Annotated in this window: 62 protein-coding genes and 2 pseudogenes (1 of these 64 running past the window's edge); 52 read left to right on the forward strand and 12 right to left on the reverse strand. The window is 43.2% G+C overall.

Annotated features, from left to right (window positions below; translation table 11 throughout):
- The 4 genes from AACT19_RS14585 to AACT19_RS14600 all read left to right on the forward strand — a co-directional run.
- Positions 1-221 (forward strand): tyrosine-type recombinase/integrase (locus tag AACT19_RS14585; protein ID WP_165689847.1); only part of this gene is annotated, 221 nt, incomplete at its 5' end.
- Entirely contained in the window at positions 218-889 is a 672-nt protein-coding gene (locus tag AACT19_RS14590) for a tyrosine-type recombinase/integrase (RefSeq protein WP_242658953.1), read from the forward strand. The genes AACT19_RS14585 and AACT19_RS14590, both read left to right, overlap by 4 nt.
- Positions 890-914: 25 nt before the next feature.
- Complete coding sequence (locus tag AACT19_RS14595; protein ID WP_076646946.1) at positions 915-1304, forward strand: DUF1566 domain-containing protein; 390 nt, start codon at positions 915-917, stop codon at positions 1302-1304.
- Positions 1305-1542: 238 nt separating this feature from the next.
- A complete protein-coding gene (locus tag AACT19_RS14600) occupies positions 1543-1935 on the forward strand; it encodes a DUF6538 domain-containing protein (RefSeq protein WP_076646948.1) in 393 nt (130 codons plus the stop codon).
- 653 nt (positions 1936-2588) lie between these two features.
- Here the strand turns inward: AACT19_RS14600 and AACT19_RS14605 are convergent.
- A pseudogene (locus tag AACT19_RS14605) lies at positions 2589-2690 on the reverse strand (IS5/IS1182 family transposase); the annotation flags it as partial.
- A 414-nt stretch (positions 2691-3104) separates the two neighbouring features.
- Here AACT19_RS14605 and AACT19_RS14610 point away from each other — a divergent pair.
- The 3 genes and pseudogenes from AACT19_RS14610 to AACT19_RS14620 form a co-directional block, all read left to right on the forward strand.
- Positions 3105-3536 (forward strand): annotated as a pseudogene (locus AACT19_RS14610) (cation diffusion facilitator family transporter); the annotation flags it as partial.
- Positions 3514-3930, forward strand: coding sequence for a MarR family winged helix-turn-helix transcriptional regulator (locus tag AACT19_RS14615; RefSeq protein WP_076646950.1), 417 nt, complete (start codon positions 3514-3516; stop codon positions 3928-3930). The pseudogene AACT19_RS14610 and the gene AACT19_RS14615, both read left to right, overlap by 23 nt.
- A 629-nt stretch (positions 3931-4559) precedes the next feature.
- Positions 4560-6284, forward strand: a complete 1725-nt coding sequence (locus AACT19_RS14620) for a methyl-accepting chemotaxis protein (RefSeq protein ID WP_076647157.1) — start codon at positions 4560-4562, stop codon at positions 6282-6284.
- 144 nt (positions 6285-6428) lie between these two features.
- Here the strand turns inward: AACT19_RS14620 and AACT19_RS14625 are convergent, their stop codons facing one another.
- Positions 6429-6668, reverse strand: a complete 240-nt coding sequence (locus AACT19_RS14625; RefSeq protein WP_004733935.1) for a PAS factor family protein — start codon at positions 6666-6668, stop codon at positions 6429-6431.
- A gap of 239 nt (positions 6669-6907) precedes the next feature.
- Between AACT19_RS14625 and AACT19_RS14630 the strand changes: the two genes are divergently transcribed.
- The 4 genes from AACT19_RS14630 (at position 6908) to AACT19_RS14645 (ending at position 13957) form a co-directional block, all read left to right on the forward strand.
- Positions 6908-7921, forward strand: coding sequence for an acetyltransferase (locus tag AACT19_RS14630; RefSeq protein WP_076646953.1), 1014 nt, complete (start codon positions 6908-6910; stop codon positions 7919-7921).
- A 472-nt stretch (positions 7922-8393) separates the two neighbouring features.
- The gene (locus AACT19_RS14635) at positions 8394-10583 is read left to right on the forward strand and encodes an immunoglobulin-like domain-containing protein (protein ID WP_076646955.1); all 2190 of its coding nucleotides are present in this window, start codon (positions 8394-8396) and stop codon (positions 10581-10583) included.
- A 226-nt stretch (positions 10584-10809) separates the two neighbouring features.
- Positions 10810-11739, forward strand: a complete 930-nt coding sequence (locus AACT19_RS14640; protein WP_004733932.1) for a LysR family transcriptional regulator — start codon at positions 10810-10812, stop codon at positions 11737-11739.
- 172 nt (positions 11740-11911) lie between these two features.
- Positions 11912-13957, forward strand: a complete 2046-nt coding sequence (locus AACT19_RS14645; RefSeq protein WP_076646957.1) for a TonB-dependent receptor domain-containing protein — start codon at positions 11912-11914, stop codon at positions 13955-13957.
- A 132-nt stretch (positions 13958-14089) separates the two neighbouring features.
- Here AACT19_RS14645 and AACT19_RS14650 read toward each other — a convergent pair whose 3' ends face one another.
- The gene (locus AACT19_RS14650) at positions 14090-14845 is read right to left on the reverse strand and encodes a class I SAM-dependent DNA methyltransferase (RefSeq protein WP_076646959.1); all 756 of its coding nucleotides are present in this window, start codon (positions 14843-14845) and stop codon (positions 14090-14092) included.
- A 267-nt stretch (positions 14846-15112) separates the two neighbouring features.
- The gene (locus AACT19_RS14655; protein ID WP_076646961.1) at positions 15113-16408 is read right to left on the reverse strand and encodes a sensor domain-containing diguanylate cyclase; all 1296 of its coding nucleotides are present in this window, start codon (positions 16406-16408) and stop codon (positions 15113-15115) included.
- A 274-nt stretch (positions 16409-16682) separates the two neighbouring features.
- Between AACT19_RS14655 and AACT19_RS14660 the strand changes: the two genes are divergently transcribed.
- Positions 16683-17207 carry a GNAT family N-acetyltransferase gene (locus AACT19_RS14660; protein ID WP_076646963.1) on the forward strand — a complete coding sequence of 175 codons (525 nt, stop codon included), beginning with the start codon at positions 16683-16685 and terminating at the stop codon, positions 17205-17207.
- Between the two features lie 547 nt (positions 17208-17754).
- Here AACT19_RS14660 and AACT19_RS14665 read toward each other — a convergent pair.
- Positions 17755-19473: a S8 family peptidase gene (locus AACT19_RS14665; RefSeq protein ID WP_076646965.1), complete on the reverse strand. Its 1719-nt coding sequence runs from the start codon at positions 19471-19473 to the stop codon at positions 17755-17757.
- A gap of 504 nt (positions 19474-19977) precedes the next feature.
- On the opposite strand from AACT19_RS14665, the gene AACT19_RS14670 reads away from it, so the two are divergent.
- From AACT19_RS14670 to AACT19_RS14700, 7 genes are all read left to right on the forward strand, one after another.
- Positions 19978-20574 (forward strand): LysE/ArgO family amino acid transporter, encoded by a 597-nt coding sequence (locus AACT19_RS14670; RefSeq protein ID WP_017090253.1) that lies wholly within the window; start codon positions 19978-19980, stop codon positions 20572-20574.
- A gap of 188 nt (positions 20575-20762) precedes the next feature.
- Positions 20763-21419, forward strand: a complete 657-nt coding sequence (locus tag AACT19_RS14675) for a glutathione S-transferase family protein (RefSeq protein ID WP_076646967.1) — start codon at positions 20763-20765, stop codon at positions 21417-21419.
- Between the two features lie 508 nt (positions 21420-21927).
- A complete protein-coding gene (locus AACT19_RS14680) occupies positions 21928-22497 on the forward strand; it encodes a porin family protein (protein WP_017085555.1) in 570 nt (189 codons plus the stop codon).
- Positions 22498-22709: 212 nt separating this feature from the next.
- Positions 22710-23963, forward strand: a complete 1254-nt coding sequence (sbcD, locus tag AACT19_RS14685; protein WP_076646969.1) for an exonuclease subunit SbcD — start codon at positions 22710-22712, stop codon at positions 23961-23963.
- A 5-nt stretch (positions 23964-23968) separates the two neighbouring features.
- Entirely contained in the window at positions 23969-27685 is a 3717-nt protein-coding gene (locus AACT19_RS14690) for an AAA family ATPase (RefSeq protein WP_076646971.1), read from the forward strand.
- 305 nt (positions 27686-27990) lie between these two features.
- On the forward strand, positions 27991-28134 hold the full coding sequence (locus tag AACT19_RS14695; RefSeq protein ID WP_017090249.1) for a DUF2256 domain-containing protein: 144 nt from the start codon (positions 27991-27993) through the stop codon (positions 28132-28134).
- Positions 28135-28227: 93 nt separating this feature from the next.
- The gene (locus AACT19_RS14700; RefSeq protein ID WP_029221996.1) at positions 28228-29112 is read left to right on the forward strand and encodes a PA4780 family RIO1-like protein kinase; all 885 of its coding nucleotides are present in this window, start codon (positions 28228-28230) and stop codon (positions 29110-29112) included.
- Positions 29113-29259: 147 nt separating this feature from the next.
- Here the strand turns inward: AACT19_RS14700 and AACT19_RS14705 are convergent, their stop codons facing one another.
- From AACT19_RS14705 to AACT19_RS14720, 4 genes are all read right to left on the reverse strand, one after another.
- Complete coding sequence (locus AACT19_RS14705) at positions 29260-30000, reverse strand: SDR family oxidoreductase (RefSeq protein WP_076646972.1); 741 nt, start codon at positions 29998-30000, stop codon at positions 29260-29262.
- Complete coding sequence (locus AACT19_RS14710) at positions 30000-31559, reverse strand: cryptochrome/photolyase family protein (RefSeq protein WP_076646974.1); 1560 nt, start codon at positions 31557-31559, stop codon at positions 30000-30002. The genes AACT19_RS14705 and AACT19_RS14710 overlap by 1 nt, the downstream gene beginning before the upstream one ends.
- Positions 31556-32938, reverse strand: coding sequence for a DASH family cryptochrome (locus AACT19_RS14715; RefSeq protein WP_076646976.1), 1383 nt, complete (start codon positions 32936-32938; stop codon positions 31556-31558). The genes AACT19_RS14710 and AACT19_RS14715 overlap by 4 nt, the downstream gene beginning before the upstream one ends.
- Positions 32939-33212: 274 nt before the next feature.
- Entirely contained in the window at positions 33213-33635 is a 423-nt protein-coding gene (locus AACT19_RS14720) for a universal stress protein (RefSeq protein WP_004733915.1), read from the reverse strand.
- A gap of 243 nt (positions 33636-33878) precedes the next feature.
- Between AACT19_RS14720 and AACT19_RS14725 the strand changes: the two genes are divergently transcribed.
- The 4 genes from AACT19_RS14725 (at position 33879) to AACT19_RS14740 (ending at position 36164) form a co-directional block, all read left to right on the forward strand.
- Entirely contained in the window at positions 33879-35009 is a 1131-nt protein-coding gene (locus AACT19_RS14725) for a PcfJ domain-containing protein (RefSeq protein ID WP_076646978.1), read from the forward strand.
- A 24-nt stretch (positions 35010-35033) separates the two neighbouring features.
- Positions 35034-35168 (forward strand): hypothetical protein, encoded by a 135-nt coding sequence (locus AACT19_RS14730; RefSeq protein WP_017078071.1) that lies wholly within the window; start codon positions 35034-35036, stop codon positions 35166-35168.
- 66 nt (positions 35169-35234) lie between these two features.
- A complete protein-coding gene (locus tag AACT19_RS14735; protein WP_076646980.1) occupies positions 35235-35666 on the forward strand; it encodes a GNAT family N-acetyltransferase in 432 nt (143 codons plus the stop codon).
- A 243-nt stretch (positions 35667-35909) separates the two neighbouring features.
- Positions 35910-36164: a DUF3297 family protein gene (locus AACT19_RS14740; RefSeq protein WP_004733911.1), complete on the forward strand. Its 255-nt coding sequence runs from the start codon at positions 35910-35912 to the stop codon at positions 36162-36164.
- A 147-nt stretch (positions 36165-36311) separates the two neighbouring features.
- Here the strand turns inward: AACT19_RS14740 and AACT19_RS14745 are convergent, their stop codons facing one another.
- Both AACT19_RS14745 and AACT19_RS14750 read right to left on the reverse strand, forming a co-directional pair.
- Complete coding sequence (locus tag AACT19_RS14745; RefSeq protein ID WP_076646981.1) at positions 36312-36812, reverse strand: hypothetical protein; 501 nt, start codon at positions 36810-36812, stop codon at positions 36312-36314.
- A gap of 178 nt (positions 36813-36990) precedes the next feature.
- A complete protein-coding gene (locus tag AACT19_RS14750; protein ID WP_076646983.1) occupies positions 36991-37704 on the reverse strand; it encodes a membrane lipoprotein lipid attachment site-containing protein in 714 nt (237 codons plus the stop codon).
- Between the two features lie 558 nt (positions 37705-38262).
- Here AACT19_RS14750 and glpT point away from each other — a divergent pair.
- The 8 genes from glpT to AACT19_RS14790 all read left to right on the forward strand — a co-directional run bounded on the left by glpT (position 38263) and on the right by AACT19_RS14790 (position 44726).
- Positions 38263-39636: a glycerol-3-phosphate transporter gene (gene glpT, locus AACT19_RS14755; protein WP_054541329.1), complete on the forward strand. Its 1374-nt coding sequence runs from the start codon at positions 38263-38265 to the stop codon at positions 39634-39636.
- A gap of 78 nt (positions 39637-39714) precedes the next feature.
- Positions 39715-40770 carry a glycerophosphodiester phosphodiesterase gene (gene glpQ, locus AACT19_RS14760; RefSeq protein ID WP_076646985.1) on the forward strand — a complete coding sequence of 352 codons (1056 nt, stop codon included), beginning with the start codon at positions 39715-39717 and terminating at the stop codon, positions 40768-40770.
- Positions 40771-41032: 262 nt separating this feature from the next.
- The gene (locus AACT19_RS14765; RefSeq protein ID WP_076646987.1) at positions 41033-41500 is read left to right on the forward strand and encodes an ASCH domain-containing protein; all 468 of its coding nucleotides are present in this window, start codon (positions 41033-41035) and stop codon (positions 41498-41500) included.
- A gap of 93 nt (positions 41501-41593) precedes the next feature.
- A complete protein-coding gene (locus tag AACT19_RS14770) occupies positions 41594-42538 on the forward strand; it encodes a D-2-hydroxyacid dehydrogenase family protein (RefSeq protein WP_076646989.1) in 945 nt (314 codons plus the stop codon).
- A gap of 39 nt (positions 42539-42577) precedes the next feature.
- Positions 42578-43078: a GNAT family N-acetyltransferase gene (locus tag AACT19_RS14775; protein ID WP_061024777.1), complete on the forward strand. Its 501-nt coding sequence runs from the start codon at positions 42578-42580 to the stop codon at positions 43076-43078.
- A 43-nt stretch (positions 43079-43121) separates the two neighbouring features.
- Positions 43122-43625 carry an HAD family hydrolase gene (locus tag AACT19_RS14780; RefSeq protein WP_065608497.1) on the forward strand — a complete coding sequence of 168 codons (504 nt, stop codon included), beginning with the start codon at positions 43122-43124 and terminating at the stop codon, positions 43623-43625.
- A gap of 112 nt (positions 43626-43737) precedes the next feature.
- Positions 43738-44118: a SpoIIAA family protein gene (locus AACT19_RS14785; protein WP_076646991.1), complete on the forward strand. Its 381-nt coding sequence runs from the start codon at positions 43738-43740 to the stop codon at positions 44116-44118.
- Between the two features lie 206 nt (positions 44119-44324).
- Positions 44325-44726, forward strand: coding sequence for an NUDIX hydrolase (locus AACT19_RS14790; RefSeq protein ID WP_017097423.1), 402 nt, complete (start codon positions 44325-44327; stop codon positions 44724-44726).
- Between the two features lie 53 nt (positions 44727-44779).
- Here the strand turns inward: AACT19_RS14790 and AACT19_RS14795 are convergent, their stop codons facing one another.
- On the reverse strand, positions 44780-45181 hold the full coding sequence (locus AACT19_RS14795) for a YkgJ family cysteine cluster protein (protein WP_004733901.1): 402 nt from the start codon (positions 45179-45181) through the stop codon (positions 44780-44782).
- A gap of 209 nt (positions 45182-45390) precedes the next feature.
- Between AACT19_RS14795 and AACT19_RS14800 the strand changes: the two genes are divergently transcribed.
- The 21 genes from AACT19_RS14800 to AACT19_RS14900 form a co-directional block, all read left to right on the forward strand.
- Positions 45391-45552, forward strand: a complete 162-nt coding sequence (locus tag AACT19_RS14800) for a hypothetical protein (protein WP_012604036.1) — start codon at positions 45391-45393, stop codon at positions 45550-45552.
- Positions 45525-46250 (forward strand): pseudouridine synthase, encoded by a 726-nt coding sequence (locus AACT19_RS14805; protein WP_076646993.1) that lies wholly within the window; start codon positions 45525-45527, stop codon positions 46248-46250. The genes AACT19_RS14800 and AACT19_RS14805 overlap by 28 nt, the downstream gene beginning before the upstream one ends.
- Positions 46251-46315: 65 nt before the next feature.
- Complete coding sequence (locus AACT19_RS14810) at positions 46316-46690, forward strand: VOC family protein (RefSeq protein ID WP_076646995.1); 375 nt, start codon at positions 46316-46318, stop codon at positions 46688-46690.
- A gap of 96 nt (positions 46691-46786) precedes the next feature.
- Positions 46787-47395, forward strand: a complete 609-nt coding sequence (locus AACT19_RS14815) for a sugar O-acetyltransferase (protein ID WP_032545924.1) — start codon at positions 46787-46789, stop codon at positions 47393-47395.
- A 180-nt stretch (positions 47396-47575) separates the two neighbouring features.
- Positions 47576-48022, forward strand: a complete 447-nt coding sequence (locus tag AACT19_RS14820; protein WP_076646996.1) for a hypothetical protein — start codon at positions 47576-47578, stop codon at positions 48020-48022.
- Between the two features lie 88 nt (positions 48023-48110).
- On the forward strand, positions 48111-49052 hold the full coding sequence (locus tag AACT19_RS14825) for a hypothetical protein (RefSeq protein ID WP_076646998.1): 942 nt from the start codon (positions 48111-48113) through the stop codon (positions 49050-49052).
- Between the two features lie 170 nt (positions 49053-49222).
- On the forward strand, positions 49223-49522 hold the full coding sequence (locus AACT19_RS14830; RefSeq protein WP_242658954.1) for a hypothetical protein: 300 nt from the start codon (positions 49223-49225) through the stop codon (positions 49520-49522).
- A gap of 450 nt (positions 49523-49972) precedes the next feature.
- On the forward strand, positions 49973-50386 hold the full coding sequence (locus tag AACT19_RS14835; RefSeq protein WP_076647002.1) for a GFA family protein: 414 nt from the start codon (positions 49973-49975) through the stop codon (positions 50384-50386).
- A gap of 229 nt (positions 50387-50615) precedes the next feature.
- Positions 50616-50867: a hypothetical protein gene (locus AACT19_RS14840; protein WP_004733888.1), complete on the forward strand. Its 252-nt coding sequence runs from the start codon at positions 50616-50618 to the stop codon at positions 50865-50867.
- A 230-nt stretch (positions 50868-51097) separates the two neighbouring features.
- The gene (locus AACT19_RS14845) at positions 51098-51307 is read left to right on the forward strand and encodes a DUF3955 domain-containing protein (RefSeq protein ID WP_076647006.1); all 210 of its coding nucleotides are present in this window, start codon (positions 51098-51100) and stop codon (positions 51305-51307) included.
- Positions 51308-51523: 216 nt separating this feature from the next.
- Positions 51524-52000: a GNAT family N-acetyltransferase gene (locus tag AACT19_RS14850; RefSeq protein ID WP_054541341.1), complete on the forward strand. Its 477-nt coding sequence runs from the start codon at positions 51524-51526 to the stop codon at positions 51998-52000.
- Between the two features lie 61 nt (positions 52001-52061).
- Positions 52062-52679 carry an RraA family protein gene (locus tag AACT19_RS14855; protein WP_076647008.1) on the forward strand — a complete coding sequence of 206 codons (618 nt, stop codon included), beginning with the start codon at positions 52062-52064 and terminating at the stop codon, positions 52677-52679.
- A gap of 80 nt (positions 52680-52759) precedes the next feature.
- Complete coding sequence (locus tag AACT19_RS14860; RefSeq protein ID WP_076647010.1) at positions 52760-53248, forward strand: GNAT family N-acetyltransferase; 489 nt, start codon at positions 52760-52762, stop codon at positions 53246-53248.
- Between the two features lie 141 nt (positions 53249-53389).
- Positions 53390-54211 (forward strand): NAD-dependent dehydratase, encoded by an 822-nt coding sequence (locus AACT19_RS14865; protein ID WP_076647012.1) that lies wholly within the window; start codon positions 53390-53392, stop codon positions 54209-54211.
- 110 nt (positions 54212-54321) lie between these two features.
- Positions 54322-54675 (forward strand): tRNA-binding protein, encoded by a 354-nt coding sequence (locus AACT19_RS14870; RefSeq protein ID WP_017083591.1) that lies wholly within the window; start codon positions 54322-54324, stop codon positions 54673-54675.
- Between the two features lie 96 nt (positions 54676-54771).
- A complete protein-coding gene (locus AACT19_RS14875; RefSeq protein ID WP_065608478.1) occupies positions 54772-55029 on the forward strand; it encodes a hypothetical protein in 258 nt (85 codons plus the stop codon).
- 98 nt (positions 55030-55127) lie between these two features.
- On the forward strand, positions 55128-55544 hold the full coding sequence (locus AACT19_RS14880; RefSeq protein WP_076647014.1) for a nucleotide triphosphate diphosphatase NUDT15: 417 nt from the start codon (positions 55128-55130) through the stop codon (positions 55542-55544).
- 25 nt (positions 55545-55569) lie between these two features.
- Positions 55570-56007: an NUDIX hydrolase gene (locus AACT19_RS14885; protein WP_076647016.1), complete on the forward strand. Its 438-nt coding sequence runs from the start codon at positions 55570-55572 to the stop codon at positions 56005-56007.
- An 87-nt stretch (positions 56008-56094) separates the two neighbouring features.
- A complete protein-coding gene (locus tag AACT19_RS14890; protein WP_076647018.1) occupies positions 56095-56502 on the forward strand; it encodes a bleomycin resistance protein in 408 nt (135 codons plus the stop codon).
- A 148-nt stretch (positions 56503-56650) separates the two neighbouring features.
- A complete protein-coding gene (locus AACT19_RS14895) occupies positions 56651-57082 on the forward strand; it encodes a DUF2000 domain-containing protein (RefSeq protein WP_076647020.1) in 432 nt (143 codons plus the stop codon).
- Between the two features lie 222 nt (positions 57083-57304).
- Positions 57305-57671: the 5' end (the start) of an alpha/beta hydrolase gene (locus AACT19_RS14900; RefSeq protein WP_076647022.1), read on the forward strand. Its footprint extends 554 nt past the window's final position; the window shows 367 of its 921 coding nt (coding positions 1-367); its start codon is at positions 57305-57307; its stop codon lies beyond the right edge, outside the window.

Here is a 57671-nt window from a genome sequence, read left to right on the forward strand (position 1 = left end):
TGCGCCGTTTAGCCGAGTTAGCCGGTGTGCGCCTACATGATTTACGCCACACGTACGCCAGTATTGCAATTCAATCCAACATTAATCTGACGGTGCTTAGTCGCTTACTGGGTCACGCGAATGTAGAAACGACGCTGAAATATGCCCACTTAAGCAGTCTGGATGCTTGTAAAGCGGCCTCTCATATATCAGCGACTTTGGCTAAGGGGATGCGCTCATGAGCTATATCAGACTCACTCAGAAAAAGATTAAGTATTTATTGCCCCAACCCAAAACTTATGTTGTTTGGGATACAAAGCAATATGGGTTTGGGGTGCGAGTAGGCAAAGACGCTTCCCGTTTTTATGTCATGAAGACAGGCGGTGGCAATAAGATTATAGCGCCTGTCGATAGTCTATCTCTTCGTCAGGCTCGTCAAAAAACGTTAAGCCTGATGCAGGATAATGATAAGAGTAGGGCAATCGGGGCGATGCGTTTTGATGCATTGGTACAGGGTGAATGGTTACAAAAAGTGTGCTCAACATGGAAAACCAGCTCACAGGGAGGGGCAAGGGGGGCATTAAATAAACACTTATTACCAGAGTTTGGGCATTACCCCGTCACTCGTATTGATTCGTGTCATGTGCAGCGTTGGTTTGATGAGTTAAGCCAAGACTATGCTGGAGCGGCTAATCGCACTCTTGATGTGCTGCGTTCCATTTTTAAATATGCCGAGAGACAAGGGTATTGCTTGAAAAATCCTTGCGATGGTATCAAGCAGAACCGAAAAAAGAAGTTGAATCGCTTTTTAAGTCTGGATGAATTATCGCGACTTGAAGGGGCTTTACGAACGGTTAGTCAGCAGGGAGAAATTGAGGCGTGTTGCTGTCAGGTCATAATCATGTATTGATATATTCGATACTGGGAGTGGGAAGTTGTTTACCAATTCACCATCAAAAATCGCTCTTCATAGCCTCGGAGGAAGTGTAAATAATGGTTTTACGCAAGAAATTGGAACTTCTGGGCCTGCTGGAGATTTCTTTTGGTTCACCCGGGAGAATGCATCTAGATTATGTGCCACATATGGTAACGAAAGCTTAGCAGGACGCACCAACTGGCGTTTGGCAACAAAAAATGAGTTAAAGTTAGAGCTCTTCAATACATACGGCAATATGTTCAACGCGCGCGGCTGGCCAGTCAGGCTCAGTTACTGGTCAAGTACAAGTCGTGGTCCTGGATTTTTAAATGCAAGCCTCAAGAATGGTAACGAAGGGGCTAGTATGGGAGAAGAGGAGTTGTACGCGTCTTGCGTCTCAGTTCCTTAACGTTTAACGTATGAGTTCTTGAGCTTCAAACCTATAACCACCTACTTCGGCAGGTGGTTATCTTTTTCGTAGATGTACACACACCCAATAGTCTAACTAGCTAATAGCAATAGGTTATTTTTAATGGGAATGCTGGAGATAATTTCCAAATTCCTATTCCTCCACTACCCTTAAAGATTAAATTGCTGTTTTTAAGTCGGTTTTTCTTATCTAAAATCTCGAAAATCATCTTGCGCAGATGTACTTATTGAGACTTCCAAATAGCGTATACTACACACGTATCGCCACCCCAATTTCACTGCAGAGCAGTGGCTCTCCTAAAGAGTTTAAATTCTCTCTCCTAACTCGTGAACGTAAAGTCGCTTACCTGAGAAATATCGAACAGGTTCAATTACTCCATGCTCTTTTCGATGGAGCCAAAGTCACGGCATTAATTTTTTCTGAGTTCAAAGCTGAGCTTGCTCATAGTATTAATCAGTTACGTCAAAATTCACAAAGTATGAAAAATGGGTATCATTGTGCGCTTCTTGCTTCAAATGGACATGCTGATTTTTCCCCTATAAATCGCTCTGAAGAGCTAACTCGCCCGTTTAACATAGTAGGAATAATGAACACCAAAGATCTAAAGTAGACTAGTTAAGTTTTTGTTGTTAACAGTTGTTTTATTTAATGTCGTTAAAGCTAGGGATGGTTATCTTTGGCGCTTGCCCTCTCCCTTTTTTGTTGTATTTTGATGTGAGTGTCATTTAAAAGCTAGTAATGGAGGAGAGTTATGCTTTCTCGACCTCTTTACTTGCTTTACACACATATGTCGAATTGTAGTAACAGGACTACTTTGTCTAACGCGTTAGACTTTTGGTCTCAGATTAAGTTATGAAGTCACACGATCACACTAAATCGTATTTGATAATTAACCTACCTATTAGGTAACAACAAAATATTGTGGAGAGGTTGAACAAATATTTTTAGTCTCTGTCGCCGCTGTTAGGTGGTTTTTTTAGATCTGAAATATGGAGTATTTAATGAAGAAACGAATTTCTATTGGCCAAATAGTGTCTTTTATTTTTGGCGTTGTTCGGGGTATTAGTCTATTGGGAGAGGTTGCTGATTGGGTCGAAGAATTATTCAAATGGAATTGAGTTTTGGTGAGCTACTTGTGTTGTCTGTTGGGACGTGGTGAATAATTGAAAATACAGGTGCACTTTCACCCCCAAAATACAGGCTAGAAATAACAAGATTCTTGGACGTACCATCGCGCCAATCGGCTTTGCTTTGCGCTCAGCCACTTATCACCTCTTCATCAATCCAAAAAGACAGAGACCCGCAGTTAATGAGTGATTGGCTGTCTTGCTTCCAGTTGATTGTTTTGTGACGATGTTTAGGCATAGGGCTATGAGAGGTAGTGGACGTAGCTGAACAGATCGTAGGTTCATGATTTAGTTCCACTGAATTACGCAACAAAGCCAATAACAGTAATAGATCAAAACTGCCGAGCTCGGTCAAGATGGTGCCGTTTTTTTACTGATAAATGAACGCTGGATAATACTATTTTAATTATTAAATTGGGGGGCGGAATGACGGATACAATATCGCCTTTCTAAAGTCAGATTTCACTGTTATTTCGTTTTACGAATGGCCCTGAATTCCTAAAAGGTGTGGTGACTTTTTAGTAGTGTGATCCATTTTTCACCCCAACCCCTTTTAATATGGGTGACTTTACCTAATAATATAAAGCCTTAGAGAAAGCACAAATTATGCAAGCGTTTAACGAAGTGGCCCTGTTTCCCCTCAATCCAATCCCACACCCTACGCGCAGCCTACATGCATGTGTTGGCGGATACTTTGACATCTCTGCTTGCGATTGTTGCGCTGCTATTTGGTAAGTTTTACGGTTGGAACTGGTTAGATGCAGCAATGGGCATGGTGGGTGCTGTCGTGATTGCCAAATGGACAATGAACCTAATGAAGCAGACAAGTCCAATCTTGCTCGATCAGAATATTGATGATGAGTACCGTAACGGAATCACTGAAGCTTTAGCTCCTTACGCAGCCGTAACCGACTTACACATGTGGAAGGTGAGTGGGCATCACTATTCAGCAGCGATTACTCTTGAATCAAACAGTGATAAAACCGTCTCTGAATATAAACAAATGCTCGCCAAGTTTGATAAGATTAATCATCTTACTCTTGAAGTGCATTCAAACGACCATGCGAAATATAGAACAGCTTAACCAAATACTGACTGAGTTCTACGATAAAATGTCTTCGTGGGAGCAGTCTGTTGTCAAAGAGACGGGTTACTCCCTGGCTCAAGTACACACCATTGAAGTGCTTGGTATGCATGGCGCGTTAAGAATGAAAGAGCTCGCTGAAAAGTTGGGTATCACCACGGGTACGCTTACCGTTCAAATCGAAAAGTTGGTTAAAGCTGAATTGATTGAGCGCCATGAACACCCAACAGATCGTCGTGCGATTGTGGTTGCTTTGACTGATGAAGGGCAGAAGATACACGTTCACCACAATCAGGTTCACTTGAATTTGGTTGATGGACTAACACAAGACATCGAAGAAGATGAGAAAGCGGTGTTATTGAAGTGCCTAACCAAGATGGTGAAAGCGTTTTAGTCAGCCTTGAGTTCGCACCCTAACTCTTTAGTAGCAAAGCAATTGACTAGAAAATCCAAAAATGGACCTGACTCGAATTGAGTTGGTCCATTTTTTTCGCCGTTTACGCTCTACCGTACAATCATCAATAGACGGATTCACTGTTTAAAAACCAAGTCAAAACCTCCAATATTGCGCTTCGCTCGTGCTCTTCTGGAGAGCCAAAAAAATGTCATCATAAGTAATGCGTCCAAATGTGCGTCAAAGTCTTTTAATTCAATGCCTTGTATACCATGGTGTTCAGGCTGTTTATGTTCCGTCAAATAGCTGTCTCTCACTTTTATCATTCAACTAATGTACATGTATTCAATTTGTGTTATTGATGCTTTTATCTTTAGTGAAAAGATTCATTCTCTGTTTGAATACCATTGAGAATGTCACTGCTGGTGGGCTGAACAGTCGCTAGATTTGGTGCTCATTACTGATACAAAAACCATAACCATAACCATAACAATAACCAGGTCGCACGAGTTGTATTCCATGCTTCGATGCGATCAATTAGATACTCATAGTTAATTTAGTAAAGACGAGCCACGTATATGAATATAAAGAAAAAGCTCTATTCGTTGGGGATGTTCTCCATCTTCGGCATGATTTCATTGTTGTTTACCACATCGCAATTTGCAGACACCACAGCTCAAATGAGCGAAGCCAAACAAATCACCAAAGAACTTGAAGTGCGACTACTTAATCTTCGCCGTAACGAGAAAGATTTCTTGCTGCGTAGTGATATGAAATACCTCGACAAGTTTGACGTAAACTACAACAAATTCTTAGCGTCTGAATCTGAGCTCAATGCGGTGCTCAGTGATTTAGGTTTAGCCAACAGCACACACCTACGTGAAGATATCGAAACCTACCACACAAGCTTTGTTAACTTAGTAAAAGCGAGTGAAGTCTATGGATTAGCACGTGACAAAGGCTTGCTAGGCGAGTTTCATGCTTTGCTCGATAACATCAGCGCGACAGCCAGTGCTGAACAAAAAATCGAGCTTTACCTGTTCAATGACTTAATCGAAAAGGGTGAGTTCGATCCGAGTGTTCTTTCTATTATTTCTAGTGCTGGAAGCTCAACTGCTTTGATAGATGCTGCGCGTCAAGTAGTTGAACAGAAGCGAGTGATTGGCTTGAAGCACAACGAAGGTCTGCTTGGGCAAGCTCGTTCGGGTTCTCATGCTATCGAAACTCAATTTAAAGAGTTCTCAGCGGTATTAGACCAAGAAACCCAACAAGAGATGGACAAGCTATCGCTGATCAACAACATCCTTTGCGTCACGTTACTTGTGTCGATCATTCTGTTCAGCTGGTTAATCGTCCGTTCTATCATTGGTAAAATTGAGTCACTGCTTTCGGTTATCCGTAATATCGTTAATTCAAACGACGTGTCTATTCGTTCTCACCTAGATGGTAAAGACGAACTCAGCACTTTAGGCCAATACTTCAACCAATTGCTTGATCAATTGGAGGGCTTAATCGCGGCATCTCAATCTAAGTCACTGCAACTGACACAAAGTACGTCGAACATGCATGACGAGCTAGAGTCAGTAATCAAACAGTTTGAAGTTCAAGCAAACCACACCTCTACAATGACAACGTCAGTGCAAGAGATGGTACTCACAATAGGTGAAATTTCAGAAAGCACATCAGTTGCGGCTGAAGGTGTTCATCAAGCAAAAGTGAATGCCGATAAAGGCCGTGAAGTGGTGGTTGATACGATCAGCAACATTACTCAGTTGTCTGAACGCCTTTCTAGCAGCCAAGATTCGATCAGCTCATTGAACCATCATGTTGATCAAATCGGCGATGCAGTAAACATCATCCAAGGCATTGCAGAGCAAACCAACTTATTGGCACTGAACGCAGCCATTGAGGCAGCACGTGCCGGTGAACAAGGCCGAGGCTTTGCCGTGGTTGCCGATGAAGTTCGTGCTCTTGCAAGCAGAACGCACCAATCAACGACTGAAATTACCAGTGTAGTAACGGCAATTCAAAGTCAAATGAACGCTTCTATGACCGAGATTGGTGAATGTAACCAACAAGGCCAACTGACTCTGAAAGATTCGGAAGAGCTCGATGCTAGCCTGCAGCTTATCTTAAGCGACATGGAAAGCATCCAGGGCAACTCTGAGCGTATTGCATCAGCGATTGAAGAGCAGGGTGCTGTTATGGCACAAGTGAGCGACTCAATCACCGAGTTAAACACCATTTCAAGTGATAACAACGCTTCGGCGCAACATTGTTTAGTTGAAGTGGATAAAGTCGCAGAGCAAGCCCATGAGATGGATAAAGCGGTGGCGCAGTTCAAGACCTCTTAAACATTTAGAGTAAACTAAACCAAAGGCGTGGATCATCTGCGCCTTTTTTTGTGCCTGAAATTCAACTAGATAAATGACGAGAATAAAAAAACGGCCCGATCTGGGGGAAGATCTGGGCCGTTATATTACGTATTTTAAGGGGAATTACTTATTTCGGCCTTCCAGCACATCCAGTGCCAGTTCAACCGCTTTATCGATATTGTCGCATCCCGCTAACTTACCTGAACTGATAGGACCAAGCACATTAGCGTATAACGAGAGCTGCTTGTTAAATGGCAGGCTCAACTGCTCATATAAACGCTGGCGAATCTCGGCATGTTGCTCAGGAGCGTGAGCAGCAAGGCTTTTCAAAGTGTCATAAACAAGAGTGGTGGTAGTGTTCATTCGTCTCTTTATCATTAAGTGGGAGGCGCTTATTTTATAATCTTTTCAGGTTCTTTTACTGTGATATAAGTCATACAATATTATTAATGTGTTTATCTTTTGAATCTAATGAGAATAAGGCATTCCAAAATAGACTTAAGTATCTGTGAAATATAACTAAAATAATGACAGACTATCGAATAAACGAACGTATTGGCGCGTTTCTGGCAAACGGTTAAATCTATAGGAAGAGGAACAACATGCACTACGACGTATTCAACGGAGACGCAGATGGCATAATCGCGTTGTTACAGCTGCGATTCAGTGAGCCAAGAGAGAGCGTGCTCATTACAGGTGTAAAGCGTGATATTAAGTTGGTCTCTCAAGTTGTTACTCAAATTATGGAGCCGGGTAAGCAAGGTGACATTTCTTCCGTTACCGTTTTAGATGTGTCGATGGAAAAAAACTTATCTGCATTGCACTCACTGCTAGACGCCAACATCAATGTATTTTATTGCGATCACCATCGAACTGGTGAGGTACCTGACTCTAGCTATTTGGATACTCTGATTGATACCGCGCCAGAGAGCTGCACGAGCTTGCTGATTAACCAGAAGCTGAATGGTGCGCATGTGGCTTGGGCAATCGCGGCTGCTTTTGGTGATAACCTAAAAACAGTGGCCGCGCGGCTAGCGGATGAAAATGGATTCGATCAATCTCAAACAGAGTTTTTAGAAGAGCTAGGTACCTTGGTTAACTACAATGGTTACGGTTCTTCATTAAGCGATTTGCATTTCACGCCAATTGAGCTCTACCAAACCCTTTATCAATACCCGAACCCATTTGATCTTTTAGATGATAAAAACTCTGTGTTTTATCGACTACGAGCTGCTTATCAAAATGATCGTCAACAGCTATCAAACCTTGCTCCTGTTTATGAAAGTGAAGTAGCACGCGTGTTTGAACTGCCAGGTGAGACGTGGGCAAGGCGCATCAGTGGTGTATTTGGCAATGAAATCGTTAATCAAGATCCAAACCGAGCGCAAGCAGTATTAACGAAAAACCAAGATGGCGAGTCTTACACGGTGAGCTTACGGGCGCCATTATCAAACAGAACGGGTGCAGACGAAATTTGCTCAAGCTTTGAAACGGGTGGAGGAAGAAAAGCAGCGGCTGGTATTAATCAACTTAATGAACTTGATAAGGTGAATTTTATTTCACTATTGGATGCATATTATTCATCTAGTGCTGAGGGTCAACTGAAAAATTCCTGAGGTATACATCCAAAATTCCACAAATTTTCACTCCTATATTCCGTTATACGTGTGTATCTCTAGCACATGCATGACGGCTATATCCAAGCTATTTTAGTGATGTCACTCGCAATGGTATCTGGTCTGAGGTCAGTAATTACAGTGTGTTTGGATCAATTTTTGTCGATTTAAAGTTCGTTTTTTCCTATTGGTGATTTTTTATATTTTTGGTTAATTATCTATGTGAATTAAGGTTGATTAAATATTTGCATGGTCAATGTGTCCAGTCGAAAATAACAGCTTTTAGCATTTCATTTTGAATGAAAAGTCAAAATCATATTGATTCTGATATTCAATCTATGACTTAAAATCACAAGTTAAATCAAAGGTCATCTTTTCCTATAAATTCCATTACTTCTCTATAAATATTCATGATTACAATGAATTGGTTCGGTTGTGATTGGCACAGCTGTTAAGTAAGGAAGTGGGACTAATGTTGAAACGTAAAGCTCTACAATTAGCTGTATCGGTCGGCATGGCCGCAATGTCTGGCGCTGTTTATGCGAATGGTTCAGATATGACGAATCCAGATTCTGGTGTCGTGGTCGGTTATTGGCACAACTGGTGTGACGGTGGCGGCTACCAAGGTGGTAATGCGCCATGCGTGACGCTGGATGAAGTAAACCCAATGTATAACATCGTGAATGTGTCATTCATGAAGGTTTACGATGTGGCTGATGGTCGAATCCCAACTTTTAAACTGGACCCAACCGTTGGGTTATCAGAAGAACAATTTATTGACCAAATTGCCGAACTCAACAAGCAAGGCCGTTCTGTACTGATAGCGCTGGGTGGTGCTGATGCACACGTAGAACTTGAAACGGGTGATGAAAGAGCCTTTGCTGATGAGATAATCCGCCTTACTGAGCGTTACGGTTTCGATGGTCTAGATATCGACCTTGAACAAGCAGCAGTAACCGCAGCAAACAACCAAACGGTTATTCCTGACGCACTTAAGCTAGTAAAAGATCACTACCGTGCCGAAGGGAAAAACTTCCTTATTACTATGGCGCCTGAGTTCCCGTATCTAACGACAGGCGGTAAGTACGTTCCTTATATCGATAATCTAGAAGGTTATTACGACTGGATTAACCCACAGTTCTACAACCAAGGTGGCGACGGTATCTGGGTTGACGGTGTGGGCTGGATTGCTCAAAACAACGATGCATTAAAAGAAGAATTCATCTACTACATCTCTGATTCGCTTATCAACGGAACGCGTGGCTTCCACAAGATCCCTCATGACAAGCTGGTGTTTGGTATTCCTTCAAGTATCGATGCTGCAGCGACGGGCTTTGTGCAAGACCCTCAAGATTTATACGACGCGTTCGAGACCTTAACGACTCAAGGCCAACCCCTGCGTGGTGTAATGACTTGGTCTATCAACTGGGACATGGGCACTAACAAAAACGGTCAACAATACAACGAGCAGTTTATTAAAGACTACGGCCCATTTGTACACGGTCAAGTGACGCCACCTCCAGTCGAGGGTGAGCCAGTTCTTAAAGGTGTCGAAAATACCCGTGTTCTTCACGGCACAACGTTTGACCCAATGGAAGGCGTAACAGCAACAGATAAAGAAGATGGCGATCTAACGTCATCAATCGATGTTGAAGGTTACGTTGAAACCAGTGTTATTGGCACTTACGTTTTAACTTACCGAGTGCAAGACAGCGATAACAACGAAACTACTAAAGCGAGAACGGTAGAGGTTTACAGCCAGAAGCCAGTATTTAATGGTGTGTCTGACACAACTGTTGTGTTGGGTACTGCATTTGATGCTATGGCTGGCGTGACGGCGAATGATGCTGAAGATGGCGACCTAACAAGCACCATCACACACACTGGTAGTGTTGATGTAAATGAAATCGGCAACTACACGCTTGTGTATAGCGTAACAGACAGCGCGAACCAAACTGTAACCGCTGACCGTAAAGTGTCTGTGACGGATGGTTCTAACTGTGCTGCTGCATGGGATGCCGACACCGTTTATGTTGAAGGTGACCAAGTATCTCATGACGGTTCAACGTGGGGAGCAGGTTGGTACACTCGCGGCGAAGAGCCAGGAACAACAGGTGAGTGGGGCGTTTGGAGAAAAGTTTCAGACTCTTCATGTGGTGGTAACCCAGATCCGGGCGATGACTTAGAGCTTGCAGTTTCAGGCCTTCAGTCAGAATATGCGCCAGATAACGGCAATGTTCGTTTAGACCTAACACTGACATCAAATGAAGCGTTAGATGTTACCGCTATGGTGATCAACAGTGCAGGTACTGTGGTTGAGCAAACTCAGGTTAACGTAACGGACAGCCGTGCTATTACCATCGACTTGTACGATGTAGCGGAAGGGCAATATGCACTTGAGGTTGTCGGTAAAGCATCTGACGGTGAAATGGTGATGGTAAATGATTCGTTCGCTGTTAAAGACGGTGGCGGAACGACTCCTCCTCCAGGTGATTACCCTCCGTATGAAGCGGGCACAAACTACGCAGCGGGTGACATTGTGGTCGGCAGCGATAATGGTCTGTACGAATGTAAACCTTGGCCGTACACGGCATGGTGTGCAAGCGCGTCTTACGCACCAGCAGAAAGCCAATACTGGCAAGATGCTTGGACAAAGCTGTAGTCTGATAGCTCAACGCTAGCAACATAAAGTAGACGATCAAAGAGAGGCCATTGTGCCTCTCTTTTTAATTGTCTCCTTCTGATTTAGAGCTTCAAACCTTTCTTAACCTCAAACTCGGTTCTGCATTTTGCTCTAGATCAAAATAAGAGTGATTATCAATTGTATTAATAAGGTGGTAGATGCACTATGCGCACACTGAATTTTCTCTGTTGTGAATATTTGCATAATGAATCTTGCCCAAGTCGACCTAAACCTACTCGTTATTCTTAAACACCTTCTTGAAGAGAAGCACGTTTCCAACACGGCGTTGGCGCTGGATATGAGCCAACCTACGGTGAGCCGATCTCTACAAAAACTTCGCACTGTGTTCAACGATGATTTGTTGGTGCGAGCTGCTTATGGCTATGAATTGACCCCGAAAGCAGAGGTCATCAAGCAAGACCTCAACTCTGTGCTTACGCGCCTTGAGAAACTGGTTCACGGAGACGTGTTTGAACCACAAACGAGTGATAGCACGGTTCGTTTTTTTGGTTTGGTTCCTCAGGTTTCACACCTTTTGCCTAAAGTAGTGGCACAAATTCGCCAGCAAGCGCCGAATATGGTTGTCGATATCGACTCGATTCCTAAACGACACTTTGAGCCTCTGTTATCCGGTGATGCGCATTTTGTGTTGTCGACGCATGAACCATTAAGTTCTGAACAAAACCTTTATCGAATGTTCGTAATCAGTCGCGATTATCGGTTATTAATGAGCAAAGACCATCCTCTGGCGGACAAAGAGATCACTGTTGATGACTTGTTGAATAGCCAACTTGGTCAAATCTCACTGCAAGGGGACAAGAAGCTCTCGATCGAAAGTCGATTTAAAGATCTTGGTTTGATTGATAAGCAGCGCCAACTATCGATCCCAATTCAGTTGTCCAACTTCAATATTGCTGCGGATATTGCGGAGACGACCGACATCATCTTTCACTTGCCGACACCATTTGCGACACAAGCTGCCAATCAACGAGATTTAATTTGTAAACGCGTTCCCAAAGCGATCAGAAGCCCATCAGAAGATGTTTATCTCTATTGGCATAAACGTTTCCATAATGACCCTATGTGTCGTTGGGTTCGCGATTTATTTAAAGAGATATACACCCAATCTATCTAGGTGGTGAATGCTATTGATGTGATGCTATTAAAATGAATATGTATTGGTTCCATTATTTGAAAGTTGAATAACGAGAATCAATTTTTGGTATGAAACTTTCGTTGATAAGAGTGGTAACTGGTTGTTTAATGCAAACCATTATCATTACCAATCACATATAAGAATGAATATCATGTCTGAGAGATCTCTTTTGATTCGCAAACCTCTTTTGGTTCGTAAACCCCTTTCGATCGCAGTCGCTGTTATTTGTACCTCACTTTCGGCTAACGTGTTGGCGCAAGAAGAAGCGCAAGCAACAGATGAGCAAATGGTTGTTACGGCAACTCGTACTGAAATGGCACTAAAACAAGTGCCGGCTTCAATGTCAGTGATCACCGCTCAAGACATTGAAGACAGCCCTGGTATTACCTTGGCTGACATCGTTGCAGAATCAACCAGTGTCGAATCTGACTTTGATAGCACACGTGCTGGCCGTCAGATGATCTCTATTCGTGGTATGGATTCAGATTACACGCTTATCATGGTGAATGGCCGTCGTCTAAGCTCGGCGAGTGCCATCATCCGAGGTAACGACTTCGACCTATCGACCATTCCTGCTGATTCAATTGAACGTGTTGAAATTATCCGCGGCCCAATGTCTGCACTTTATGGTTCAGATGGCATGGGTGGCACAATCAACATCATCACCAAGGCTCCTGAAAATGATTGGAGCTCGACGTTAAGCATGGACACTTCATCGCCGTTAGACGGTGATGGTGGAGAAGAGTATTCGATGGGCTTCACAACATCAGGCGCGTTAATTGAAGACGAATTGTTTGCTCGCCTATCTGTTAACCAAACTAGCCGTGATGCTTGGAAACCCTATTCTGGTACGCATAGCTCTGGTTACGATCGTTCAGACATTACTGCGTTAGAAGAAAGAGAGACATTAAGCTTACTCGCGAGCCTCACATGGAATGCAACAGACAACCAAACCATCGATTTCGATTTTGGCTACAGTGACGACGAACGTGAATCATCTGCAGAAAACGTATCGTCTGTGATCGAGTCTGACACACGAGTAGTGCGTCAGAGCCAAGCGATTACGCACAGTGGCTTTTGGAGCTGGGGTGATACACAAGTTCGCTACTCACGCGAAAATGTGACTGACAACGACGCTGCGGATTCTGATACCACCTACAGCAGTGACGTAGAAGAGTTAACTCAGATCGTAGAAGCGTCGGCGACGACTTATCTGGGTGATAATCACACGCTTACGTTTGGTATGGACTACCAATTAAGTGAACTAACCAACAAAGAAAACTTGGTCAATGACACATCAGAAGCGTATCAAGGTGCGTTATTTATTCAAGACCAATGGCTGATGACTGATCAACTAACAGCAACCATCGGCGGTCGTTTAGATAAGCACGAGCAGTACGGTGAAGAGTTCAGCCCACGTGTGTACTTGGTTCATCAAACAACGAATGACCTGATCATCAAGGGTGGTGTGGGTAAAGCATTTAAAGCTCCAACTTTGACTCAAAACCAAGCCGACTACACAGTTAACAGTTGTAAAGGTGCTTGTGATTTATATGGCAATGAAGACCTGAAGCCTGAAACGAGCTGGAACTATGAGATTGCGGCGATATACAGCCAACCTCGTTGGAACGTTGAAGGTGCCTTGTTCCGCAATGAAATCAACGACCTTATTGATCGTGACGAAACCTACTGCGAGAACGGCGGAATGTTTGAATCGGGTAAAGGGTGTGCCGATAGTTCTAGCTCAACTGGCTATGTGAAAGGCAAACGTACTTATACCAATGTGTCTGAGGCCGTGGTTCAAGGTGCTGAGCTTACTGGCCAATTCCAAATAACGGATGAATGGGGCGTGTCTGGTAACTACACTTTCTTAGACACTGAAGATAAGTCTACTGGTGAAGAACTGCTTGAGCGTTACAAGCACTCGGGTTTAGTTAAACTGAACTGGAGCCCAACTTACGACCTGAACACCTTTGTTAGTGCGCGTTACCGAGGTGAGCGTAATATCGAAACTGATTTGACTCAAGAAGCCTATACTACGCTTAATATTGGTGGGGTATACAACATTAATGATTCGGTTAGAGTACGCGCAGGCATTACTAACTTGACTGACGAAGCGGTATCACAAGAGCTAGAGAGCATGGGTTATGTTGAAGAGCCACGTACTTACTACGTAGGTATGACAGCGGACTTCTAATTTAGAGTTCAGTAACCGATAGCTTGATACAAAAGAACCCACACTGGCTGGATGATCGATAAAGAGTACGGCGAGTGTGGGTTCTTTTTTGTCTGTGTTTGAATCTGGCTAATTCGTTTTGTATCGACTGACCTAGATTTTTACACAAGCGATCAGAGCATTACCTGATTTGGTATCCCAAGGCAGCAGTTTGTCATAATCGTGCTCGAAGATATTAACCTCGAAGTAGGGCTTCAATATCTCGATTAGCTCTTTAAACGAGAATGCCACCATCGGGTGTTCATCATTCCACACTTGAGTTTCACCAGCAGTCGTTTTTTCGATACTGAGTTTTAACGCCTGCTTGTCACCCTTGCCAGAGTAATACCAGCCTGAGCTGAACGTGAAATCATCTTGTTCAAGATTGGTGGTGTGTCGAACAAAAAGATCATTGCTGATCTTGTCTTTATCCACCACATTAAAACAAAAAATCCCCTCTGGTTTTAAAGCGCGATGTACGCTCTCAACACATTCTTTGAGCTTCTCGAAACCATCGTTGTAATGGATTGAGTATAAGAAGCAGGTGATCAAATCCAGAGGTTCCGCCACTTCAAAACTGCTCATGTTTTGCTCTGAGAAATTGGCTTCGGGGCAGCGAGCCTGAGCGATATCTAGCATTGGCGAGTTGAGATCGAGTCCATTGCTTTGGTAACCAAAATCGATAAAGTGACGAACGTGTGGACCAGTGCCACAAGCTAAGTCGAGGTGAGTCTTTCCACCATTTCCGAAAATTTGATGTAGCCTACGTACGCAGTTACTTTGCGCTTGATAGTCAATATCAACACACATTAAATCGTAGTAACCGGATAGGTCGGTATAAAGTGCGTTGGAAGAAATAGTAGCTGACATATTGGCGGACATAAGTGCCTACAGCGTTAGCTGATATAATGAGGGTGGCGCATCATATACCGAAATGTCGAAATCGCAATCAAATATTCGATCAAGTTATGTGCTTTCATTCTCGGTGGCTGTACTTTAATTATGTGTGGCTGTGCTCAATTTGTACGGTTAGCCGACTCATTTAGCGCAAGCTTAAAAAGGCGGTGGATTATGAGAGAGAACTGGTGGGTTATGCAGGAGAGCCAGAGGAACATGAAGGTGAACAGGGAACTGCGATCAAGCTAGTGCTTCATAGCAAACCACATCATCGTTGATCGAGACTTGATTTTTACCATTCGCTTTCGCACGATATAGTGCATCATCGGTAACACGAATCAGTGTATCAATGGTGTTGGCAGAGTGGCACAAGCACTGGTTGGTAACGCCAATACTCACGCTCGTTGTAAAAGCGCGGCGATTAATACCAAAGAAGGTATGTTGATTGAAGGTGTGGCAGATTCGTTCGCTGATGATTTTGGTATGGGCCGATTTCGCTTTTGGAATGAACACAATAAACTCCTCGCCACCCCAACGTCCAACTACGCCACCTAACAACTCAATGTGAGCTTTAATTGTGTCTGCTAAGTGCCTAATCACCGTGTCACCCACTGTATGCCCAAATCGATCGTTAATCGATTTGAAGTCATCAATATCAATCAACAGACATGACATCTCCATATGCTGATTTACCGGCTTCTTGAGCCAATCGTAAATAGCACGACGATTGAACACATGCGTTAAGTCATCATGCATCGCTCGATGCAGCAACTCCCTTTCTAGTAATACTTTATCGGTGACTTCTTCAAGGATCACTTGTATCGCGTCTTCACCTTCCCAGTTAATCACGTTGTCATAGAGGTTGAAGTATTTGTGGGTGCCATCAAAGCATTGGTTAGACACCACGGAACTAAAGTTGGGTGTATTGCCATTGAGAATGTTCTCGCAGCGTCTGATGGCCGTTGAACGCTGATCTTCAGGTACGATGGATAGGATAGAGTCCATCGCAAGCACTTGCTCTATTGAGTCTGCACCTTGTTGTTCTACCCATGCTTGGTTGACCATTAAAGGTTTGAAGTTTCTATGGATCAGGATCCCTTGTTTCGATGTATTAAGTAGCTTGCGATACATACGATCCGTTTCGTTACGTTTGCGCTGAGCTTCGACTACGGATGTGATGTCGATGATAGTGACTTGGAGGGCAGGTTTACTATTGAGTTCAATAATGTGTGATAGGCAAAAGATAGAGATGTTGCGGCCATTGGCTGGAATATCGGTGTACAACTTTCCTTTTTTTAGTTTGCCTTTTATGGCCTCTAAGTAACGTTTCTTGGCTAGCTCTTGGTAACTGTCAGGAACTAACGCATAAACAAATTCAACGTTCAATAACAGCTCTTCACGGGTTCGGTAACCAAAGATCTGAGCGATTTCGTTGTCGACATCAATAATTCGGTGATTTTGCAGTGTCATGCGCCCTTGCGCGGAATCGAAGTTCTGGCAGGGTGTCGTGGTGGTTAAATCTAATTGAATGCTCATATCGACCTGGCTACTTATTCGTTAAATTGAAACAGGTGTTGTTCCTCGGTGTAGTGACCACACAGGCATTGTGGAACACTTTTATGAAGAGACTAGATAAGAAAAATATGCTATCTAGGTAAGGTCAGTATGGCATTTATAATTTCATGATTAATCAGTAATTTTACTGATTCAAACCGAGTTCTTGAAAAGGAAACAATCAGGAAAGCAGGCCAGTAAATAAAGCCAAATCACTCAAGCTAAATAAGCGAACTAAACAAGGAGAGTTGAGGTAATGAAACCAGAAATAAAAGCACAGGATTCAATGGGAAACGGAACAGCATTGGAAAGCCGCACATCAATAGAAATTAAGCTTGATGACTTGTCGGGTGGGGAAGTCGTTGAATTGCTTGAAGAACACCTTACCGATATGTATGCCACGTCACCAGCTGAAAGCGTTCATGCATTGGATCTGGATGGACTTAAGTCGCCAGAAATTACCTTTTTCAGCGCTTGGAAAGACAACCAACTGCTTGGGTGTGTTGCCATTAAAGAGTTAAATACCCAACACGCTGAACTCAAATCAATGAGAACCTCACAGTTTGCTCGAAAGTCAGGTGTTGCGAGCCAACTTTTACAACACGTATTAGATACAGCGGCCATTCGCCAGTATCAAACAATCAGTTTAGAAACCGGCTCAGAAGACTACTTTAAGGCCGCGCGTAACCTGTATGAAAAGTTTGGCTTCGGATACTGTGAACCCTTTGCTGACTATGTGTTGGACCCGCACAGCAAATTTATGAGTATTGAATTGCGGTAGATGAGGTAGATGAGGTAGATGCGGTCGAAATGTAGATGGAAGTAAAAGAGAGATTCCCTATCACACTCGTTCCTCACTGAAGGGAATGGCGGGCGGGGTGTATCTCTACGTAGAAAATGACACGGTTGTAGTTCCTCGTTGTTAAGAGTGAGGTGGTTTTAGCACCTCACAGTCGGAAGTGACGTGCACAACATTGACTTGATTCCCCTGCGTCATTCCAGAACCGAGGGACGAGGTATGTGGAACCTCTAATCTCAAAGAGAGATTCCCTATCACACTCGTTCCTCACTGAAGGGAATGACGGGCGGGGGGATCTCTACGTAGAAAGTGACACGGTTGTAGTTCCTCGTTGTTAAGAGTGAGGTGGTTTTAGCACCTCACAGTCGGAAGTGACGTGCACAACATTGACTTGATTCCCCAGCGTCATTCCAGAACCGAGGGACGAGGTATGTGGAATCTCTAACCGCAAAGCGAGATTCCCTATAACGCTCGTCCCTCGCTTTAGGGAATGACGAATATCTGGCATCAATGACTAATAGTTAAAGCGTTAGCGTGTTTCTAGTTCTGCAAATATCGCTTCTGCATCCACAACGCTGCCTGAGATCGAAAGGGTACTGAAAGGAACCAGATCTTCTGGGCTTGATGGCTTTTTAACAAGCAGCTCTGGGTAGATTTTTGATTCACCCATTAACATCGCCTTTAGCTCTTTTACCGATAAATCAGGATAGCGCGACCACACCAACGCAGCGACGCCAGAAACGACAGGCGCAGCCATACTTGTGCCACTTTTCAAACCGTAAGTATTCCCCGGTGTGGTTGACAGAATTCGATATCCCGGTGCAAATACATCAACCGATTTCTGACCGAAATTACTGAAGCTCGCCACTAACGTTTCGTCGGCGTATTTCGCTGATGCGCCCACATCTAACCACGTTGAAATAGGCTTCGAGCTGTAGTGCTTAGCGTAGCGGTTTGGAAAGCTTGGTTTGATGTCGTTATCGTTGCGGCTGTTACCTGCAGAGTGAACGATCAACACGCCTTTACGAGCGGCATAGCGGAATGCATGGTCGACAATGTATTTGCGTGGTGAGTAGCTTTTTCCGAAGCTCATGTTAATGATCTTCGCACCATTGTCGACGGCGTAACGCACCGCATTAGCAATATCTTTGTCTCGCTCATCGCCATTTGGCACCATACGTACTGCCATGATTTGAGCATGATCTGCCACACCTTCAATACCAATAAAATTGCCGCGCTCAGCAGCGATGATTCCAGCAACGTGTGTACCGTGTGAGCCTACAGGGCCTTTCACATCGTTGTTGCCATAGCCTTTTTCCCAAGGGTTAGAAATGTCATCCCAAACAATATCGCCACGCGTATCGAGCTCTAGGTTAAGGTGAAAATCTAGAGAGTCTTGATAGCGGCTACGACGAGATTCCAGATATTCAAAGGAGTACCATGAATCAAATACGCTCAAAAGCCCTTCAGCTGCAGTTACAATGCTCGGGTTTTCGTCATTCAATAGCGGTTGCAATCCGTTTACTGTGAAGTCTTTGTGATCGGTGAGTTCAAGGATTTCTGCTTTGTACTCATTGGCTTGGTCTGTTGCTGTTGTTACACGATTCAATGCATCTTGGTCATCTTTTAGAGACGACAAGTAATCAGATTCAACACCTTGATAGTACTTGCGTTTCTTACGCGGAATCCAATGTCCATTTTCTTTTAACTCGAGGTACTTTTTGTATTCTCTGGTAACCTCTAGTGTGTCTTGATCAACGTTAATACCTAACGAGTTACCCAGAAAGTTCCAGCCGTGGACATCATCGATGTACCCATTGCCGTCATCATCAATGCCGTTGCCTGGGATTTCGTTTTCGTTGGTCCAAAGTTTATTTTTTAGGTCTTCATGTTCAACATCCACACCCGAATCAAGAACGGCAACGATAACTGGCTGTGGCATAAGAGGGGGCATTAGGTAGTCATACACAATATCTGAACCCACGCCTTGAAGCCTTGTGTAGCTCGCCGATAAGTTAAACCAATCGCCGCGCTGTTCATCGGCGTTACTCATCATTCTCATAGAGAAGAACGAAGGTTGAATAGTTTCTCGTGAGTAATCCTCAACAATCGTGCCTTTTACATCTTGAATAAAAGGAGAGTTGATAGGTTGTGGCTCTGGGCTACTTTCGTTCAGAGTCGTAGCTGATACGTGGGTTGAAGCCATAATAGCTAGGGCTATAGTGGTAAGTCTTTGTCCGTGATTCATCTGTGGTGCATCCTTATCATTGTGCGACTAAATAGTTGTGCGACTAACGCTGACTTCTTCGAAACGAAGTGTAAAAAACACGCAGTAAGTCAGTTGAGTGAGAGGGAAATACCCGCTCAAAACGCAGTTAAAAGGTAATATGCAATCAGACTTGTATCATTCGCTTGGTCAATGAAATGGTAGGAAGATCTCACTGTGATCGATTTTTAATTCTCAAACTTTGAGCTAAATTCTATTAATAAAATCAACATTTATAAAATAAAGCTTGGAATTAAAGGTGTTTAAAATCAATTGATTGGATTGTTAATTATTGTATCTGAGAGTAGGGTGACTCGTTTCGGTTAGAGTCGAAGTGTGCGTCTGCTCCTCGTGTTTTTGTTACTCTAATGGCCAAAAATACACGAAACGTGTCATTGATAAACAACAGAGTCACTTGTTAACAATCTGATTAATTGGCAGTATTGTGTCAATTATTACCGTCACTACTTTTACAGACCTTTTTCCATGACGACTTATTTTGCTGGTTTTTCCCTTGGGCTTTCGCTGATTCTTGCAATCGGTTCTCAAAATGCATTTGTTTTAAAGCAAGGGCTTAAGAATCAACACGTATTGGCAGTTTGCGCTGTATGTGCCATTTCTGATGCCTTACTAATTAGCTTCGGCGTTACAGGCTTTGGCGCAATCGTTAAACAGTTCCCACAAATTGAGCAGCTCGCTCGTTATGGTGGTGCTATCTTTTTGGGTGTCTACTCATTCTTAAGCTTCCGTTCAGCATTTACTGAAACCCACGCCTTAGAAGCCACTGCTGAAACCAAAGACTCGCTAACCAAAGCGATTGCGATGTGTTTGGCGTTTACTTGGCTTAATCCGCATGTGTATTTGGATACTGTGGTATTGCTGGGTTCTATCTCAACGCAATATCAACCTAATCAAATGTTGTTTGGCGCTGGTGCAGTATCGGCGTCGTTTGTGTTCTTCTTTTCACTTGGATATGGCGCACGCTTCTTGGCTCCAATGTTTAAGAACCCGAGAGCGTGGAAGGTGTTGGAGTTTGTCGTTGGCGTGATCATGGCATCTATTGCAATATCTTTGATCGTCTAGCCGCTCGTAATTAGGCATTCAAACATATTATCTAAAGTTCCTACCTAAAGTGACGACTTAAAGTGACTGCCTTTAGTTGCCTTCGTATTTAATTATTTCCACAAAAATAGAATTATTTTTCGTCTTTCGGTTTTGGCGTTCGTCTTAGGGGTACAAATACAAATTAATGACCTAATTCGGAGTCAACCATGATTAAACTTGTTAGCTTTAAAAACTGCCCATTCGTTCAACGTGTAATGGGTGCTTTAGTAATCAAAAATGTCCCATTTGAAATTGAATACATTGAGCTAAATAATAAACCTCAATGGTTCCTAGATATTTCGCCAAACGGACAAGTGCCAGTATTGATTACAGAAAATGACACAGTTCTGTTTGAGTCAGATGCAATTGTTGAATACTTAGACGATAAATATGCGCCGATAGAAGAGGTGTCTGCAGAGCAAAAAGCACTAGATCGCGCTTGGTCTTATCAGGCAAGCAAACATTACATGCCGCAATGTGGAACGATGGGCAGTAAAGATAAAGAAACCTTTGAGACACGTTTAGCGAATCTTCAAAAATCCTTCCAAAAGGCCGAGAACAAGCTGGGTGACAGCGACTTCTTTAAAGGCGATTACATCTCTAACGTCGACATCGCTTGGCTACCACTGTTACACCGAGCATCAGTGATTAAAGAAGGCTCCGGTTTTGATATGCTTGAAGGCTTTCCGAAAGTACAGAAGTGGCAAGCGGCGCTGATTGAATCTGGCTTGACCGATAAAACCGTTCCTGCGGACTTTATTGAGAAGTTCAGCGGCTTTTATTTAACGAATAACTATTTGGCTAGTCTCGCTGAAGCTCGTTAATAATATGAATCAAATTGAAATATATTTTAACAGCAGGCCGTTCTAAATAAATGCCCTCCCAAAATTAAACTCATTATTCTCTTTATATCTTTTATTGGAAAAAGAGAGGAGCAGGATGAGTTTTTATATTTAGGCGTGAAGATTCAGGTTGTTTTTGAGAACGAGTAACAATTTAGTTAGTACGGTAACGACATGATTATAAATAACTTAATATTGATGATGCTCAGGTTTACTATCAGGTTTATACGTTTTTTAGTACTCGTTACTTCTCAGGAAACACATCTGTCTCATAAATAAGACTGGACTAAATATCTATGATTGTTCGTTTGATGACCTAAAAATCTTGTGGTACTTTCTCATTCGCTCCGTAAATGAACAGTGTTTTATTATTCATTGGGGGCTGCTTATTTAATTTATTTTAAACAGTAACGCAACAGGTGAAATAGTGTCGGAAACTATTGGCTGTTGATCAACGTTACTGTAGGACAGACAAAAAAAGGGTATTTTCATGCTTAAATCATCATTTCTATTGGGCCTAGTTGGCTTAGTTTCACTTCCTACATTTGCTGCTGGTATCGAGGGTGGTCCATACATTGGCGCTGGCCTTGGCGTGTATCAAGACTCAGACACTGATGGCGCAGGTAATTTAGATGCTGAAAGCATGGGATATAGCCTTTACGGTGGTTACCAATTTAACCGCATTGTAGGTATCGAACTTGGTTACACAGATTATGCTGATTACGAAAAATTTGGCACTAAGGTACTTTCACCAACATCTTTCTCTGTTGCGGCAAATTTGGGTTACACGTTTGATAATTCAATTCGTCCGTTTGTAACCGCAGGCCTTAGCTACGTTGATCTAAACTCTAAGGGCTCTAGTTACATTGATGATGATTCTGGTGCAGGCTTCCATTTTGGTATAGGTGTTGAATACACGCCAGTAGAAAACCTAACCTTACGTTTAATCTCGCAAGCAGATGCAGTAAATATCGAATTCTTCGGCCCTAATGGTAATAGACTGGCAAGCCGCGATGTCGCGTTTAGCACAGTAACACTGGGTGCTTCGTACAATTTTTAATGACCTCTGTGAAATAACTTACAGCTAATGTCATGGACACCTATAACCGCTCTAACGTAGAGCGGTTTTTTATGTCAAAAATAACGATTGCTCACGCTGTGGGCGGAGTTGGTCCAAAGCCTGAAATTAGTTGGTTTTCACAAGCTTATAAAAGGGAATTATGTCGACTATTTTGGTAGATTAAAGGTATTACCGACTTCCAGTGAGCAGCAATGAAGATTCTTCACACGTCCGATTGGCATCTTGGCCAAAACTTCTACAATAAAAGCCGTAAGAATGAACATGAACGGTTTTTACAATGGTTACTTGAGCAAGTTACAGAGCACGACATTGACGCGATCATTGTTGCTGGCGACATTTTCGATACCAGTACACCGCCGAGTTACGCTCGTGAGATGTATAACAAGTTCGTGGTCGATTCGAACAAGGTCGGCTGTCAATTGGTGTTGTTAGGTGGAAATCACGATTCGGTGTCTGTGCTTAAAGAGACACAACAGCTGCTCAAATACATGGGCGCAGACGTGATTCCTAATACCAATGAAGATCATGCGACTCAGGTTGTTGAACTAAAAGGCAAGAACGGCGATGTAGAAGCGCTGGTTTGTGCCATTCCTTTTATTCGCCCTCGTGATGTGTTGACCAGCCAGGCGGGCGTCACAGGCGTTGAGCGTCAGAAGCAACTCGGCGATGCTATCAAACAGCATTATCAAAGTGTCTATGACGCCGCTGTTGCAAAACGTGCGACGTTTGATAACAGCGAGCACATGCCGATTATCGCTACCGGTCATTTAACGGCGATGGGTGTCCAACAATCGGATTCGGTACGCGATATCTATGTTGGCAACCTTGATGGTTTTGCCGCTGATGGCTTCCCAGACGCAGATTATATTGCACTTGGTCACATCCATCGCCCACAAGTGGTGGCAAAGCGTGAATACATTCGTTACTGCGGCTCACCAATCCCATTAAGCTTTGATGAACTTAAATCTCAAAAGCAGGTATGTGTGGTTGAGTTTGTTGAGGGCGAGCGCACCATTTCTCAATTGCCAGTTCCAACGTTCCAACCCCTAGCTGAAATCAAAGGCGACTTGAGCGAGATCGAATCTCAGCTGAACCAATACATAGGTTTAGATAGCGAACAAAGCGTGTGGTTATCGATAGAAGTGCAAGCGCAAGATTACTTATCGGATCTTCAAGAACGTATGCGCGCACTAACCGAAGGATTGAACGTTGAAGTGCTGCAACTGCGCCGAGCAAGAGAACGCCGTAACCAAGCTTTAGAGCAAGAGTCGGCAGAAACGCTGTCTGAATTGAGCCCGATGGACGTGTTTACGAAGCGTATTGCCTTAGAAGAATTTGAAACCGATTCTGAAAAAGCGCGTTTAGAGCGCATGACGGTGAAGTTTAAACAAGTGATGGTTGAAGTGTCTGAGAGCGCTCAAGCGCCAAACAAAGTAGAAGAGTAACCAGTATGAAGATTTTAAGCCTAGAATTTGAAAACCTGAACTCTTTGAAAGGGCGTTGGAAGCTCGATTTTACCCAATCACCGTTTGCGGAAAATGGCCTGTTCGCGATTACTGGTCCAACAGGGGCGGGTAAAACCACCATTCTTGACGCGATTTGTTTGGCATTGTTCCACCGCACACCGCGTTTGAAGAGCATTGCCAAAGGCAACAATGAATTAATGACACGTGGCACGGGTGAGTGTTTTGCTGAACTGGAATTTGAAGTGCAGGGCAAAACCTACCGCTCGAACTTCCATCAAAAGCGTGCTCGCGGAAAACACGATGGCGCATTACAAACGCCAACGTGTGAGTTTGCTGATGCGGACACCGACAAAGTTTTAGAAACTATGTTGACCAAGAAAACCAAGTTGGTGGAGCAGGTAACAGGGCTCGATTTTTCACGCTTCACTAAATCGATCATGCTGTCTCAGGGTGAGTTTGCGGCGTTCTTAAATGCCAATGCTAACGATCGTGCAGAGTTATTGGAAGAGTTAACAGGCACAGAAGTCTATAGCTTGATTTCAGAGCGTATCTACGATCATTTTAAGTCGAGTGAAGAGTCACTTAATCACCTTAAAGCGAAAGCAGAAGGTGTGAGCTTACTGTCTGAAGAGCAAATCAAAGAGCTAACCGCAGAACGAGAAACGCTAGAAGCCGAACAGAAGCGTTTAGCCGAGCAATTAAAAGAGTGGCAAGCGCATCTAAGCTGGTGGAAAGACGTGACCAAAGCTGAGCAAACTATTGCGACCAGTGAGCACGATCTTAAAACAGCTCAAGATGAACTAGACCGTAACCAACCGTCACTAGAGCGCTTGGCAAATAGTGAGCCGGCTGAAAAGCTGCGCCCAATGCACAAAGATTTAAAGCGTTGCGAACAAGAGGTGAACACCACTCAAGTTCACTTAGATAACAGCACCAAGTTACTTGCTGTCCGTGATGTAGAGAAGCAAGACGCGCAAACTAAACTGACTCAAAGCAGTGCGATTGTCGAACAGGTTAAAACCGAGCAACAAGAACAAGAGAAGATCATCGATCTTGTCCGTCCGCTAGATAACCAAATTGCCGTACTCAAAGATAAGCAAACTGCGGCCGTTAATGCAGCAAATACGCTAAACGAGCAACATACGCAGCAGCGTAATCAACAAGTCGTTTTAGTCCAAAAAACAGATGCACTGAAGCAACAAGATCAACTCAGCACTGAGTATTTAAATACACATCAAGCTGACCAATATCTGGAAAAATACCTAGGTCAATGGCAAGCCAAAGTTGAGCAAGTTCGTACTTTAGAGCGTCAACATGCAGAACAACTAAACTCAGCGAAGCAAGCTTTGTGTGCGGTTGATGCACAGCAAACGATCATCAAATCTGCGCAAGACGCTAAAGCAACGCAAGATAAGACCTTAGCTGAATTGGTTGTGCTAGAGAGTAGTGCAAAACAACAGTGGGAAGCATTGCAAGGCAACACCAGCGAACAAGTGTTGAATGCGCAAAAAGATCTGTTGGAGTTTTGGAATCGCAATACCTACTCATTACTTGAGATCAATCGTGGTTTCCTAAATGCCCAGCAACAGCTGCATGCAAAAACACAGGCACATCAGACCAACATCCAATTGGTCGACAAGCTTTCGAAAGAACGTGAAGTGTTAGTCGAGCGATATAAAGAGAAAGAGACTTCGCTTGAGCGATTAACGCGTTTGATTGATCAAGAAGGCGAATTAGCAAAATACCGTGCAGCTCTAGAATCTGGATCTGAATGCCCGCTATGTGGTTCAACAGACCATTCGATTGAACAGTCGCAAGACACTGCAAATTTGGTTGCTCAAAAAGAAACGGAAAACCTAGAGCTAACAGCTATCAAAAAAGAAGGCCAAGAGCATCGTCAGCAGTTAGATTCTCTTGCCCCTATGATTGCAGCGCTTAACGATGACATTCAACGTGCACAAGCGGATATTCAGCAGGCTCAAATGAATTGGCAAGGCGTTGTCGGCAAGCTTCAACAGAGCTTATCGGATTTCGTTGGCACTGCTCCTGAATTGGCACTGCTAACGATTAACGATCTCGGCAATGAAGCTACTGTCGCGACCTTTGCTCAGCAGTGTGAACTTCAACTAAGTCAGAGCTCGCAGCAACTCAAAGCGTTGGCTGATGCGAAAGCACACTATGCTGAAGCTGAGAAACAACGCTTGTCTGCAAGTGTTATGGCTGACAAGGCGCAGTCTAATCTCGAGTTGGCCGAGCAACGCTTAGCGGATCTGAATAAGCAAAATCACAGCACGAACGAACAAGTGGCTCAGATAGCTCTAGCAAAAGAGCAGCAATGGAACTCTCTGAAAGAGAGCATGGTTCAAACGGCTATCGAAGCGCCTGAACTTGAACATATCGATGATTGGTTTACTGCGAAATCACAGGCATCAAGCATGTGGCAGCAAACTAAACAACAACAGGCCGATATTGAGAAGCAGCTGATCACTCAAAATGCCGAATTGAAAACCTTAGATGACAAGCTAAGCAGTGTTGAGAAAGAGCTCGCGACACTGAAGCAAGAGAGTGAGTCTCTAGTGTTAGAGCTGACTCGTGTAACGGCTGAAAGAACAGAGCTGTTTGGTGACAAAGATATTCAAGCCACCAGCAATGCGATGAAGCAAAAAGTCACCGAAGCGGTAAATGCATTTGATGCCGCGCAGTTGGTGCTTAACCGTTGTGAACTTGAACATCGAACTGAGCAAACCAAACACACTGGTTTCTCGGACGAGTTAGTCAGTAAGCAATCGAGCTACATACAAGCGTCGAATGCTTGGTTAGTAGCGCTGAAAACCAGCCCATTCGAAGGTGAGGCTGATTTTGAAGCAGCATTGTTGGATGAAGAGGTTAGAACTCAACTTCAAAGCCTGAAGAAGTCTTTAGACGAAGCGATTGTCAGTGCACAAGCTAGGTTGAACACCGCCAAAGTGACGCAAGTGGAGCTACAAAACCACGCAAATGCTAAAGCATGGCAAGAGCAAGACCAACAGCAAGTTGAAGAAGCGACTACTGAATGCCAAAACGCACAACAAAGCCATGCGACAAAGATCGGTGCAATTTCTGCCAATCTTGAAACGGATAGCCAGAACCGAAGTAATCAGCAAGATCTGTTTAAGCAAATAGACGAGCAACAGGTCGAGTTTGATGACATCTCACGTCTGAATTCACTTATTGGCTCAAAGAACGGCGACAAGTTCCGTAAGTTTGCTCAAGGTCTAACACTGGAAAACTTGGTGTACTTGGCGAACAAACAACTACAACGTTTGCATGGTCGATACGAACTTAAACGTAAAGCCGATGATGGCTTAGAACTGCAAGTGCTCGACACATGGCAGGGCGATGTGATGCGTGACACCAAAACCTTATCCGGTGGCGAAAGCTTTTTGGTGAGCTTGGCGTTGGCATTAGCGCTTTCTGATCTTGTGAGTTACAAAACCAGTATTGATTCTTTGTTCTTGGATGAAGGTTTCGGCACGTTGGATAGTGACACCTTAGACATTGCTTTAAACGCGCTCGATAACTTGAATGCATCAGGCAAGATGATCGGCGTAATCAGCCACGTTGAAGCACTGAAAGAGCGTGTGCCCGTTCAGCTTAAAGTAACAAAGCATTCAGGCCTTGGTGTGAGTGAGATGGAGAAGCAGTACAAGGTTGTTGCTTAGGTTCTAGCTATATTCCATCAGCGCAGAAATAGAAACAGAGCTGGGTTAAGCAGATCCCCGATTCAGTCGTTCCTCCTTCTCGAGGATGACGGAGTTTCGGGGGGCTGTTATCAATCACTCCGCCGTCACGTTCTGCAGTAAAGAACGATTAGAGTAGCTGCCGCTATTCCCTAAAATGAGGCGCGAGCGTAACGGGGAATCTGAGTTTGTTGGTATTGCCTTCGTCACTCCCTAGAGCGAGGAATGAACCTAATAGAGAATCTCTAGTAGACGCAGGAAGTGGACTCATCAAAAAGGAAACGGCCATGCACAAGAAGTCTCATTTACCAACTAAGACATGTCCTATTTGCCAAAAGCCTTTCTCATGGCGTAAAAAGTGGCAGCGCTGTTGGGATGACGTGATCTACTGTTCTGAACGTTGTCGTCGTCATAAGCCAACTTTGGCGTAATTTCTGTTCGTTTTTAGAACACGTTAATAGTTTCGTCATTCATTTCTTAAGTTAATATTTCTATCTGTAAGACAACTAATGTATAAAGGCGGCATGAAGATACCTAAAAGAATACAGCCCTTAGTTGACGATGGTTTAGTCGACGAGGTGACAAGCCAATTAATGAGTGGCAAAGAAGCTTCAGTGTACATAGTACGCTGCGGCGATACGATCCGTTGTGCCAAGGTATATAAGGAAATAAGCCAGCGCAGCTTTAAAAAAGCAACGGCGTATCGTGAAGGACGAAAAGTCCGAAACAGTCGCCGTGCCAGAGCGATGGAAAAAGGCTCTGGTTTTGGTCGAGAACAGCAAGAAAAAGTGTGGCAAAGCGCTGAAGTGGATGCCTTGTATAAACTGGCCGAAGCGGGTGTTCGTGTGCCTGTGCCTTATGGCTGTTTTGATGGTGTGCTGCTTATGGAGCTAGTCACTGATGATGACGGTTATGTGGCTCCTAGATTGAACGATGTTGTGATGCCACCAGAACAAGCGATTGAAGATCATGCGGTGATGATGACTTACGTGGTTAAAATGCTTTGCGTTGGTTTGATCCATGGTGACTTGTCTGAGTTTAACGTATTGGTTGATGAATACGGCCCGGTGATTATCGATCTACCGCAAGCTGTCGACGCTTCGGCTAATAACAACGCTGAGTGGATGTTGGCTCGTGACATCAATAACATCCGTGATTATTACGCTCAATTTGCCCCTGAATTGGCGAAAACCGAGTATGCCAAGGAAATGTGGGCGCTGTACGAGAAAGGCGACTTAAAGCCAGACAGCAAGCTGACGGGCGAGTTTACAGAAACTGACGATTTGGCAGACATCGAAGCCATTATGCAAGAGATAGACGCTGCGCGAATTGAAGAACAACACCGACGCGAGCGTGTTAAAGAAGAAAAAGAAGGTGTAGACGACAGCAAGTTCAATTGGGCTGAGTAGTCGTGATCATCGTTTTTGATCTTTCGTTAAATGTCAGTCATAACGCCTTAAAAAACTAAGACGTTCTTTCAAAAAATAATCCAATAGAGCCTCAACTCTGTTGGGTTTTCTTTTTTAGCACTCATGGAAGACGGCCACTGGTATTAATTACCAACTTAACTGCTCACCATCGTAAGCGTAGAAGTGCCCACTGTTATCCGGTGTAGCAGTGCGAATGATGTCCACCAATTGATGGGCTACATAGCTCGACTCAAACAACTTACCTTCAGGGACATTGGTCTGAAAAGGTTTCGATAAAGCCGTGTCTGTTGTGCCCGGGTGTAGCGCTAATACTGTGCCTTTCTTTATGGTGCGTTGCCATTCAATCGACATGGTTTTGATGAACATGTTGAGTGCGGCTTTGGAAGAGCGATAGCTATACCATCCACCTAATCGGTTGTCTGAAATGCTACCTACCTTTGCGGAAACTACAGCAAACTTTGGATTGTCGCTCGTTCTAAGAATAGGTGTGAAGTGCTTTGCCAGTAATAAGCTGGGTAGGGTATTCACCGAAATGTTTTTCAGGAAAAACTCAGGGTCGATAGAAGACAAGTTTTTTTCCGGCCCGAGCTCTGATGTGTGAAGCATACCCACGCAGTTTATCAACCAGTCCAATTTTTCAAACTGTTTGCTGAGTTGCTCAATATCAGCTTCATTGGTTGCATCGACTTTGTGCCAGTTCAAACGACTGTTTTCTAGTTCTGGCTGTTGAGAGTGGTAAGTCGCGTCTACATGCACATCAAGAAAATCAAAGCGAGAGAGCTCAGATAATAGGTGTTTAACCACAGCGAAACCGATACCGCCACTCCCACCGACCACCAAAATGTGTAATCTGAGTTGCTCAACCATTATAAATTCTCCAAGTTTGTGATTCGTTGTTCTGCGGTCTCGAGTATCGCTTGTTGGTCTTGTTCATTCATGTTGTCCCAAGAGCGATATAACATGCCCATGCGTGGGTTACGGTTTAACGCATCGCGGCGCTGGTTCATAAAGCGCCAGTACAAGCTATTGAAAGGGCATGATTGCTCTCCGCTGCGTTCTTTTATCTTGTAGTGACAACCTTTGCAGTAGTCACTCATACGGTTGATGTAAGAACCGCTGGCAGAGTATGGTTTGGTTCCGACGATCCCGCCATCCGCAAACAGTGCCATACCTCGCGTATTTGGCATTTCGACCCACTCAATCGCATCGACGTATATACCAAGGTACCAACTGTCGACTTGGTCGGGATCTATGCCCGTAATTAAGCAGAAGTTGCCAGTGATCATTAACCTTTGGATGTGATGCGCGTAAGCAAATTCAAGGGACTGGTCAATCGCATGCTTCATGCAATTCATTTTGGTTTGTCCATCCCAAAAGTAATGAGGCAGCTTATTGGTTGCTGAATAATGGTTTTTATTGGCGTACGCAGGCATGTTTGCCCAATAGACGGCGCGTATGTACTCTCGCCACCCCAGTATTTGGCGTACAAACCCTTCGACTTGTGCAATGTCGATAGTGGGTGTGTTTATCTTAGAAGAGGCCTGATAAGCCGACAGCGCAGCATCAATCACTTCTTGGGGGCTTAGCAGTTTGCTGTTCATCGAAAAGGAGAGGCGGCTATGGTACAAGCTCCATTTTGAGTCGTGTTCTGTCGTCATCGCATCTTGAAACTGACCGAACAGCGGTAAACAGACTTGGCAGAAGTGCGCGAGTAAAGACAAGCTTTGTGCGCGGTTAACTGGCCATAATAATTGGTCGCCAACTTCACCAATGGTTTGAATTTGATGACGCTCGATGCGTTCTAAAATCGCGGAAATGTCGTTGGCAAACATCAGAGGTTGAGGCAGGCTTTCAATGTCTTGTTTCTTGAGTTTCTTTCGATTGCTCGCATCGTAATTCCATTTGCCGCCAACTGGCTTTCCGTCTTCTAGCAAAATGTCAAAGCGCTTTCTCATTCGGCGATAGAAGTGTTCCATCATGATGTGTTTGTCTTTCGGAAACTGTTGTTCGATCTCTTCGAATGGAAAGAGGAAGTGTTCGGAATCACAACAACCTTTGGTCGCATTAGTGAGCTTCAGCTTGTTCATCTGCTCTAAAAGGCGATATTCATCTGGCCTTTGATATTCGAATTTCTCTGCGCCGAATTCGTGTACGTAGTGTTGCAATAGCGCATCGAGATTTTCAAATTGCGTGGTGTCATCAAGAGTGAGGTGGAGTACCTGATGACCTTGTTGTTTGAGTTCGTCGGCAAAATAGTCCATCGCAGAGAAAAAAACGGCCACCTTTTGGATGTGCGATGCAACGTAGTCAGTCTCTTGCTTAAGTTCAGCGATGATGTAAATGACCTCGTCATCAACCTGTTGATACCAAGAGTGCTGGATATTGAGTTGGTCGCCTAAGACAAGGCGCACGGTTTTGAAATTCATAACACATCCTGATTGTTGGTTAAGACAAGTTCTTTGCTTCTGACATTCCACTTGTTGATGAACGCATGGTCTGGGTCGTACATATCGGTCTGCTTACCCAAATCAAAATGACGTGATTTGGGTTGTGCTTGGTTGGCATTCTTTTGCTTGTTGGTTTGAGTGCTTACCTGAGGTCTCAGTGCTCCGGCTATATACGCCCAATTGCCCCAGTTTGATGCCACGTCATAGTCGATAAGTTGGCTCTCAAAATAGGCCGCGCCGTGTCGCCAATCGATCCCTAGTTCGTAGATCAAACAGCTGGCTGCCAGTTGTCTTCCTCTGTTCGACATATAGCCAGTTGTATTGAGCTGACGCATACACGCATCGACAATCGGATAGTTGGTATTGCCACTTTTCCATTTGGCTAAATTCAGGTTCAACGTCTCTGAGGAGTTGGAAGAGTCGAGTTTATGGTTTGAGGTTTCACCGAACAACGAGGAACCCAGTAACAAACACTTCCAATAGAAATATTCGCGCCACAGCAACTCAAAGTAGATCCAATAGGTTGAATCGTTACTGCCATGATCGGCTTCGAACTGTTTTAAATGGCGATAAATCGTTTTAGGCGAAACGCAGCCGAGCGCTAACCACGGTGAAAACTTGGTTGAGTTTTCGATGCCGTCAAATGCGTTTCGAGTCTGCTTGTAATTAAAAGCGTAGTCATGTGAAAAGTAGTTTTCTAAATGCGCTAGTCCTGCGTCTTCTCCACCCAAATAATCGCTTATTACTGCGCTTTCATCATTTGGTGAACTGAATAATGAGATTGTCGATGTCGATGCTAGTCTCACTGCTGGTGGTAGAGCTGAAATAACCGTCTCACCGTCATTAACGTCTAAGTGCTCGACTAGCTTTCTAAATTTGGTAAAAGAGCTCGGGACTTTTGAGAATTCGAACGGTAGCTCATGTGAGTCAAACAAGGTTGAGTGATGTGGTAAACACATTACTAAGTTAGGCGACTGTCTTTGTATTGATCGAATCAATCGTCGCTCATCGTAACCGCAGTGTGCATTGGCGAAAAAGTGGGTGACGTGCTGTGTAGCAATAATTTGGCTGAGTGTTTGCTCAGCAGCGCCTGGTTCTATATGGTTACTGTGAATTACGACAAGTTGCTGCCCAAGCTTTACTAAATTCGATTCTAAATTGGCTATCGATTGTGAAACAAAAGCCTGGCGATGTGCGCCATAACTTTGCTCTTGCGCTAAATCAGCAGAGAAATGAACCCAAGTGGGTTCGACAATCACGCAAATGAGTTTTTCGATCCTCTGTGCAGCGCAATGGAGCAATTGATTGTCGTTGATTCTTAAGTCGTTCGTAAAAAGATAGAGACCAATCTTTTTCATTGCTTGCACTCGTGATTTGTTAGTTATTAGACGGTTACGAGTGGATGAACAAACAAGATCACAAATGATTACGTCAAATGGGTATTGGTTGAATTTGGGGAAAGAAGAGGATTGAGGAGGGGACAGAAGCCAACCAATAATACCGATAGAGGTTGGCTAATGAAGCCTGGCTTTATTAGCCCAAACAGCTATTTTTTAAGAGCGACAGTCTTTAGGAACAGACAATCCATAGAAACTCTAGTCCATAGCAGCAGTCAGTCTTTAGGAACGAGCTCTAGTCCATAGGAACGACGAGTATGTCGACGGGAGAAGAGTCTATCAATTGCTTCGAGTGCGAGATGATCTTATGCCAAAAATCATGATGATGACCACAGAGCATTAGATCAATGTTGTGCGTTTTCACAGCATCTTTGAGTTTGTCATTCAAATCACCCGTACCTACAAAAATATGCTGAACCGGCTGTTTAGCGTAAGCCTCAAACTCTCTTAAGTGTTTTATCGCATCATCATTGACAGGTAAGTCACCATTATTTTGCTGAATATCAACGAGTTCTGGGTAGATTTCTCCGTGAGTACCGTCGATATAAACAAACGAAAGTTCCGTTTCTAGTTTGTTCGCGAAGAAGGTTGCTCTATCAATGAGTATTTTCGAGTCATCAGACATTTCAAGTGCGACCAGAATATGTCGGTATTCCATAATTAAAGCCTCTTGTTATTAGTGATGTTACAAGCATAGTTTCTCTCTAAGTAAATGATATCGAAGAGGTCTCATATTGCGTAAAATCATCATTCAAAGATCTTCTAAGTACTCTCGTATTTATATCGCTTTGATTGATAAGAAATTTACAAAAGGTTGTTATAGTGAAGTGAGTTCGATCTTTACGCTTTTTGCTATTAGATAAGCTCGCTAGTCCAACTCGTCAATAACCAAGAGGCATTAATGACAGCATTACTCACCATCCCAACTCGAACATTAGGCTTTGACTACGATATTGAGATCCGCGATTGGTCTCAAAAACTTGTCGGTTTTCACGTATTTGAAGATGGTAGACGACCGCTCGATGGTGGTATTGGTTTAAGCCTCAACCTCGTTGAGCAGTTTGATGTGAATGGTCGTTGGTTAGATTCATTGCCTGCTCGTTATCGTGAAATCACCGATGATTTCCCAGAGTATCAATACCAGATGTTGTGGCTCGCGGCGAATACTTATGAAGCAGCTCAACTGCTTGAATTGAGGCCGGTTATTTTGGCATTAATCTGCATGAAGCACAGTGTCGATAACAAGAAAGCGTTGGAACTGAGTCGCCTAGGGCAAAAGAGAATCTTAACCAAACTGGGCTTAGACGGCAGTAAAGCGACCCTAAAATTCATCGATAAGCTAGAGCTTCATTACAACGTCGGTGATGAGCTTGACCACATTGTACGAATTCTCGAACCCCTGCAAAGACGTGTTCTTAAATTCAAGCATTACTCCAAAGTTGGCTACACAGCGCTGCGTTTGGATCAGGTTCATCCGTTTCTAACCGGCAGTCGATTGGGTATTGCGATGGTGGAAGAGGGCAGGCTTAATGCGCCTTCAAAAATGGCAATGTTCCAAGATGCGATATTGTTAGGACTAGATTTGGAGATGGATGATCCATTACGCGCCATTACCAGCCAGAACTCATTTGCGATGTTCGAACAACTTCACGATAGATGGACAGAGCAACGTCAACTGCGTCGTTTAGAGGGTAACCGCCCAATGGATAAAGACATTCCTTATCCGGTTCCTTTGCTAGGTAACGACAATATTCATCCGCTTACTGATTACTACGACCTTGAAAAAGAAGGCATGGAGCAAAAACACTGCATTGGTGTTTATCACAATCGAATCATGAGCGACCGCTATGTGGTATTCCGCATGTTCAAACCTCAGCGTTTAACCATAGGTTTACGTCGTGTCCCGAGCAAAACGTTTCCGTTTGAGATTGACCAAATTTGCGGAAAACGAAATGCACCACCGTCGGAGTCGGCTCGCCAAGTCATCCATGACTGGTTAGAAGCGAGTAAGCAAAAGTACCCTAAGCAATAGCCATGAAGTAGAAGGAATAGCAGGATGTTTCAACAAGGCGATTTATGTCCGCATTGTGGTTTGATTATTATTATGCCAACAGATTTGCAAGCCGAATGCTTAGGGTGTGGCGAAGAAATCAATCAAGACCCTGCAGACGATTATGACGAAGAAGAGTAACTTTACCTACACTGATATAAACCAAGGCTAGGATGGCCAAATTACTCCCTTTCAAAGGACGGAAACATGCAGAAAGTAATCTTTAGAAATTGCGATGAAAGTTCGCCATATTGGAGTGAATTAGAGCGCTTGTTTCAAAGTGAATGGTCGGATTTTAAGTTTAAAGATACCTATAAAGACTGCGTACAACTCCCTCCAGTAATAGTAGTGCTTCGAGATAATGTGGTCATTGGTGGCTTGGCATATTCCCATTTTCAGGAACCTCATCAAGTAAGAGATGTGGTTTGGATTAATGCTGTTTATGTTGATGCTCAATGGCGTGGTCAAGGTATTGCAAGTGAATTGATTAATCGTGGTGTAAAACAGTTTTCTTCTACAGTACAAACTCAACTGTACGTGTACACCAATGTAATGGAACTCTACCAAGGATTAGGTTGGTCAGTCGTCGATATCGACTCAGAAGCAAACCATAAAGTGATGAGTATAGAGATTATTTGATAAGCTCAGAGCAAAGCCGACTATTAGGTTATCTACCTATCGAGTATTGAACCTATCTCTTTATCAACAACGTATAATCCTGTTAAATTTTCGTTTGAAATGATACCTATATTGCCTTTAAATCAAACAACTCGCTGTTGATTAAAACGATCACTACGATTTATTGCAGCAGTTGTTGAGCACAAAGCCTATATTGACTAGAATGGCGCACTTTTTTTATTTACGTACATACAGGTAATGAACATGAGCGATACTAATTCAAAACCAGCTTTACCAGATCATCTAGCAGGTAACCCACGCAGCCCACACCACGTGGCTGAGTGTTTCGAATACCCAATCGGCATTCGTCTAAATGGTAAAGAGCGTACTGATGTTGAAGAATACTGCATCAGCGAAGGTTGGGTTAAGATCCCTTCTCCAAAAGCGCTAGACCGCCGTGGTCAGCCAATGCTTATTACTCTAAAAGGCTCTGTAGAAGCTTTTTACATCGAAGAATAATCGCTTTGTGTGACGAGCTAATGCTTCGTGTAGTTAGCAAATGTTTTGTCTAATTAGCCAACATAAAGTCACTAAGAGTTATTACTTGAAAGGGTCTAGAGAAATCTAGACCCTTTTTGTTTGCTAAATCTATTAGGCTTATTACTTTTACCAGGCGATACCAGCACCAATTGAGAATTCCAAGTCTTCACCTTCTGCTTTATCGAATCCTGCTGTCACTACAAAGCCACTGTCCATAATATAGGTGGCATCTACGCCTCCGACTTGTTTGGTTGAGCTGTCAGAGAACTCGCGGCTATCCAAAGTTACGTCTGTATGTGTTCGCTTAATCCCGTAACCGGGAGTGATGTACAAGTTTTCGGTGATTCCAATAGGGGCGTGAAACTGATACTCGTTGTCACGTTGTTTGTATTCGTACGATTCTTCGTCTTCGTTATAAGCCGAACGAGTAAACTCAATACCATAACCTATGCTACCCGGGCCGCGATATTTTATGTAAGAAGCAGACCAATCTCTCCATCCGCGCTCAGCCGATAGGCCAAATGTTATCGCAGTTTCTTCTTGGTTTTGTTCATTGGCTTGAACTTCAGAAATAGTGAAGAACAGAGTAGCGGCTAAGATGAGAAGGGGAAGTTTGTTATTGGTCATTGGATCGCTCGCTTATGTATACAAATATCGACGAATTCAAAAACGTTGAATGTCAGTAAATTAGTAACCTAGTCCGGATCTTCCTTGAGCTTTTTGTTAGTGTTTTCTTCGTAGATGTTTTGAACGGCATCCTCTTAGATTTGAGGATGCCTATTTGATATGGGAATGGGGGTAATTGTTATTTTAAAGTACGCAGCTTATTGACCTGCATCTTTGCACGAACTTTGGTAACTTCTGCCTGAGAAGGCAAGTTGTCTTTAACCTTATTTTTAATATCCGCAACTGGGATAAAATTCCACTGACCATCGTGATACTTAACCACAAATGTTTCACGGTTCATCTCTTCACGGAACACCCAAACACCATCGTCGAGTCGCTTAAAGTCACCAACTACATTGCCGTTAGTGTCTTTTACTGTCCAAAAGGTATGTTCAGTATCAAGATAAGACTTCTGCTCACCTGAGATCATCTTGTCACCAGAGCTAACCGTGACATAGTTGTCACGAATGATGACTTCACCAACACGCTTATCATCCACGTAGATGCTGTAGAGAGTATGCTCGTCGCTAACCTGCTCTCGAACGGCTGATACATGGGCATCGCTGTCATCTCGGTTAAAGAAAGGAATGTCTCCCAATTCAGGGATATGAACAAAACCTAAATCAGCTTCATCAATTCTGTCGGCAATACTTTTTGGGTTGCCGTACGTTGGGTCTGCGTTGTCATAACCATTATCACCGTCAAAAGATGGGTCGCCGTTACCAAAACCTGGGTCAATGTTCTCGAAACCATAATCACCATCAAATTGAGGTTGTGCTGGTTCAGAACCACCGCTAGATGAGCAACCTGCTAAAACTGCAGTAAGAACGAGTGCGATAAGTGATTTGTTCATGATATTTCCTATCGTTTATTGAATTCGTAAGATGCTCACTGACTAACTTCACTACTAGGTGACGGGTACACGCCTTGTGTATAGACATTGCTGCATCGCTTGAGACATACAATAAACAATCGGGTCAGGTCGATAAATAAACGAAAAGAAATACAATACATCACGATCTGCTATGTGTTATTTGTGTTATGCATTGCGCAAGCTTATATTCTGACTCATTCACTATGCATGCTCTATATGTACCAATCTATTGATCTGATAACTACCACACTGAAGTTCCGAACATTCTGTTAAGTGAAATTGATAATAAATTGCTCACTCGAAAGTATGATTTATATACAAATGCCTTCCTAGAATAAGAAATCAAAAACAAAAATATGAAGCGTAGTCTAATCAAATGAAACTAAAGTGCTGTATTTAAGGTTATTTTTTGTTAATGGCTATCTCTATCACAGAAAATAATCCTGAAGCACATACAATTCCCAGGCTTTCGAATGAGCGCTACACTTTTTTCGTTCGAGCATTTTATTTCTATCGCCCAATACACATGAGGTTCCTATGTTTGGAATATTCAAACCTATGGCGCATATCGATCGTTTATCTACCGATAAGATCGATAGCACCTACACACGATTACGATGGCAGCTTTTTCTCGGTATCTTTGTTGGTTATGCGGGGTACTATTTAGTCCGCAAAAACTTCAGTTTGGCGATGCCATACCTGATTGAGCAAGGGTACAGTCGAGGAGAGCTAGGGATTGCTTTAGCCGCAGTATCCATCGCTTACGGTTTATCTAAGTTTTTAATGGGAAGCGTTTCTGATCGCTCTAATCCTCGTTATTTTCTCAGTGGCGGCTTGTTAATGTCGGCATTGGTCATGTTCTGCTTCGGCTTCATGCCATGGGCGACAGGCAGCATCACTGCGATGTTTATCCTGCTGTTCTTGAATGGTTGGTTTCAAGGCATGGGCTGGCCAGCTTGTGGGCGAACCATGGTTCACTGGTGGTCGCGCAAAGAGCGTGGCGAGATCGTATCGGTATGGAACGTTGCTCACAACGTGGGCGGCGGCTTGATTGGCCCGATGTTCTTATTGGGACTGTGGGCTTTTAACGATGATTGGCGAACCGCTTTTTATGTTCCTGCATTTTTTGCCACTCTCGTTGCTATCTTCGTTTGGTTTACGGTAAGAGACACGCCTCAATCTTGTGGTCTACCACCGATTGAAGAACACAAAGACGATTACCCAGACGACTACGATACGTCTCACGAGAAAGAAATGACGGCGAAAGAGATCTTCTTTAAGTACGTTTTCTCTAACAAGTTGTTGTGGTCAATCGCGATTGCTAATGCGTTTGTTTACCTTATCCGTTATGGCGTACTTGATTGGGCTCCAGTTTACTTAAAAGAAGCGAAAGACTTCTCTGTAGATAAATCCTCTTGGGCCTACTTCCTGTATGAGTGGGCAGGTATTCCTGGCACGTTATTGTGTGGTTGGATTTCAGATAAATTGTTCAAAGGTCGACGCGCTCCAGCAGGGATCCTGTTTATGGTTCTCGTAACTGTCGCAGTGTTGGTGTACTGGTTGAACCCAGCGGGTAACCCAACGGTTGATATGTTGGCACTGATTGCGATTGGCTTCCTTATTTATGGTCCAGTAATGCTAATCGGCTTGTATGCACTTGAACTTGCACCAAAGAAAGCGGCAGGTACAGCGGCTGGCTTAACGGGTCTATTTGGTTACCTAGGCGGGGCAGTTGCTGCCAATGCGGTGCTTGGTTTCATGGTCGATCATTACGGTTGGGATGGCGGCTTCATGATTTTGGTCGGAGCTTGTGTTGCTTCAATAATTTGTCTGCTTTACGCCTTCCTCGGTGAGCGTGCACACCATAAACAAAAAGATCTCGAACGACAGAAAGAAGCGCTAACTCAGTAGTTTATTAGCTGAACCACACCATACTAATAACAACAGAGGCAGGTATATCCTGCTTCTGTTTTATCAAGGGAAACAATAATGAAAACAACGTCACTGTCTCTGACTTTATTAGCACTTAGCTTATCTGCAAATGCGTTCGCCGACCCTTTAGTGATTGCGCATCGCGGTGCTTCTGGTTATTTACCCGAGCATACATTACCGGCTAAAGCACTCGCTTATGCAATGAAACCTGACTATATCGAACAAGATGTCGTGATGACAAAAGACGACCAATTGGTGGTTTTACATGATCACTATCTAGATCGCGTCACCGATGTCGCGGATCGTTTTCCAACACGCGCTCGTGCAGATGGCCGTTACTATGCGATTGATTTTACGCTTGCCGAGATCAAATCATTAAAAGTGACTGAAGGCTTTAACCTAGATGACCAAGGTAATCGAGTGGCTGGGTTCCCAGCACGCTTCCCAATGTGGCAGTCTGATTTTCGTGTTGCCACATTTGCAGAAGAAATTGAATTGATCCAAGGTCTAAACAAGACGCTCGGTTATGACGTGGGTATCTATCCAGAGATTAAAGCACCTTGGTTCCATCGTCACGAAGGCAAAGATATCTCTAAAGCTGTGCTTGCCACCTTGCAACAATATGGGTATCTATCGAAAGACGACAAGGTGTACTTGCAGTGTTTCGACGCCAATGAACTTCAACGCATCAATGATGAGTTAATGCCAGCGATGGAAATGGATCTTAAGCTCGTTCAGTTGATGGCTTATACAGATTGGAATGAAACCATGACGTACCAAGGTGACAAAGCAACGCCGTACAGTTATGACTGGATGTTTGAGAAGGGCGGAATGGCAAAAGTCGCTAGCTATGCTGATGGCATTGGCCCATGGAAACCTATGCTGGTGGACGATGCATCGACCAAAGATAACATCATTATTAAACCATTGATGAAGTCAGCAAAAGACGCGGGCTTAGACGTTCACCCGTACACGTTCCGTGCTGACCCTGGGAGAATCCCAGCTTATGCCGATAATTTTGATGGCATGTTGGACGTTTTTTACAATCAAGTAAAAGTCGATGGTGTGTTTACCGACTTCCCGGACAAAGCGGTCGACTTCTTAAAACGTTAATTTCCTTCTCAGTTACGAGGTACTAGTAACGAGATACGAAGAGCTAAAAGCACAGCCTAAAGGCGCTTTTAGCTTTTTTTTACTTTTTGGCTCTTCTTGTACTGGCCTCGAAATCCTTCCGATATTCTTCTTTCTCAGCCCACACTTTGATATTCACTCGGTTTACAGCAATAACCTGACTTGATAGGTTACTCCCAATGCAGCCAGATGCTTAATCTATAAGTATTTATCGGCTCAACCTAATATTGAATTTGGAAAGATCATGGAAGAAAGAAGCCAAGCTTATCTTGATAGCTACCTCAACACATTGCCAGCAGACGTTGCCTCGCAATACACCTCCTTTAGTGCTGATTATTACTGCGCCGACGAGTACAACGCCAACCTCTGCGCGCAGTTGATTTTAAAAGGTGAAAAACAGGCGTCCTGCGGCCTTGAACACTGGTATACCCATGAAGGCGAGACGAGACCCATCGTTGGTCACTTGCAAGTCGTCACCGATTGGGATGGTGAGCCCGTCTGTATTGTTGAGATCACGTCGGTGTCGTCGTGCAAATACAACGAAGTGAGTGCGGAGTTTGCTGCTGCAGAAGGCGAGGGTGACAAAACACTAGAATGGTGGAGAAAAGCTCACTGGAACTTCTTCTCTCGTGAATGTGAAGAGCTCAAGATCTCACCAAGTGAGAACATGTTACTTATGTTGGAGCGTTTCAAAGTGGTTTATCAACAGTGAAGCCCCAGCGAGTGCCGTGTTGAATCTCGATACATGGCACTTTGATCTTCATTTGACCAATACAAGATAACTAACAATCACAAGGAGAGTGATGTGAAAATAGCGATATTGGATGACTACCAGAACGTCGTTAAAGACCTCGATTGCTTCAACAAACTCGAACAACACGATGTCACGGTATTTACCGAGACTTACTCAAAGCAAGATCTCGTCGCTAAGTTGGTCTCGTTTGAAGCCATTGTGCTCATTCGTGAAAGAACCGAGATCACCGAATCTCTGTTATCACAACTCCCTAACCTCAAACTGATTAGCCAGACGGGCAAAGTGAGTAACCATATCGACTCGCAAATGTGCGAACGATTTGGTGTTACCGTTTTAGAAGGTCGAGGCTCGCCTGTTGCGCCTTCCGAGCTATGCTGGGCGCTGATTATGGCTGCATCGCGCCACATTCCTACTTACGCGTCAAACCTTAAGCAAAACCAGTGGCAAGATTCTGGCTCGTTAGGGTTAGGTCGAACTTTGAAGGGCTTGAAGCTTGGTATTTGGGGCTACGGCAAGATCGGCAAATGCATTGCACATTATGCCCAAGCATTTGGGATGTCTGTCGTAGTGTGGGGCAGCCAAGCTTCACGCGATCAAGCACAAGCAGATGGCTTCGAAGCAACAGCAACCAAACAAGACTTCTTTCGAGAAGTTGATGTTCTTTCTTTGCATTTGCGTTTGAATGATGTCACCAGAGGATGTGTTACGGCACACGACCTTAGCTTGATGAAACCGAACTCACTGTTTGTGAACATCAGCCGTGCCGAGTTAGTCGAACCGATGGCCTTGTATCATGAACTACGCGAGGTACCGACCAAAACTGCCGCTATTGATGTGTTCGATTGTGAGCCCCTAACAACAGACGCCGAACCGCTACTGTCCTTACCAAACGTCACTGCGACACCACATTTAGGCTATGTTGAACAAAATAGCTACGAACTCTACTTCGATATCGCTTTCGACAACATTCTGTCCTATCAAAGAGATCGCATGTAACGATAGAATCTGCCCAAAGCAATAAAAAGGTAGAGAAGCATGAGCTTAACAATCAGAGAAGTAACAGTAGAAGATGCACAAGGCATTATTGATGTCTTGAATCCAATCATTATCGAAGCGCGTTATACGATCTTGGATCAGACTTTTACTGTTGATGAAGAAAAGGCATTCATTGAGTCGTTCCCTGCGCGTGGTGTGTTTAGCGTTGCAGTTAACGAAGCTACGAGTCAGTTACTTGGCTTCCAGAATGTCGAACCATTTGCTACTTATACTAAAGCCTTTGACCATGTTGGTATCATTGGAACCTATGTTGATGCCAATAGCCGTGGGCAGGGCGTCGCCAAGCAGTTGTTTGATTACACATTCAAATCAGCGAAAGCCAAAGGTTATGAAAAGCTGTTCGCCTATGTAAGAGCAGACAACGAGCGCGCGTTAGCGGTATACCTTAAGCAAGGTTTTGAAATCGTCGGAACGGCTAAGAAACACGGTAAGATTGGCGACCAGTACTTTGACGAGATCCTGATCGAGAAGTTTTTATAGGCTCGCTTAAACATTAGATAATTCATCGTATGCAGGAGGCAAGATGACAAAGCTAATCGAATTAACAGAAGTAGTCTTATTCGACTGGGGCAATACGCTGATGGTCGATTTCCCAGACGCACAAGGGAAGATGTGTGACTGGGAAACGGTACAAGAAGTGAGTGGTGCTCGTGCATTACTGACTGAACTCTCCAAAAATTACCAAGTTTATGTTGCCACCAATGCTGGTGATTCCAGTAAAGACGACATCATTCGAGCCTTTGAGCGCGTTGGCCTATCTCAATATATCTTGGGTTACTTTTGTAAGGCGAGCATTGGCTTTTCTAAGTTCGAGTCGGGCTTTTATCCGGCCATCATTTCCAAACTCGGTGTTGCACCACAAGATATCACCATGGTAGGTGACACCTTAGAGAAAGACATTTACCCAGCACTTGAAGCGGGTTTGCAAGCGGTGTGGCTGAACACGGAAGGAGTTGAGCTTAAGTCAGAGAATCCGAATGTCGTACAAGTTCAAAGCCTAAGCGAACTGTTGGAGAAGCGCGATTAACTCTCTGATATTAAGCCCAGATAAAGTGCTTGTTCGTTTTGATGCCAACCTCTCATCTCTTTGTTATTTAATCCTCTAAGCTAACTCTAGTTTCTACTTTGAGGGCTAGGTTATGAGTATCGAACGTCACGGAATATCGGTTGGAATTGAACGTGTTAGCGGTGAAACTATCGTTGTGTTCAAAGCGAAAGGCAAACTCACACATGATGATTATCAAGCAATGATACCAATTCTAAATACCACGCTAGAAGAACTCGATTCATCGAAACTCAAGATGCTGGTCGACATCTCTACCTTAAGGGGCTGGGAGTTGCGTGCTGCTTGGGATGATTTCATACTGGGATTAGAGCTCAATTCGAAGATAGACAAAATCGCGATTTATGGTGATAAAAGCTGGCAAGAATTCGCTTCAAAAGTAGGGAGTTGGTTTGTGTCGGGTGAGATTAAGTCATTCGAAGACCACGACTCTGCGCTTAAGTGGCTAGTTGATTGATTCTATCTACGGACAGCTAGAGAGCAATCCGTAAACAACGCTAATGACGGTTAACGAGCATTGTCTCGAAAGCTGTTATTTTTCGTTTTGGCGATGATATTTCCTATTCGATTCAATAGAATATGTTCACTGCTGGATGTAATATACGCCTAGCGCGATACGTTGTGCTAACCAAAATAATAAACACAATAACAAGGTCTAAGAACATGAATAAGGTAATTGATAAGCTGGCTTGGATATTCATCAAAGACGGCAAGCTGTTGATGGTGAGATCAAAAGGCAAAGAACTGTTCTATCTACCGGGTGGTAAGCGTGAAGCTGGCGAAAGTGACGAACAAGCACTGGTTCGCGAAATAAAAGAAGAGATCTCCGTAGATTTAGTGCCTGATTCAATCAAATACGTTGAAACGTTTACAGGCCAAGCTGATGGCAAAGCGGAAGGCGTATCAGTGCAATTGACTTGTTATCTTGCTGATTATACTGGCGAACTGTCTCCAGATGCCGAAATCGAAGAGCTTAAGTTTGTTGATGGCAACGACAGAGCGGTATGTTCATTGGCAGCACTGGTTGCGCTTGATTGGTTAGAAGCGAACCAGTATTTGGCTTAAGGTTTTAGCGGCTATTAGCTAATGTTGAAGATTGATCTTCAAAAGATCATCGCTTACGAATAGCTTGAAGGGCGGCTGTCTTTCATCAACAGGTCGAGTTTCCTTTGAGCTTTCTTCGTGTCTTGTAAATCCACCACCTCAATCATTTCACACTCATCTCGTACCATCTCATTAATCAGGCTTGGATAGTGTCGGCAATCTTCTGGTCGGTCTAAGTAAATGCTGCATGTGTACTTGGCTTGAGCCTTGGTATCTTTCGTCGGAACCAGCTCCAGAAAAGGGCAGCGAGTTAAACGTTCACCAGATTCAGGGTCGAACCAGATCTCGCTTCCACGAACATACTCAAAGATGTCTGGGTTGAACAACTCCCACAAATCAATCTCTTCTTGCGTTGCGGCAAGGTCACCATCTCCGTATTTGATACAGCATTTCCCGCATTGATTACAATTTTTCATTAGTGACTTCATTGGTTGGTGAGCTTTTATCATTTTACCACTGATAAGCGTGGCACGTTGACTTTGTTGTTCATGGTTAAACTGTTTCGGGAAGGGAGCCTAAAACAGAAGTACTTAATATTACTTTAACTACCTAACACCACTCCAAACAAGGCTGTAAACAGTGATACAATTTGCGCCTCTCACGTTATTCAAGCAAAGGCATCAAAATGAGAACCGTATACACCACCGAAGGCGACATCAACGCAAAGAAACAGAAAGACGCATACCCAAAGTTGGCGCTATGTGATAACTGCGTTCGAGACTATGTGGTGATTGCTCAAGGCGAACGTACTTATAAGCCATGCGCAAAATGTGGTGCCGACGATTAATGCGCCTTGATAAATACCTATGTAAAAGCACTGAACTAACCAAGCCTGAAGCAATTGAACGCATCCATAATGGCGAGGTGAACGTAAATAGCGAGACGGTTACCGATGAATCGACTCAGGTTCATGAAAGCAACACCATCTTGTTAAATGGCACGCCGCTTAAGTTGCGAGAATTTCGATACCTCCTAATGCACAAGCCTGCGGATACTATCTGCTCTAATATCGATGAAGTTTATCCTTCACTGTTCAACTACATCGAAATAGACAAAGCATCAGAACTGCACATCGCAGGACGCTTAGATGCAGACACAACAGGCTTAGTCTTGATTACCGATGATGGGCGATGGTCATTCAACATCACTCTGCCAACCAAGTCATGTAAGAAGGTGTATCGCGTGACATTGTCACGAGATATCAAAGATGATGTCGCTAACAAGTTCAAAGCGGGCGTTAAATTGCAGGGCGAACAAAAACTGACGCGTCCGGCAGAGCTCGAAGTGATTACCAGTAAAGAAGTGCTGTTGACCATTACAGAAGGCAAGTTTCATCAAGTAAAACGAATGTTTGCTGCGGTAGGGAATCGAGTTGTTGGTCTACACCGTGAACAGATTGGTGACGTTCGTTTGGATGTTGAAGCAGGCCAGTGGCGTTATCTAACTAAAGCCGAAGTCGACTCATTTCAGCAAGACTCTCAATAAACGCTGTAACCACTTAAAGCGTTAAGCATGTCAGCACAAGAATATCAACACTATAAGGATGTAGGATGGAAAACCTCAAAGTCTCAGAAATTAAGTCTTTCGTACCCGCGAAAGACTTCGATTTATCTAAGCGTTTTTACCAGTCAATCGGCTTTGAAGTGATGTCTGAATTTCACGATATCGCCTATCTACGACACGGCCGTTGCGCCTTCCTTTTGCAAAACTTTTATGAACCTGCGCACTGTCACAATTACATGATGCACTTGCTGGTTGAAGACGTAAAAAGTTGGTATCAACACATCCAAAACTCTAATGTAGTGTCGGAATTTGAAGTTACGGTTTCCGAGGTTGTTGAGCAACCTTGGGGAATGCTTGAGTTTTGTATCACTGACCCAAGTGGTGTGCTGTGGCGTGTGGCTGAAAACATCAGGCCGCGTTAATTCATCCAACTTGCATTGAGGCCAGTGAGAACTTCAAATTGTTCATCTGTTTCTTTATTTATGCCGACATAAGGCAATTATCAAATAGGTTCAAACATGGATATAAAGGCTAAAATGCACAGCCAAGACGTTTACTACTGTGACGACGTTGACTTGGTTGCCGAGCAAACTCAATGCTTAGAAGTGCTATACGATTTTAATCACACTCGCCCGAGCGAAGGTGATAAACGACAACAAATCATGAAGCAACTGTTCGCCGAAGTCGGTGAGGGCTGCTACATCGAGCCGCCGTTACACGCGAACTGGGGGCGTCACACCCACCTAGGCAACAACGTATACGTGAACTTCAATCTAACTCTGGTCGACGACACAGACGTATTCATCGGCGACAACGTGATGATTGCGCCTAACGTGACCATCGCCACTGGTACCCACCCCATCAGCCCAGAACTCAGGCTAAAAGCAGCGCAGTTCAATGTTCCCGTTCGTATTGGCAACAATGTATGGCTTGGCGCGCACACCGTCGTACTTCCTGGCGTCACCATTGGTGAAAACTCAGTAATAGGGGCAGGGAGCATCGTCACCAAAGACATCCCAGCCAATGTCGTCGCAGTCGGCAACCCATGCAAAGTGGTACGCGAAATCAACGAACGCGACCGAGAGTATTACCACAAAGATCGCCGCATTCCCGATGAGCTAAAGTAAACGACTTTTCACATGTATTAAATTAGCTGTGACATAAGCCATTGTTATGTAATGGCTTAGTTGCATATTGCCTGTCTATCTTAGAAACTAGACCGAATTATTCTGTCTAATAGCTGTTAGCTTTCAATGCATCCAAATGTTAATATTATTAGCAATTTTAACTTTATATGAGGAACAAAAATGTTTTCTTTTTTTAAGCGCGAAAGTTTGAAAAAAGCACTGGACGCTTGTCAGCAGCAACTTAAGGCTCAAGGACTTGAGCAGGAATACACATATGAGCAATACAACTTTATTGTTAATTCAGCTCTATTTAAAGACATTGATTCTCGTTTCAAATCAAAAGGTCTTTCTCAATGGGGTGGACTAGCTTGGTATATGGCGCAGACTACCAGCAAACTTTTAGAAGCTAGCCAAGGCGGTAAAGAATTAAAGCCTATAATGATTGAGTTGGCTGAGAAAGCAGCAACGGTTTCTTTGTTAATTGGTAATTCAATACCAAGTCTCAAATTAACTCAAGCTGATATGAACACAATCATGAATGCTTCAGAAATCGCACAGCAATGGTTAGAGCATACTGAAACTCCAGCAGACAAAGAGCTAAGCGAACTACTTAACCGATCAAGCTAACAATCGCTTTAAATCTGATTCGTGAACGCGTGCCGAACTCGCTTCGCTTTAACATGGCACACGTTCACTCACAGTTTAAGTGGGCGTTATGGAACAAGAGGAAAATATGTCCCCAATAGACAAACTATTTGAACAAATTTTCGGCGAAAAACCTTCAAAAGCAGGGACAGCTTACGAGATGTTAGCATGTATTGCTGAGCATGTAGCTAGCGGTGATGCTGTGTCTCATGATAAGAAAGTCAGAGGGGCATTCTCAAAGAGTCTTTATCAAATTGATGTCCTTTCTGGTCAAGATGACTCTTTAAGAATGGGTGAAGTAAAAGACTACACAATACAGGGTAAAAAAGTTGGGCGCGGAGACTTACAGAAGTTGGGTGGTGCTTTACCTGACCTAGCGAATGTCAATGCTGGAAAATTTTATTCCGCTACGGGTTATACTGCTCCCGCGATCAAATATGCAAAAAGTGCTGAACAGTTTCCCGGTGGGAAAGGGATTGAGTTGTTTGAACTTCGACCAAGCACCGAGCTCGACGAAGAAGGTACTATCAAAACCATTTGCATAAACATCACTTTCTATAATCCCCTGACAGAACTGGCGACTTGGAAACCGCATCTCACACAGAGTGGTAAAGAAGCATTGCGCCCCTTAATGAATGAACATGGACATGTTCATTTTAATGCTAAGTTAGAAGAGTTTTACGACAATACTGGAAACAAAACCGTATCTATTTTTGAGCTTACTAGCTTAGGTTTTGGTGAGGTTAATAGTGACACGGGCTCTTCGCATGGCTCATATTTATTGAAACGCAATTACGCGAAGATCAACGGGATACTAGCTGAAATGAGCGGTCTGGAATTTGAAATGCCATACTCTGTGATTCAACAAACTCTTGAAATCACAAATGATCAAGAATCTAGATTTGTTTTGAAGGATATAGAAGGCAACATCATTTCATTTTTTACAGACGAAATGCTCAAAACGTACTCGTTCGACTCAGATGGGAAGCTCATTATCCATACAAACGTTTAATCAAGATTCTAACGCTCGGCATTTATGGTTTGAATCAGCTTTAGTAATTACGGAACAATGGATTAATTTCTGTGGTGGCAGCCAGCTATTTAAGCTGACGTAATGCTCTAGGAGGCAAATTTGCTCGATTTTTTAACAAAGTGGTTCTAATTAACCTCTCTGCTGTACTTGTGGTTATAGCTCTAGCCCAGTTTGTTCCCTTCTTCGCGACTACTCAGTTGATCGACTTCTTGTTCTTTGTTGTCATCGTTATATGGGTTTTAGCGAAACTAATGTGGGAAGGCGGCATCCATAGTAAGACAACACGGTTAGATGATCCGAGTACAGATAAGGTCTACAAAATGGTAGAAGGGCATGATTTCGAAAAAGAGCAACACGAGCACTATCGAATGAACTATCAGACAGGTTTGGTTTTCTTTATAGCTGGTCTACCTGCATTTATTACTTGTTTAGTTCTTCAATTTCTTTGAGTACGAACATAATAGTAATTTTAATAAGATTCTCAACACTTGGCATTTTTACTGTGCGTTGCGCTTAGTGTTTAAGGAGGTATTACGTTGCTCACCACATAAGCGGGCATCATACCCCTGTAATTCTTCCTGAATGAAAGTAACTACCCATATCGAGTCTTAATAGTTTGTTTAGGTTCACGGTGCCTTTCTTAACTATTTGGTAGAGTGACATTTCAATGAGCATGGAGGTTTTGTAATGGGAACTGTAATCGGTTTGGTGATTCTAGCTGCTATAGATTTGTATCTTGTTCGTAAAACAGGGCTTCATATTCATAAATGGATCTCTAAAAAGTATGCCGCGTATCTGTCGGATAAGGGAAACAAAAAATAGCCTTTTCTTATTAAGTCATCGGTATAAAAACGTTATCTGCTATTCATTTTACACACATTGCAAAGATTGGAGGATTCATGAAAGGTAAAGGAAAGTGCCTATGTGGCTCGGTTGAGTTGGAAGTAGAGTACGCCAGTAATGAATTGGGGGCTTGTCATTGTAGTATGTGTAGAAATTGGTCTGGCGGTCCGATGTTAGTCATTGATTGCGCTGACTCAGTTAAAATATCAGGTGAATCAAATGTAGTGAGATATAAGTCATCCGAGTGGGCTGAGAGAGGATTCTGCGGTAAATGTGGTACTCACTTGTTTTACTTTTTAGTGCCAAATAATCAGTATCATCTTCCTGTCGGTTTATTGATGTCTGGGGATGACTACAAATTAACTCATCAGATATTTACCGATGAAAAGCCCGAATACTACGAATTTAAAAATGAAACACAAAATATGACTGGCGCAGAAGTATTTGCCCACTTTGAAAGTGGAGAGTAGCACTTAGTTTTTATTAGCTTAAGACTAATTCACAACGCTCGCCATTTTTTTGTTTCGGTCGAGTTTTGTGTTTGCGGTGTAATGGTTTCGGTTAGGTTGTGCTCACGCCTAACATCCCAGCATCAACCCCCAACTTGAAGTGCCTCGAAACTCGATTATGTGAACTCCTAATAGCTGAATAGTTACTCTAATATACACTGAGTTTTCTAATGGCTCTTAGGGGGCGGAAATGACAGATATGGCAATATCAAGTTACCTTGGCTGGTTGTTACTTCTTATAGGTTGTTATCCTTTTTTGCTTGTTGGTGTCAGTATGTTTTTCTATGATGCAGAGCGTAAACAAGCATTAAGGTGGTTGAACGGAGTTAGTTTTCTATTGGCTGCATTCCTTCTTTACATGCATATGCAGACAGAAGTCATCTATGGTCGGGAACTGCTCGAAGCTTGGTATCGTGATAACCCAGAAGATAGGCCTCAATAAAAAGCACATAACAAGTGTTTATTATCCATTTCGGTATATAAAAATGATGCTAAACGATTGGCATTTCCAGCTAGAATCAACTTTAGTGTTTTCGGCACAATGGGTGAGGTGATCGCGATGTCAGCTACTTCAAGCGGCGATAACTCGTCTAACCAATTATGCCTATCCGAGTGAACCATGTTCTCTTACAAAGTGTCTGACATTTTAGATATTCAAATGTTGAGGCTTCGATGAATTTTCTCCGTAAGTATAAAATCAGCTTTCTTTTCTGCGTTAGTGGCCTTTTGTGTTTCATTGCTTATAACACCATAGGTTCATACGTAGATGAAAATGGTGTGTTGGTTGAGCCATTCGGGCTTATTCCTCTATTTTGGCTTTTTGAGCTACTTGCGTTGCTGGCTTTGGTTGTAGCCTTCGTTAGACACAGAAAGTGTCAGTAGACCAGTTAAGCTGCGAGTAAACGAAGATGTTTCGTTATCACAAACAACTTAGGCGCGATTCGGTACGCTTGGCATTTTGGCATGCGGCGGTATTGGTGTTCCCACTCGTTTAACTTCAGTGGGTTAGCTGTTAAATTTGAGAGCATTGGTAGCGTTGTAATCTGCTCAAGCGGGCGTTATGTTACTAATTGAATTCAACGTTTATAAAGGATGAACATGGTAGTACTTAGAGGAATGCGCCAAGACGAATATCCAGCATATTGTCAGTATTTTATTGACGATTACAGTCAGGAAATAGCTAGAAACTATGGGCATTCTTTAGACGTTGCAGTCGAATTGGCAAAGAAGGACTTGCATCGCAGCTTCCCTAACGGACTAGAGAGCAATGAGCATTCGCTATTATGCATTGATGCTGAAGTCGATGGTGAATGTAAGCTTGTGGGTTACCTATGGCACTCAGTCAATATTGGGGATAAATCTACGTTTATCTATGACTTCTTCATTTCGAATGAACATCGAGGTCTAGGTTATGGTACTCAATCAATTTCTGCGTTAGAGACCCAACTACTTGCTATTGGTATCAATCAAATAAAACTGAGGGTCGCATATCATAATGAGCGGGCGCTTAAGTTGTATAAAGAAGTTGGCTTTGAGGTTACCGGTTTCAATATGTCTAAGAAACTAAGCGGATAGCCTCAACATATCAAGCAACATACATAGACCGGCAGGTTTCATTCAAACATGGAGTGAAAATATGAAGTCAGATTTTTCAAAACTTGCGACAACCGAGTACGGAAACATACTAAGTAACGACCACTTTATTAATTTTAGTATTGGTCCTCTTTGGCAGGGAATGCCGCCAATTTTTGGAGAAGCGTTTACTGTCCAGTTAACGTCTGGTGATAATTTAATGCTTCATTCAGCCATATACGAAGCACCAAAAGGTTCCATCATTGTAGTGGATGGAGTTGATAGCGAATATGCAGTAGCCGGCGGTAATGTATGCGCAGTCGCTAAGAGTCGAGGTATCAAAGGTTTTATTATTGATGGTGTCATTCGAGATTTGAGTGAAATTTCAGATATGAAGTTTCCAGTTTTTGCGAAAGGTGTTCATCCAGTACCGGGAAAGAAAGAGGTCTATTCTGAATTGGGTGATCCAATCACTTGCGGGGGAGCAAAGGTCTCTACGGGAGATATCATTGTTGCTGATGTAGAGGGTATTGTCGTTATTCCTAAATCAAGAAAAGATGAAGTGTTTCTAATGGCTTCAAAGAAAGCAAGTGACGAAGCTTCATTAACACTCGCTGAGTGGGAAGAAAATCACAGGGCTAAAATAGCCCAAGCAATAACGTCTGCGAAACAAAAAACTTAATTGGTGCAGCAAGCTGATTTGTAACGCGTGGCATTTGTCATCAATTAACAGGCGTTAGGCGACAACGAATAAATTTACCCATGGAGAAGAGAGTGATCGTACGGATTGCGACGAAAGAAGACTCAAGTGTCTTGTTAGAGTTTATTGAACAAAAAGCTGACTTTGACCGGAGTATGAAAGGGTTTAGTGGTGAAATCTCGACAACTATAGAGAAAATCGAACGCACATTATTTGGTGATTACGCATTTGCCCATGCATTAATATTGGAACGGAATTGTGAGCCTTTTGGCTTCGCACTGTATCACTATCGATATTCATCCTTCAGTGGAGAGCCATCAATCTGGCTTGACGACCTATTGGTTACAGGAAATCAAAGATCAAAAGGGTATGGCCGTGAACTTATGTTGGCTTTAAAATCACAAGCGGAGTCATCATATGCCTCTCACATCTCATGGACGGCAAGTCCACATAATAAGAAAGCGCATGATTTCTACAAAAGGTTGGGTGCAGAGGTTGAGCGAATGGATGGTCAAAGACCTTATTTCCGTTGGGCAATGTGCGATTCGTAAATGAATCAAAAGGGAACTATGAAAATAAAGACGCTGGTTGATAACTCTCGACTGGATAACCGAAAAGACTTAGCCGTTGAGCGCGATGTTCTGGCTTAGAAGTAAAGCTAGGGCTTCATATGTGCAAAGTTCAGGGAAAGAATGAAAGTATTAATTGCAGGGGCTAGTGGATACATTGGCCGTCACGTTACATCGCTATTCGCAAAAAGTGGATTTGAAGTTTTTACATACGGTAGAGACAAAATCGTCACTCCTCTTAGAGTGGGGTTGATAGAAGGTAGAGCCGATTTTGAAGGCTATTTTGATGTGGTTTTGAATTGCGCGCGCCCACATTGGTCACAATTTTCAGCACATGAAATTGCAAATGTGGAACAAAGATTGCTCTCTGAGTTAGATGTACTTGCTGGTAAAAATGCAACAAAGATACATACATCGGGTGTTTGGCTCTTTGGTAATGCATCTAGCGCTGATTTACGTCAATTTAGGTTGAAACCCTTGGAAGCCGTTAGACTAGACGTAGAAACAATACATCGCGCGATTAGAAGCAGGTGGCACGTCGTTTACTGTCCTAGTTTGGTATATGGCGGTGAGAATTGTCAGTTAAAGCGAATTGTAGAATCTTTCGCTAGCCAAACGATTCAAGTAGGTATGCCGTCTATAGGATTTAACCAATATGTTCATGTCTATGACATTGCGCGGTTCTATTTACTTTTGGCGCAAGGCCGAACCTTAGAAAAGCAGCATTTTATTGCAGAGACTCAAGGTTATAGTCCTGCAGAATTCGCTCAACTCTTATTGGCCGCCAAAGCTGTAACAAAAGTGAGAAAGATCAGTTGGGAAGAGTTTGAGTCAGAAAATGGCTCTATGGCCGTTGGTATTGAACAACTGAATCTAAAACTACCAATTAGTCCTTCGTTTGAGGCTACTGAGTTGGTTGGGAATTACATAATACAAAGCATATAAACGTGACTCTCAACGCTTGGTTAGCGTCAGTGGTAAATTTGAATCTAGTCTCAGCATTGTTAGTGACTTAGTTGTACGTTATGTGATTTGGAAACAACGAGGTCTGGTTTATGAAATACGCTCCAATTAAAGATGAAATTACGTTTGATGATTTCGCAAAATTAGATATTCGTGTCGGCTTAATCGTAAAGGTTTCTGAAGTCGCTAAATCAGATAAGCTGATGAAACTCACAGTCGACTTTGGCGATCATCAGCGATCAATCTTGGCTGGCATTAAACAAGAGCGAGAAAACCCGAAAGAAATCGAAGGTAAGCAAGCCTTGTTTGTCGTGAATCTACCCGAAAGAAAGATGGCGGGTGAAATGTCTCAAGGGATGTTGTTTGATATTGGTTATGAAGACAAATTAAATCCGTGTTTAGCTTGTCCTGAAACCGAAATGCCTAATGGTGCTCGAGCTGGGTAACGTACACATAAACGTGAACAATAATGTAAGACGGCATAACGCGTATCTTAACTTAAAGCGAACATCATAGATGGAACACAAAACAGGGTACAAGAGATGAAAGCTGGTACGCCAAGAGATTATAGCGAAGACATGTATAACGTTTATTTTGAAGTTGGAGAGTGGGAAGGAACTGCGCTCAACATACTTGAGTCGTTTGTTGGTCAGTCACCGTCAACGTCTATTTCACATTTGGAGTTTGGGTATGAACTTGCGATGCCTATCCAATGTGTACCAGATCTCGTGAGGCTTTTGACTGAGAAAAATATCGCTATTTATCAGATCGTACGCGGTAACAAAATACTAGAGTCATAAAGATATTGGTCGAAGTAGAACAGTGAATTAATCGAGATTGATTCGTTATACATGGTATTTATCGTTGAAGGTTGGATTTCTTTCTTAAGGAGTTTTAAGTGAGTCAGGAAGTAAGAGTAGGTGTAGCTGCGGTTATTCTACGTGAAGGACGAGTACTACTTGGAGAACGAATTGGTTCTCATGGGGCTCATACGTGGGCAACGCCGGGCGGACACCTTGAGTGGGGTGAAAGTATCGAAGAGTGTGCCAAACGCGAAACACTCGAAGAGACTGGCTTAGTTGTTAGTGCATTTGAGAAGCTGACTTTTACCAATGATATTTTTGAGAAAGAGAACAAGCACTATATAACGCTGTTTGTTGTTGTTTCTGACGCTAGCGGCGAACCACAGATAACAGAACCAGATAAATGTAAGCAATGGAAATGGTTTAAGCTAGATGAGTTACCTGAGCCACTGTTTCTTCCTCTGACGAATCTGTTGAGCGATCCGGTCATCCTTGGGAAGCTAGCGCAGTAAACGCGAATGATTGGAGGGCACATCAATGAGAGCACCTTTTCAAGTTTTAGTCTTTCCCTACAAAGCAGTCGATAACAAATCTCGATTTTTAATCGCACGCAGAAGGGACAATGGTGTTTGGCAGGCAATATCGGGTGGTGGCGAAGACAATGAATCATTACTTGAAGCAGCCAAACGAGAGCTCTCTGAAGAGACTCAGCTAGTCGGTTGTAATTGGCAGTTGTTCGATTCAATGTGCATGCTTCCAAAAGTCTTTTATGCAGGAAATCACAATTGGACTGAGCATCCATTCGTAATTCCTGAGCATTCCTTCTCAGTTAAAGTGACGGAAGATCCTCAATTATCAAATGAACACACAGATTACCGTTGGTGTGACTACCAAGAAGCTATTGAACTTCTAACATATGACTCGAACAGAAACGCGCTTTGGGAGATCAACGAAAGGCTTTACAAAGCTAGCTAAAGTACACAGATTAATTAACTCTATATTAGAGTGGAAATCCTGATTAGATTCTTACTAATCTCTCGCTATTTAGTGAATAGGTAAATCATGACATTACGAGTAGTTCCAGAGCTTTATTGTTTCGATATTAATGTGAGCAAATCCTTCTTTGTCGATGTGTTGGGGTTTGAAGTGAAATACGATCGCCCAGATGAAGAGTTTGCTTATCTAACGCTCGATGGTGTTGATGTGATGCTTGAAGGGATTGCGGGCAAAAGTCGAAAATGGCTTTCAGGTGACCTGGAATTTCCTTTAGGGCGTGGCGTTAACTTCCAATGGGATGTTATCGACATCGAACCTCTATATCAGAGAGTTAACGAAAGCGCCGCTGATTCTATTTACTTAGCGTTAGAGTCGAAGTCTTATCAATGTGGGGGTTCGATCGCAACTCAGAAGCAGTTCATCGTTCAAACTCCAGACGGTTATCTCTTTAGGTTCTGCCAAGATATTCATTAAATCATGACCTTGTGGTTTAACGAATACTGGTCTTTGCTCGAAATTATTGGATAGACTAAACGTATTAACTGAGTACTAAGGTTGCATTGCTCACGCCCCAGTAATGCGTTATACAAATACTGTGATTAAGAATGAATGAGGATATGTAGTGAGCTATTTGCCAGACGAAAGCCAAAAACGATTCATAGCGGTTTTAAGCAAAAAGATGGATTTGGGAAGAACACTGAACGTGCTAGGGCACTTGAGCGTTGGCCTATCTAATCAATTAGAAAGTGACGAGACTTGCTACGTTGACTATGAAGACTTGGATGGCAATGTCCACCCTAATTTATCTCATTACCCTTTCATCGTGCTGAAAGCAGACAACTCAAATAAGCTTAGAAAAGTGCGTGAAGAAGCCTTCAGCCGTGGTATTAAATTTACCGATTTTACGAGCTCAATGATCGAAGGTGGTTCTGTTGAGCAGCAGCAACGAACCAAAGAAACCAAAGAAGAAGACCTTGAGTATCTTGGTGTATGCCTGTTTGGTGACACGGAAATCCTGCGTGAGTTTACAAAGAAGTTTAGCTTGTATAAGTAAATGTCCGTATTACCTATAAATTAATAACACTATTAATGCTTAGTCTTCGAGATCAAACTTAGATTTGCTGCTTTGGTTTGAAGCATTTATGTAGTTATTGCTCTCGGATTATTAAGAATCTGAACAAGAGTTTTAATTGAGCTCACAAATTAAAACTGTATGTATGTACATACCTTTCTTTTGATATATCATCCCTCGATTTTTCAATCATTGAGTCATAAAATGACGAATCATTTAGAACCAGGCATTAAAGATCTAGTCGAAGACTTCCAATCCAATGGTAAACCTTGCCCATCACTCCAAACCATCGAAGAGCGACGTACTGGCTATATTGGCAGTACCGTTTTAGCGGGGAAGAGTCCTAAAATAGAACACGAATTCTTAGATGCATTAAATGGTGTGCAGATAAAAGTTTATAAGCCTACGACCGAATCGAATCTACCTATCACAGTGTACTTCCACGGTGGTTGCTTTATCAGCGGTGGCTTTGAAACACATGATGTTCAATTAAGACAGATTGCCCTTCAATCTAACTCAATTGTTATTTGCATCAAATATAGACTGGCACCTGAGCATACATATCCAGCGG

The sequence above is a fragment of the Vibrio sp. 10N.222.47.A9 genome, assembly GCF_963872585.1.
GTDB classification, from domain to species: domain Bacteria; phylum Pseudomonadota; class Gammaproteobacteria; order Enterobacterales; family Vibrionaceae; genus Vibrio; species Vibrio splendidus.

Excerpts from the sequence above, each read along its gene's own strand:
- AACT19_RS14655 (WP_076646961.1), bottom strand. The coding sequence starts at position 16,408 with ATGAGCATTCAATTAGATTTAACCACCACGACACCCTGCCAGAACTTC.
- sbcD (WP_076646969.1), top strand. The coding sequence starts at position 22,710 with ATGAAGATTCTTCACACGTCCGATTGGCATCTTGGCCAAAACTTCTAC.
- AACT19_RS14825 (WP_076646998.1), top strand. The coding sequence starts at position 48,111 with ATGGAACAAGAGGAAAATATGTCCCCAATAGACAAACTATTTGAACAA.
- AACT19_RS14715 (WP_076646976.1), bottom strand. The coding sequence starts at position 32,938 with ATGAAAAAGATTGGTCTCTATCTTTTTACGAACGACTTAAGAATCAAC.
- AACT19_RS14730 (WP_017078071.1), top strand. The coding sequence starts at position 35,034 with ATGTTTCAACAAGGCGATTTATGTCCGCATTGTGGTTTGATTATTATT.
- AACT19_RS14615 (WP_076646950.1), top strand. The coding sequence starts at position 3,514 with ATGCGAAATATAGAACAGCTTAACCAAATACTGACTGAGTTCTACGAT.
- AACT19_RS14740 (WP_004733911.1), top strand. The coding sequence starts at position 35,910 with ATGAGCGATACTAATTCAAAACCAGCTTTACCAGATCATCTAGCAGGT.
- AACT19_RS14590 (WP_242658953.1), top strand. The coding sequence starts at position 218 with ATGAGCTATATCAGACTCACTCAGAAAAAGATTAAGTATTTATTGCCC.
- AACT19_RS14620 (WP_076647157.1), top strand. The coding sequence starts at position 4,560 with ATGATTTCATTGTTGTTTACCACATCGCAATTTGCAGACACCACAGCT.
- AACT19_RS14835 (WP_076647002.1), top strand. The coding sequence starts at position 49,973 with ATGAAAGGTAAAGGAAAGTGCCTATGTGGCTCGGTTGAGTTGGAAGTA.
- glpT (WP_054541329.1), top strand. The coding sequence starts at position 38,263 with ATGTTTGGAATATTCAAACCTATGGCGCATATCGATCGTTTATCTACC.
- AACT19_RS14630 (WP_076646953.1), top strand. The coding sequence starts at position 6,908 with ATGCACTACGACGTATTCAACGGAGACGCAGATGGCATAATCGCGTTG.
- AACT19_RS14745 (WP_076646981.1), bottom strand. The coding sequence starts at position 36,812 with ATGACCAATAACAAACTTCCCCTTCTCATCTTAGCCGCTACTCTGTTC.
- AACT19_RS14600 (WP_076646948.1), top strand. The coding sequence starts at position 1,543 with ATGTACTTATTGAGACTTCCAAATAGCGTATACTACACACGTATCGCC.
- AACT19_RS14795 (WP_004733901.1), bottom strand. The coding sequence starts at position 45,181 with ATGAAAAATTGTAATCAATGCGGGAAATGCTGTATCAAATACGGAGAT.
- AACT19_RS14890 (WP_076647018.1), top strand. The coding sequence starts at position 56,095 with ATGACATTACGAGTAGTTCCAGAGCTTTATTGTTTCGATATTAATGTG.
- AACT19_RS14780 (WP_065608497.1), top strand. The coding sequence starts at position 43,122 with ATGACAAAGCTAATCGAATTAACAGAAGTAGTCTTATTCGACTGGGGC.
- AACT19_RS14725 (WP_076646978.1), top strand. The coding sequence starts at position 33,879 with ATGACAGCATTACTCACCATCCCAACTCGAACATTAGGCTTTGACTAC.
- AACT19_RS14815 (WP_032545924.1), top strand. The coding sequence starts at position 46,787 with ATGGATATAAAGGCTAAAATGCACAGCCAAGACGTTTACTACTGTGAC.
- AACT19_RS14765 (WP_076646987.1), top strand. The coding sequence starts at position 41,033 with ATGGAAGAAAGAAGCCAAGCTTATCTTGATAGCTACCTCAACACATTG.
- AACT19_RS14700 (WP_029221996.1), top strand. The coding sequence starts at position 28,228 with ATGAAGATACCTAAAAGAATACAGCCCTTAGTTGACGATGGTTTAGTC.
- AACT19_RS14660 (WP_076646963.1), top strand. The coding sequence starts at position 16,683 with ATGAAACCAGAAATAAAAGCACAGGATTCAATGGGAAACGGAACAGCA.
- AACT19_RS14695 (WP_017090249.1), top strand. The coding sequence starts at position 27,991 with ATGCACAAGAAGTCTCATTTACCAACTAAGACATGTCCTATTTGCCAA.
- AACT19_RS14675 (WP_076646967.1), top strand. The coding sequence starts at position 20,763 with ATGATTAAACTTGTTAGCTTTAAAAACTGCCCATTCGTTCAACGTGTA.
- AACT19_RS14845 (WP_076647006.1), top strand. The coding sequence starts at position 51,098 with ATGAATTTTCTCCGTAAGTATAAAATCAGCTTTCTTTTCTGCGTTAGT.
- AACT19_RS14810 (WP_076646995.1), top strand. The coding sequence starts at position 46,316 with ATGGAAAACCTCAAAGTCTCAGAAATTAAGTCTTTCGTACCCGCGAAA.
- AACT19_RS14855 (WP_076647008.1), top strand. The coding sequence starts at position 52,062 with ATGAAGTCAGATTTTTCAAAACTTGCGACAACCGAGTACGGAAACATA.
- AACT19_RS14750 (WP_076646983.1), bottom strand. The coding sequence starts at position 37,704 with ATGAACAAATCACTTATCGCACTCGTTCTTACTGCAGTTTTAGCAGGT.
- AACT19_RS14625 (WP_004733935.1), bottom strand. The coding sequence starts at position 6,668 with ATGAACACTACCACCACTCTTGTTTATGACACTTTGAAAAGCCTTGCT.
- AACT19_RS14775 (WP_061024777.1), top strand. The coding sequence starts at position 42,578 with ATGAGCTTAACAATCAGAGAAGTAACAGTAGAAGATGCACAAGGCATT.
- AACT19_RS14790 (WP_017097423.1), top strand. The coding sequence starts at position 44,325 with ATGAATAAGGTAATTGATAAGCTGGCTTGGATATTCATCAAAGACGGC.
- AACT19_RS14680 (WP_017085555.1), top strand. The coding sequence starts at position 21,928 with ATGCTTAAATCATCATTTCTATTGGGCCTAGTTGGCTTAGTTTCACTT.
- AACT19_RS14870 (WP_017083591.1), top strand. The coding sequence starts at position 54,322 with ATGAAATACGCTCCAATTAAAGATGAAATTACGTTTGATGATTTCGCA.
- AACT19_RS14720 (WP_004733915.1), bottom strand. The coding sequence starts at position 33,635 with ATGGAATACCGACATATTCTGGTCGCACTTGAAATGTCTGATGACTCG.
- AACT19_RS14785 (WP_076646991.1), top strand. The coding sequence starts at position 43,738 with ATGAGTATCGAACGTCACGGAATATCGGTTGGAATTGAACGTGTTAGC.
- AACT19_RS14690 (WP_076646971.1), top strand. The coding sequence starts at position 23,969 with ATGAAGATTTTAAGCCTAGAATTTGAAAACCTGAACTCTTTGAAAGGG.
- AACT19_RS14885 (WP_076647016.1), top strand. The coding sequence starts at position 55,570 with ATGAGAGCACCTTTTCAAGTTTTAGTCTTTCCCTACAAAGCAGTCGAT.
- AACT19_RS14735 (WP_076646980.1), top strand. The coding sequence starts at position 35,235 with ATGCAGAAAGTAATCTTTAGAAATTGCGATGAAAGTTCGCCATATTGG.
- AACT19_RS14645 (WP_076646957.1), top strand. The coding sequence starts at position 11,912 with ATGTCTGAGAGATCTCTTTTGATTCGCAAACCTCTTTTGGTTCGTAAA.
- AACT19_RS14650 (WP_076646959.1), bottom strand. The coding sequence starts at position 14,845 with ATGTCAGCTACTATTTCTTCCAACGCACTTTATACCGACCTATCCGGT.
- AACT19_RS14875 (WP_065608478.1), top strand. The coding sequence starts at position 54,772 with ATGAAAGCTGGTACGCCAAGAGATTATAGCGAAGACATGTATAACGTT.
- AACT19_RS14710 (WP_076646974.1), bottom strand. The coding sequence starts at position 31,559 with ATGAATTTCAAAACCGTGCGCCTTGTCTTAGGCGACCAACTCAATATC.
- AACT19_RS14635 (WP_076646955.1), top strand. The coding sequence starts at position 8,394 with ATGTTGAAACGTAAAGCTCTACAATTAGCTGTATCGGTCGGCATGGCC.
- AACT19_RS14805 (WP_076646993.1), top strand. The coding sequence starts at position 45,525 with ATGCGCAAAATGTGGTGCCGACGATTAATGCGCCTTGATAAATACCTA.
- AACT19_RS14705 (WP_076646972.1), bottom strand. The coding sequence starts at position 30,000 with ATGGTTGAGCAACTCAGATTACACATTTTGGTGGTCGGTGGGAGTGGC.
- AACT19_RS14640 (WP_004733932.1), top strand. The coding sequence starts at position 10,810 with ATGAATCTTGCCCAAGTCGACCTAAACCTACTCGTTATTCTTAAACAC.
- AACT19_RS14865 (WP_076647012.1), top strand. The coding sequence starts at position 53,390 with ATGAAAGTATTAATTGCAGGGGCTAGTGGATACATTGGCCGTCACGTT.
- AACT19_RS14840 (WP_004733888.1), top strand. The coding sequence starts at position 50,616 with ATGACAGATATGGCAATATCAAGTTACCTTGGCTGGTTGTTACTTCTT.
- AACT19_RS14800 (WP_012604036.1), top strand. The coding sequence starts at position 45,391 with ATGAGAACCGTATACACCACCGAAGGCGACATCAACGCAAAGAAACAG.
- AACT19_RS14860 (WP_076647010.1), top strand. The coding sequence starts at position 52,760 with ATGGAGAAGAGAGTGATCGTACGGATTGCGACGAAAGAAGACTCAAGT.
- AACT19_RS14670 (WP_017090253.1), top strand. The coding sequence starts at position 19,978 with ATGACGACTTATTTTGCTGGTTTTTCCCTTGGGCTTTCGCTGATTCTT.
- AACT19_RS14820 (WP_076646996.1), top strand. The coding sequence starts at position 47,576 with ATGTTTTCTTTTTTTAAGCGCGAAAGTTTGAAAAAAGCACTGGACGCT.
- AACT19_RS14665 (WP_076646965.1), bottom strand. The coding sequence starts at position 19,473 with ATGAATCACGGACAAAGACTTACCACTATAGCCCTAGCTATTATGGCT.
- AACT19_RS14850 (WP_054541341.1), top strand. The coding sequence starts at position 51,524 with ATGGTAGTACTTAGAGGAATGCGCCAAGACGAATATCCAGCATATTGT.
- glpQ (WP_076646985.1), top strand. The coding sequence starts at position 39,715 with ATGAAAACAACGTCACTGTCTCTGACTTTATTAGCACTTAGCTTATCT.